Origin of the sequence: Ancylobacter rudongensis (assembly GCF_900100155.1) — a bacterium.
GTDB lineage: Bacteria > Pseudomonadota > Alphaproteobacteria > Rhizobiales > Xanthobacteraceae > Ancylobacter > Ancylobacter rudongensis.
Map to the genome: position 1 here is coordinate 114,741 of NZ_FMTP01000001.1, position 55,898 is coordinate 170,638.

Annotated in this window: 51 protein-coding genes and 1 riboswitch (1 of these 52 only partly in view); of the genes, 28 read left to right on the top strand and 23 right to left on the bottom strand. The window is 70.3% G+C overall.

Annotated elements, in window-relative coordinates; translation table 11 throughout:
* Positions 1-224 precede the first annotated feature (224 nt).
* The 4 genes from BLO63_RS00470 to cysQ all read right to left on the bottom strand — a co-directional run bounded on the left by BLO63_RS00470 (position 225) and on the right by cysQ (position 4,539).
* Positions 225-1,595 carry an NAD(P)H-dependent oxidoreductase gene (locus BLO63_RS00470; protein ID WP_091435824.1) on the bottom strand — a complete coding sequence of 457 codons (1,371 nt, stop codon included), beginning with the start codon at positions 1,593-1,595 and terminating at the stop codon, positions 225-227.
* Between the two features lie 83 nt (positions 1,596-1,678).
* Complete coding sequence (locus BLO63_RS00475; protein ID WP_091435825.1) at positions 1,679-2,731, bottom strand: coiled-coil domain-containing protein; 1,053 nt, start codon at positions 2,729-2,731, stop codon at positions 1,679-1,681.
* Positions 2,732-2,969: 238 nt separating this feature from the next.
* Entirely contained in the window at positions 2,970-3,545 is a 576-nt protein-coding gene (locus BLO63_RS00480; protein WP_091435827.1) for a DUF1134 domain-containing protein, read from the bottom strand.
* Between the two features lie 172 nt (positions 3,546-3,717).
* A complete protein-coding gene (cysQ, locus tag BLO63_RS00485) occupies positions 3,718-4,539 on the bottom strand; it encodes a 3'(2'),5'-bisphosphate nucleotidase CysQ (RefSeq protein WP_091435829.1) in 822 nt (273 codons plus the stop codon).
* A 146-nt stretch (positions 4,540-4,685) separates the two neighbouring features.
* Here cysQ and chpT point away from each other — a divergent pair, with 146 nt between their 5' ends.
* The 4 genes from chpT (at position 4,686) to copM (ending at position 7,677) form a co-directional block, all read left to right on the top strand.
* Positions 4,686-5,333, top strand: coding sequence for a histidine phosphotransferase ChpT (chpT, locus tag BLO63_RS00490; RefSeq protein ID WP_162841742.1), 648 nt, complete (start codon positions 4,686-4,688; stop codon positions 5,331-5,333).
* Between the two features lie 158 nt (positions 5,334-5,491).
* Positions 5,492-6,712, top strand: coding sequence for a CheW domain-containing protein (locus BLO63_RS00495; protein WP_091435831.1), 1,221 nt, complete (start codon positions 5,492-5,494; stop codon positions 6,710-6,712).
* Positions 6,713-6,852: 140 nt separating this feature from the next.
* A complete protein-coding gene (locus BLO63_RS00500; RefSeq protein ID WP_091435833.1) occupies positions 6,853-7,233 on the top strand; it encodes a hypothetical protein in 381 nt (126 codons plus the stop codon).
* A gap of 54 nt (positions 7,234-7,287) precedes the next feature.
* Positions 7,288-7,677 carry a CopM family metallochaperone gene (gene copM / locus BLO63_RS00505; protein WP_091435834.1) on the top strand — a complete coding sequence of 130 codons (390 nt, stop codon included), beginning with the start codon at positions 7,288-7,290 and terminating at the stop codon, positions 7,675-7,677.
* A gap of 155 nt (positions 7,678-7,832) precedes the next feature.
* On the opposite strand, the gene ctrA is transcribed toward copM, so the two are convergent.
* Complete coding sequence (ctrA, locus tag BLO63_RS00510; RefSeq protein WP_091435836.1) at positions 7,833-8,534, bottom strand: response regulator transcription factor CtrA; 702 nt, start codon at positions 8,532-8,534, stop codon at positions 7,833-7,835.
* 524 nt (positions 8,535-9,058) lie between these two features.
* On the opposite strand from ctrA, the gene BLO63_RS00515 reads away from it, so the two are divergent.
* Complete coding sequence (locus tag BLO63_RS00515; protein ID WP_091435838.1) at positions 9,059-9,457, top strand: flagellar export protein FliJ; 399 nt, start codon at positions 9,059-9,061, stop codon at positions 9,455-9,457.
* 6 nt (positions 9,458-9,463) lie between these two features.
* Here the strand turns inward: BLO63_RS00515 and BLO63_RS00520 are convergent, their stop codons facing one another.
* On the bottom strand, positions 9,464-10,090 hold the full coding sequence (locus BLO63_RS00520) for a GNAT family N-acetyltransferase (protein ID WP_091435841.1): 627 nt from the start codon (positions 10,088-10,090) through the stop codon (positions 9,464-9,466).
* 158 nt (positions 10,091-10,248) lie between these two features.
* On the opposite strand from BLO63_RS00520, the gene BLO63_RS00525 reads away from it, so the two are divergent.
* Positions 10,249-11,349, top strand: coding sequence for a sulfate/molybdate ABC transporter ATP-binding protein (locus BLO63_RS00525; protein WP_091435843.1), 1,101 nt, complete (start codon positions 10,249-10,251; stop codon positions 11,347-11,349).
* A 146-nt stretch (positions 11,350-11,495) separates the two neighbouring features.
* Here BLO63_RS00525 and tmpT read toward each other — a convergent pair whose 3' ends face one another.
* From tmpT to recQ, 4 genes are all read right to left on the bottom strand, one after another.
* Complete coding sequence (gene tmpT / locus BLO63_RS00530; RefSeq protein ID WP_091437205.1) at positions 11,496-12,134, bottom strand: thiopurine S-methyltransferase; 639 nt, start codon at positions 12,132-12,134, stop codon at positions 11,496-11,498.
* Between the two features lie 62 nt (positions 12,135-12,196).
* Positions 12,197-13,144 (bottom strand): YVTN family beta-propeller repeat protein, encoded by a 948-nt coding sequence (locus BLO63_RS00535; protein ID WP_091435846.1) that lies wholly within the window; start codon positions 13,142-13,144, stop codon positions 12,197-12,199.
* Positions 13,145-13,359: 215 nt separating this feature from the next.
* Positions 13,360-13,905 (bottom strand): SRPBCC family protein, encoded by a 546-nt coding sequence (locus BLO63_RS00540; protein WP_091437207.1) that lies wholly within the window; start codon positions 13,903-13,905, stop codon positions 13,360-13,362.
* Positions 13,906-14,033: 128 nt separating this feature from the next.
* On the bottom strand, positions 14,034-15,872 hold the full coding sequence (gene recQ / locus BLO63_RS00545; protein WP_091435847.1) for a DNA helicase RecQ: 1,839 nt from the start codon (positions 15,870-15,872) through the stop codon (positions 14,034-14,036).
* Positions 15,873-16,023: 151 nt separating this feature from the next.
* Between recQ and cbiB the strand changes: the two genes are divergently transcribed.
* Positions 16,024-17,001, top strand: coding sequence for an adenosylcobinamide-phosphate synthase CbiB (cbiB, locus tag BLO63_RS00550; RefSeq protein ID WP_091435849.1), 978 nt, complete (start codon positions 16,024-16,026; stop codon positions 16,999-17,001).
* Between the two features lie 99 nt (positions 17,002-17,100).
* Here cbiB and BLO63_RS00555 read toward each other — a convergent pair whose 3' ends face one another.
* The 4 genes from BLO63_RS00555 to cobU form a co-directional block, all read right to left on the bottom strand.
* Positions 17,101-18,561, bottom strand: coding sequence for a cobyric acid synthase (locus BLO63_RS00555; protein ID WP_425284315.1), 1,461 nt, complete (start codon positions 18,559-18,561; stop codon positions 17,101-17,103).
* Between the two features lie 184 nt (positions 18,562-18,745).
* Positions 18,746-18,970, bottom strand: coding sequence for an NINE protein (locus BLO63_RS00560; protein WP_091435853.1), 225 nt, complete (start codon positions 18,968-18,970; stop codon positions 18,746-18,748).
* 123 nt (positions 18,971-19,093) lie between these two features.
* Complete coding sequence (cobO, locus tag BLO63_RS00565) at positions 19,094-19,714, bottom strand: cob(I)yrinic acid a,c-diamide adenosyltransferase (protein ID WP_091437208.1); 621 nt, start codon at positions 19,712-19,714, stop codon at positions 19,094-19,096.
* Entirely contained in the window at positions 19,714-20,217 is a 504-nt protein-coding gene (cobU, locus tag BLO63_RS00570; protein ID WP_091435855.1) for a bifunctional adenosylcobinamide kinase/adenosylcobinamide-phosphate guanylyltransferase, read from the bottom strand. The genes cobO and cobU overlap by 1 nt, the downstream gene beginning before the upstream one ends.
* 150 nt (positions 20,218-20,367) lie before the next feature.
* Positions 20,368-20,575: riboswitch (cobalamin riboswitch) on the top strand.
* A gap of 111 nt (positions 20,576-20,686) precedes the next feature.
* Between cobU and cobW the strand changes: the two genes are divergently transcribed.
* The 6 genes from cobW to BLO63_RS00600 all read left to right on the top strand — a co-directional run bounded on the left by cobW (position 20,687) and on the right by BLO63_RS00600 (position 28,709).
* Positions 20,687-21,754, top strand: a complete 1,068-nt coding sequence (cobW, locus tag BLO63_RS00575; RefSeq protein WP_091435857.1) for a cobalamin biosynthesis protein CobW — start codon at positions 20,687-20,689, stop codon at positions 21,752-21,754.
* 124 nt (positions 21,755-21,878) lie between these two features.
* On the top strand, positions 21,879-25,388 hold the full coding sequence (cobN, locus tag BLO63_RS00580) for a cobaltochelatase subunit CobN (RefSeq protein WP_091435859.1): 3,510 nt from the start codon (positions 21,879-21,881) through the stop codon (positions 25,386-25,388).
* Complete coding sequence (gene cobG, locus BLO63_RS00585; RefSeq protein WP_091435861.1) at positions 25,385-26,581, top strand: precorrin-3B synthase; 1,197 nt, start codon at positions 25,385-25,387, stop codon at positions 26,579-26,581. The genes cobN and cobG overlap by 4 nt, the downstream gene beginning before the upstream one ends.
* Positions 26,582-27,217 (top strand): precorrin-8X methylmutase, encoded by a 636-nt coding sequence (locus tag BLO63_RS00590; protein ID WP_091435862.1) that lies wholly within the window; start codon positions 26,582-26,584, stop codon positions 27,215-27,217.
* On the top strand, positions 27,214-27,948 hold the full coding sequence (locus tag BLO63_RS00595) for a precorrin-2 C(20)-methyltransferase (protein WP_091435864.1): 735 nt from the start codon (positions 27,214-27,216) through the stop codon (positions 27,946-27,948). Before BLO63_RS00590 ends, BLO63_RS00595 begins: the two co-directional genes overlap by 4 nt.
* Positions 27,948-28,709 (top strand): precorrin-3B C(17)-methyltransferase, encoded by a 762-nt coding sequence (locus BLO63_RS00600; RefSeq protein ID WP_091435866.1) that lies wholly within the window; start codon positions 27,948-27,950, stop codon positions 28,707-28,709. The genes BLO63_RS00595 and BLO63_RS00600 overlap by 1 nt, the downstream gene beginning before the upstream one ends.
* On the opposite strand, the gene BLO63_RS00605 is transcribed toward BLO63_RS00600, so the two are convergent.
* Positions 28,679-29,482, bottom strand: a complete 804-nt coding sequence (locus BLO63_RS00605) for a cobalt-precorrin-6A reductase (protein ID WP_091435868.1) — start codon at positions 29,480-29,482, stop codon at positions 28,679-28,681. The two genes, BLO63_RS00600 and BLO63_RS00605, sit on opposite strands and share 31 nt — an antisense overlap.
* On the opposite strand from BLO63_RS00605, the gene cbiE reads away from it, so the two are divergent.
* The 10 genes from cbiE to glgX all read left to right on the top strand — a co-directional run bounded on the left by cbiE (position 29,481) and on the right by glgX (position 45,807).
* Entirely contained in the window at positions 29,481-30,761 is a 1,281-nt protein-coding gene (gene cbiE / locus BLO63_RS00610; protein ID WP_091435870.1) for a precorrin-6y C5,15-methyltransferase (decarboxylating) subunit CbiE, read from the top strand. The genes BLO63_RS00605 and cbiE overlap by 2 nt on opposite strands.
* Complete coding sequence (locus BLO63_RS00615) at positions 30,758-31,156, top strand: cobalamin biosynthesis protein (RefSeq protein WP_091435872.1); 399 nt, start codon at positions 30,758-30,760, stop codon at positions 31,154-31,156. The genes cbiE and BLO63_RS00615 overlap by 4 nt, the downstream gene beginning before the upstream one ends.
* On the top strand, positions 31,153-31,911 hold the full coding sequence (gene cobM / locus BLO63_RS00620) for a precorrin-4 C(11)-methyltransferase (protein ID WP_091435873.1): 759 nt from the start codon (positions 31,153-31,155) through the stop codon (positions 31,909-31,911). The genes BLO63_RS00615 and cobM overlap by 4 nt, the downstream gene beginning before the upstream one ends.
* Positions 31,912-32,065: 154 nt before the next feature.
* On the top strand, positions 32,066-33,400 hold the full coding sequence (locus tag BLO63_RS00625; protein WP_091435875.1) for a cobyrinic acid a,c-diamide synthase CobB: 1,335 nt from the start codon (positions 32,066-32,068) through the stop codon (positions 33,398-33,400).
* Positions 33,397-33,774, top strand: a complete 378-nt coding sequence (locus BLO63_RS00630; RefSeq protein ID WP_091435877.1) for a DUF423 domain-containing protein — start codon at positions 33,397-33,399, stop codon at positions 33,772-33,774. Before BLO63_RS00625 ends, BLO63_RS00630 begins: the two co-directional genes overlap by 4 nt.
* 94 nt (positions 33,775-33,868) lie before the next feature.
* Positions 33,869-36,370, top strand: a complete 2,502-nt coding sequence (locus BLO63_RS00635) for a glycogen/starch/alpha-glucan phosphorylase (RefSeq protein WP_091435879.1) — start codon at positions 33,869-33,871, stop codon at positions 36,368-36,370.
* A 243-nt stretch (positions 36,371-36,613) separates the two neighbouring features.
* Positions 36,614-38,854, top strand: coding sequence for a 1,4-alpha-glucan branching protein GlgB (glgB, locus tag BLO63_RS00640; RefSeq protein ID WP_091435880.1), 2,241 nt, complete (start codon positions 36,614-36,616; stop codon positions 38,852-38,854).
* 15 nt (positions 38,855-38,869) lie between these two features.
* The gene (gene glgC / locus BLO63_RS00645) at positions 38,870-40,138 is read left to right on the top strand and encodes a glucose-1-phosphate adenylyltransferase (RefSeq protein ID WP_091435882.1); all 1,269 of its coding nucleotides are present in this window, start codon (positions 38,870-38,872) and stop codon (positions 40,136-40,138) included.
* A gap of 51 nt (positions 40,139-40,189) precedes the next feature.
* Positions 40,190-41,647: a glycogen synthase GlgA gene (gene glgA, locus BLO63_RS00650; RefSeq protein ID WP_091435884.1), complete on the top strand. Its 1,458-nt coding sequence runs from the start codon at positions 40,190-40,192 to the stop codon at positions 41,645-41,647.
* Positions 41,644-45,807, top strand: a complete 4,164-nt coding sequence (glgX, locus tag BLO63_RS00655; protein WP_091435885.1) for a glycogen debranching protein GlgX — start codon at positions 41,644-41,646, stop codon at positions 45,805-45,807. The genes glgA and glgX overlap by 4 nt, the downstream gene beginning before the upstream one ends.
* Positions 45,808-45,810: 3 nt before the next feature.
* On the opposite strand, the gene BLO63_RS00660 is transcribed toward glgX, so the two are convergent.
* Complete coding sequence (locus BLO63_RS00660) at positions 45,811-46,101, bottom strand: hypothetical protein (protein ID WP_091435887.1); 291 nt, start codon at positions 46,099-46,101, stop codon at positions 45,811-45,813.
* Positions 46,102-46,403: 302 nt separating this feature from the next.
* Here BLO63_RS00660 and BLO63_RS00665 point away from each other — a divergent pair, with 302 nt between their 5' ends.
* The 4 genes from BLO63_RS00665 (at position 46,404) to modC (ending at position 49,564) form a co-directional block, all read left to right on the top strand.
* On the top strand, positions 46,404-46,643 hold the full coding sequence (locus BLO63_RS00665) for a hypothetical protein (protein WP_091435889.1): 240 nt from the start codon (positions 46,404-46,406) through the stop codon (positions 46,641-46,643).
* Between the two features lie 166 nt (positions 46,644-46,809).
* Positions 46,810-47,604, top strand: a complete 795-nt coding sequence (modA, locus tag BLO63_RS00670; protein WP_091435890.1) for a molybdate ABC transporter substrate-binding protein — start codon at positions 46,810-46,812, stop codon at positions 47,602-47,604.
* A gap of 161 nt (positions 47,605-47,765) precedes the next feature.
* The gene (gene modB / locus BLO63_RS00675) at positions 47,766-48,455 is read left to right on the top strand and encodes a molybdate ABC transporter permease subunit (protein ID WP_091435892.1); all 690 of its coding nucleotides are present in this window, start codon (positions 47,766-47,768) and stop codon (positions 48,453-48,455) included.
* A gap of 2 nt (positions 48,456-48,457) precedes the next feature.
* A complete protein-coding gene (gene modC / locus BLO63_RS00680; protein WP_091437210.1) occupies positions 48,458-49,564 on the top strand; it encodes a molybdenum ABC transporter ATP-binding protein in 1,107 nt (368 codons plus the stop codon).
* A gap of 86 nt (positions 49,565-49,650) precedes the next feature.
* Here modC and BLO63_RS00685 read toward each other — a convergent pair whose 3' ends face one another.
* Entirely contained in the window at positions 49,651-49,845 is a 195-nt protein-coding gene (locus tag BLO63_RS00685; protein ID WP_091435894.1) for a hypothetical protein, read from the bottom strand.
* Between the two features lie 209 nt (positions 49,846-50,054).
* On the opposite strand from BLO63_RS00685, the gene BLO63_RS00690 reads away from it, so the two are divergent.
* Positions 50,055-51,062 (top strand): glycosyltransferase, encoded by a 1,008-nt coding sequence (locus tag BLO63_RS00690; protein ID WP_091435896.1) that lies wholly within the window; start codon positions 50,055-50,057, stop codon positions 51,060-51,062.
* 43 nt (positions 51,063-51,105) lie between these two features.
* On the opposite strand, the gene BLO63_RS00695 is transcribed toward BLO63_RS00690, so the two are convergent.
* The 6 genes from BLO63_RS00695 to BLO63_RS00720 all read right to left on the bottom strand — a co-directional run.
* Positions 51,106-51,531 carry a winged helix-turn-helix domain-containing protein gene (locus BLO63_RS00695; protein WP_091435897.1) on the bottom strand — a complete coding sequence of 142 codons (426 nt, stop codon included), beginning with the start codon at positions 51,529-51,531 and terminating at the stop codon, positions 51,106-51,108.
* A gap of 71 nt (positions 51,532-51,602) precedes the next feature.
* Complete coding sequence (locus tag BLO63_RS00700; protein ID WP_091435899.1) at positions 51,603-52,970, bottom strand: PepSY-associated TM helix domain-containing protein; 1,368 nt, start codon at positions 52,968-52,970, stop codon at positions 51,603-51,605.
* A gap of 104 nt (positions 52,971-53,074) precedes the next feature.
* Positions 53,075-53,638 carry a copper chaperone PCu(A)C gene (locus tag BLO63_RS00705; protein ID WP_091435901.1) on the bottom strand — a complete coding sequence of 188 codons (564 nt, stop codon included), beginning with the start codon at positions 53,636-53,638 and terminating at the stop codon, positions 53,075-53,077.
* A gap of 85 nt (positions 53,639-53,723) precedes the next feature.
* A complete protein-coding gene (locus tag BLO63_RS00710) occupies positions 53,724-54,137 on the bottom strand; it encodes a hypothetical protein (protein WP_091435902.1) in 414 nt (137 codons plus the stop codon).
* Between the two features lie 94 nt (positions 54,138-54,231).
* On the bottom strand, positions 54,232-55,050 hold the full coding sequence (locus BLO63_RS00715) for an ATP-binding cassette domain-containing protein (protein WP_091435904.1): 819 nt from the start codon (positions 55,048-55,050) through the stop codon (positions 54,232-54,234).
* Between the two features lie 11 nt (positions 55,051-55,061).
* Positions 55,062-55,898, bottom strand: the 3' portion of a protein-coding gene (locus BLO63_RS00720; protein WP_091435905.1) for a sugar ABC transporter permease. 510 nt of this gene lie beyond the right edge of the window; the window shows 837 of its 1,347 coding nt (coding positions 511-1,347); the start codon falls outside the window, past its right edge; it ends in the stop codon at positions 55,062-55,064.

Genomic DNA, 55,898 nt, shown 5'->3' on the forward strand with positions numbered 1-55,898 from the left:
GAGCAGGTTTAGCTCCCCTTGCGGGGCGGCAACGCCTCGGTGAACTGCAGACCGTGGCGCAGAAATAAGCGAGGCGGGGCGCGATGTCCAGCGCCCCCTCGTTGTCGTCGAAGGGCCCTCATCCCCGGGCGTGACCCGGGGATCCAGACTTCGCGACGGTCCCGCGCCGGGCCGCTGGGTGCCCGGGTCGAGCCCGGGCATGAGGATTGGAGCGGCGCCGGGCTTTACTCCGCCGCTGCGCTGATACCGCCGGCGAAAGCGCGCTCCATCTCGCGGCGCAGGCGCACAGCCGGGCTGTCCTTCACCTCGACATCGGCCCAGCCGACGATTTCGCCCTCGGCAATGTCGCGGGTGAGCGTCACATGATGGGCGAGGCCGATCGGCAGGCCGCCTCGTGCCAGCGAGGTGGCGGCGGGGAAGAGCTTGCCCCAGACGGTGAAGCCGCCCTCGCCATCCAGCGTCTCGCCGGCCTTTAGCGGCCGCTTGGCCACGGCTACAACGTCGGCGTTGAAGGTTTCCGTCACCCCCGTCGGCTCATGGCGCAACGCCGCCGAGGCGACGCTGACGCCGAGTTCCAGCCCGATCAAATGATAGGGCCGGTAGAGCGCGGTGGTGCGGCCGGAGGCATCCGTCACCACGCCATATTCCTTGAAGCAGCGGCGGGCATAGTCGCCGCGGGGGCTGGGATCGGCCTCGAACACGACATAGACGCCCCAGCGCAGATCGCGGAACACCGGGCGGCCGTCGCGCTCCAGCGAGGAGACGGTTTCCACCGTGCCGGAATGCTCCAGAAGGCCGCCCTGTTCGCGCGGGCGGAGAATGGTGGCGAGGTCGTCGACGCCGCAGGGCGGGAACAGCAGGCCGTCGGACGGCGCCTTCAGCCCGGCCGCATTGGCGATGGCGGCCATCTCGATCGAGGATTTGGTGCCGTCGGCGAAGGAGTTGAACATCTGCGCGTTCATGCCGCCCTGCGCCGCCTGCTCGGGCGTCAGGCCATACAGGTCCCAGATCGTGTCCGGGGTCGAGCGGTGGAAGCTTGGCAGGTATTTCGTGCCCTTGCCGGCGCAGACGACATTGAAGCCGCAGGTCCGGGCCCAGTCGACCATCTCGCACACCAGCGCCGGCTGGTCGCCATAGGCCATGGAATAGACGACGCCGGCCTTGCGGGCGCGCTCGGCCAGCAGCGGGCCGACCAGCACATCGGCCTCCACCGTGACCATGACGATGTGGCGGCCGTGCTCGATCGCCAGCAGCGCATGGGCGGCGCCGGCGGCGGGGCTGCCGGTGACTTCCACCACCACGTCGAGCCCGTCGGCGGCGATCAGCGCCGCCGCGTCGTCGGTCAGCATGGTGCGGCCGGTGCCCAGCGCCTCGGTGAAGGAGGAAGCGACGACGGCGTCCGCGTCCCAGCCGGTGGCTTCGAGCGCGGCGCGGGCGCGCGGGACCGACAGATCGGCGATGCCGAGCAGATGCAGGCCGGGCGTGGTGCGCAGCTGCGACAGGAACATGGAGCCGAACTTGCCGGCGCCGATGAGGCCGACGCGGACGGGGCGGCCGGCATCGGCGCGGGCCTTGAGCAGGCGGGCGAGATTCATCAGGCGTTTCCTTCCCAGGAGTGCGGCCGGGCTTGGCGCCCGGTCTGGTTCTTCGCCGGCCGGCCGGGGCCGGCGGCGCGATGTCAGCCGGCGACGACCCGGCCCTGGGGGCGGGTTTCGTCCGCCGCCAGCGTTTCGGCGGCGGTGTGGGCGGCGGTGTGGGCGGCTTGGAGGTCGAGAATGCGGTCGGCCAGTGTCGGCGGGGCGCCGGGAACGCGGGAATGGCCGGCGAGCAGCGCCTCGATCGGCGAGCCGGGGCCCTCCAGCCGGGCGGTGAGGTGGGCGACCCCGGCGGCGATGTCGCTGATATGCTCACGCAGCATCGCGGTGTCGACCGTGCCATCAGGTGCCGCCTCGGCCGAGGGCGGCGCGGCGGCGGCGAGCGCGGTGAGCCGCTCGATCCGCTCCTGCAGCGCGGCGCGTTCCTCCTGCGCCCGGGCGAGGGCGTCCTGCACCGTGGCCAGCTCTTGCTGCATCGTTTGGTTCCGACGCTGTTCGGTTGCGAGGCTTTCGCCGGTGGTGCGCACCGTCTCGCGCTCGCGCGCCAGATGGGCGTTGGCGGCGGCGAGCTGGCGGTCGAGTTCGCCGATGCGGTCCTTGAGCGTGTCGCGCAGCGTGGTCAGTGCCACATGCTCGATCTTCAGCTCGTCTTCCCGCGTGCTGGTGTCCTCGAAGGCGTCGCGGGTGCGGGCAAGCTCGGTGCGCGCCTGCAACAGGGCGGCGCGGGCTTCCTCAAGGTGGCGGGTGGTGGTTTCAAGCTCGCCGCGCAGATGGTCGCGATGGGTGGCGACGCTGGCATGCTCGGTCTGCAGCGCGTCGAGCTCGGTCGCGAGCCGCTCGATGGTTTCCTGCCGGCTGCGCAGCGCCTCGGCCTGGCGGACGATCTCGCCCTGTTGCGCGGCGGTGCGGACCTGCTGGCGCTCCACCTCCATCTCCAGCCGGCGGATGCCGACGGCGAACAGGGCGCGCTGCTCGTCCTTGTCGGCCTGCACCTCGGCGATGGAGACGGGGATGGCGCCCTCGATCCGCTTACGGGTGAGCCGCACCGCCCGCCGCCACACCGCCGGCAGCGTGAGCAGCGCCAGCAGGGTCGCGGTCAGGAAGCCGATGGCGGAATACATGATCGCTTCGATCATGCGGCGTTCTCACCTCAGAGGATGGCGGGGGTCCGGGAAAGGGGGACGACCAGCCGGGGAGCCAACAGGTTACAGATACCAAAACGGCCGGGCTAGAGCCCTTATCCATCAGGTGAAATGACCTGATGGATAAGGACGTGCTCATCAATCAACACGCTGGAGCCTTTTCCCGTCGCGAAAATCCGTCAGCTCAAGTGGAAAAGGCTCCAGCCCGCCGCACGGCAATCGGTGGGGCGGTTCAGAAGGGGTTCCACGTCGCGGCGGGGGTGAACTTGAGATAGCCGATATTGGCGCCGAGGCGCACGCCGACGCCCGAGCGGATCGGCACGACGACGATATTGTCCGAGGCCAGCGCCGTCATGCCGAAGCCGGCGACAAAATAGGCCGAGCCGGAAATGCCGCCGAAACGCCGGAAGATGTCGTTGATGCCGTTGAGGTTGTAAACCAGAATCATGGTGCGGGCGCCGTCGCCGCCGAAGTCCCAGCCGAGCGAGGGGCCCTGCCAGTAGACCTTCAGGTCGCCGGCATTGCGGGTGTAGAGCGTGCCATCGCCGTAGCGCAGGCCGCCGACAAAGGCGCCGGAGCCTTCCTGGCCGAGAATATAACCATTGGGCTGGCCCCACTGGTTGACCGCCTTCTCGATCGACAAAGCAAGGCCGCGCGAGACCTCGCCAAAGAAGCCGTGGCCCTGCTGCACCAGCTCGTCGCTGGAATAGGTGTTGGCCTGCTGCGCCTGTGCCTGCGCGGGCGCGGCGATCAGGGGCAGGGCGAAGAGAAGGGCGACGCAGGCAAAAAGGGCGCGCAAGGTCGGCATTGGCGGTCTCGCGTTTGATCTCAACAAGCGGGGAGCCGCCCGTGACGGGCCCGATCAAGGACCCGGGCAACCAACACCCCGACGCTATCAATAGCATGGAGTGCGACCAGAGAAAGGCGCCGGGCGTCCAAAAGGGCCGAAGCGGGGGCAGGTGTGGCCCGGCGGCCGGCTCTCACCCGGCGGCGCCGCGGGCGATGAAACCGTGGACGCGGTAGTCTGCCTCGGTACGGGCATAGGGCAGGGGGCTGCCATCGGGCCGGCACACGCTGCCGCCGGCGGCCCGCACCACCGCATGGCCGGCGGCGACATCCCATTCGCACACCGTGCCGAAGCGCGGGTAGAGGTCGGCCCGGCCTTCCGCCACCAGGCCGAACTTCAACGCCGAGCCGCAGCTGATCGATTCGGCGACGTCGAGACCGGCGAGAAAAGCTGATGTCTCGGGGTCGAGATGCGAGCGGCTGGCGACCGCGACGATGCCGTTGCGCGGCACTGGCCGGCAGCGAATCGGGGTCCAGGAGCCGGGAGCGGCGTCGCGCCCGCCGAGGAAGGCAAAGCCCCCCTGCGCCGTGGTGGCGCCAGCATAGAGCTTGTTCACCGCCGGGGCGAGCACGATGCCGAAGCTCGGCACGCCGGCTTCCACCAGGCCGATATTCACCGTGAACTCGCCGCTGGCGCCGATGAATTCGCGGGTGCCGTCGAGCGGGTCGACGAGCAGGAAGGTGTCGGCCGACGCGCCCAGCGCTTCGCCCTGGCCCTGCGCCACCGCTTCCTCGGCGATGACGGGCACGCCCGGCAGCAGGCGCGCCAGTTCGGCGCGCAGCAATTCCTCCGAGGCGAGATCGGCTGCCGTCACCGGGCTCTCGTCGCTCTTGCGCGCAACCGTCAGTCCCTCGGCGCGGATGCGCAGGATGACCTCGCCGGCCTTCAGCGCCGCACCGGCAAGGGCGGACAAAAGGCTGAGATGGTGCGGCAGGGACGTCACGGGGGAAGACATTGCGCGAGGGACTCCGGCTTGGGAATGGAGGGAGAAACGGTTGGCCTCAATGGGAGCGCGGTGTATCACACCCGCATCGTCGGCCGCAGGGGCCGGCTGCATTTTCGGGCGGCCGATTCGCCGCACACTCTCTGCAAAGGGACGCGATGACGACCGCCATCGACCTCGACAAGCTCGACCTCGCCGCCCTCCTGTGCTCGCGCGTCTGCCACGACGTGATCAGCCCGGTCGGCGCCATCGTCAACGGGCTCGAAGTGCTGGAGGACGAGGACGACCCGGCGATGAAGAGCTTCGCGCTCGACCTCATCGCCAAGAGCGCCCGCCAGGCCTCCGCCCGGCTGCAATTCGCCCGCCTCGCCTTCGGCGCCGCCGGTTCGGCCGGGGCGCAGATCGACACCGGCGATGCCGAGAAGGTGGCGCGCGGCTTCATCGAAGACGACCGCACCAGCCTGACCTGGCAGCTGCCGCGCGTGCTGGCGCCGAAGAACAAGGTGAAGCTGCTGCTGAACCTGCTCGTGGTCGCCACCTCCACCATTCCGCGCGGCGGGCGCCTCAGTGTGGAAGAAAACGGCACCGGCGAGGAGGGCGGTTTCCGCCTTTCCACCCAGGGCAGCCATTCCCGCATTCCCCCGCACCTGGTCGCACTGCTGGCCGGGGAGGCGCAGGAGGGCGGCTCGCTCGACGCCCACGCCATCCAGCCGCACTATACCGGGCTGCTGGCGCGGGCGACGGGCTATGGCATCAGCCTCGCCCATGAGGGCGACGCGGTGACGATCCTGGTCGCGCGCGGCTGATCGGCCGGGGCAGGCGCCCGCCGCCTGCGAGCAGGGGGCTTTGCGGGGGAACGTCCGGGGAGCTTACGGAAGGTTCAGACGACATTAACGGTATCGGTGGAAACTGACGCTCGCAGGCCGAAAGGTCGGTGTGTCGTGTCCCGTAGTGCCGGTCGCCCATGTTCCCCGTCGATTCCCTGCCTGCCGCCCCGCGCGGCCCCGTCTCCCGCGAAGCTGCCCGCATCGCTGCGAGCCTGCGCGCGCCCTCGCCACGCCCCGAACCGGCCCGCGCCGAACCGTCGCGGATCGAGCGGACCCGCGCGGCGGCGCCGCGCGTCGACATTCTGGCCTTTGCGCTGGGCAAGCTGCGCCTCGCCTTTGCCGCCGCCCAGGTGATGGATTCGATGACGGTGAGCGGCGCGCGCTGGGCGCGGCTGCTGGCCATGGCCGACACCGGGACGCTGGCCGCGAGCGGCCTGCCGCTGATCGAGCTCGCCGCCCGCATGGGCCTCGCCACACCACGCGGCACCACCGGTACGCTGCTGCTCATCGGCAGCGGCGGCAAGGTGCGCGCCGCCGTGCTGGTGGAGGGCGAGCTGCAGCGCCAGGAGGCGGTGGTGGAAGCCCTGCCGCCGAGCTGGCGCGAGCGTTTCGGGCCCGGCGCCCACATGCTGGACGGCGTGGCGCTGCTTTCCGACGGCGCGCGGGTGGCGATGGTCGACCTGCCGCTCGGCGTGGCGATGAAGCGCCCCGCCGCGCCGGCGTCGGAGGCCGACACCGCGCATCTGCTGGTGCGGGCCGGCCGGACGCAGATGGAGGCGGTGCGCGTCGCCTCGCTGCAGAGCGTGACGGCGCTGGAGAAGGTTCCCGGAATCGCGCTGCTTCCCACCCCCGGCCGCCCGGCGCGGCGCATGCTGCTGGCCTTTGGCGGCGAGGGCGAGGCCGTCGTCGTCGACGAGATTGTCGGGCTGGCGCCGCAGGGGCGGATCGAGCGGGTGGGCGGCCTGCGCTTTCTCGCCACCGCGACCGGGCGCTACCGGCTGCTTGAGCCGGCGGGCACGCAGGCGCCGCGCCCCGCCCCGTCGCGGGTGCTGGTGACGGCGCCGGAAGGGGAGGCCCGTAGCGCCTTGCGCGACCTCGTCCGCGCCATGGGGCATGAGGTGCGGCTGGCCGACGACCCGCGCGCGGCCCGGCTGATGGGTGGGCGCTTCGACATCATCCTGTTCGATCTCGACGCCTATGGCGATGTGCGCGAGGCCGGCATCGCCGCCAGCGATCCGGGCCGGCGCATCGGCCTTGCGGCGGGCGCGCTGCCGGCGCCGCCCGGCTTCGACGCCGTGGTGAAGGCGGGCGACGAGGTGGCGCTGGTGCTGGCGCTGCTGGCGCCGGCGCCGCGCTGAGCGGCGGGCGGCATCGCCCGGCCATCACGGCTGCGCCATCCGTGCTTTACCCGCTGTACCGCTGCGCAGCGGCTTGGTAGCGTGCCAACGACGCTGCCGCTCCCGGGTCGGGACCGGAAGGGCGCCTCCGGGATGGGTCGATGCGCCTTCTGTCCGTTTTTCGCCTGATGCTGGCGCTGGTCGCGCTGGGCGCCGCGCTGGCGGGCCCGGCGGCAGCGACGCGGGCGATGGCGGCGCCGGCCATGGCCTCGCCCGGCATGCCCTGCCATGAGGCGGCCCTCAGTGAGGTTCCGCCCACGCTCCACCTGATGAGGGCGGCCCGGCCGGCGGTGGCGGAATCGGCGACATCGCCCGCTGCCCCGCATCTGTGCTGCGTGCTCAGTCCTCTCGTGATGACGCCGCAGGTCGCGCCGGCGCTGGTGCTGCCGGAGGCGGAACGCACCGCGCTGGCCCTGCCGGAGGGGCGGCCGCTGGCCGGCCTCACCCTGGCGACGCCGGTGCCGCCGCCGCGCCTCGTCTGATCGTCCCATGCGCGCGGCCGCCCGGCCGCATCGTCACGATCAGAGGATTTCAACATGAACCGTATCATTCGCGCGGCGCTTCTGGCCGCCGGCCTTTCGCTGTCGCCCGTGCTTGCCTTCGCCCAGGACGCCTCCATGCCGCATGGCGCCATGCCGATGGACCACAGCGCGCATATGGGAGGGGCCGCCACTGCCTCGACGGAAGCGTTCGAGGCCGCCAATGCCCGCATGCATCAGGACATGGCCATTCCCTTCACCGGCAATGCCGATATCGACTTCGCCCGCGGCATGATCCCCCATCATGAAGGGGCGATCGCCATGGCGCGGATCGAGCTCGAACACGGCAAGGACCCGGAATTGCGGGCGTTGGCGCAGGAGATCATCAAGGCGCAGGAGGGCGAGATCGCCTTCCTCAAAGCCTGGCTGGCCAAGAACGCGAAGTAGCCCAGCGCGCTGTCACCAACGTCATCCCGGACGGCCGGAACGGCCGCTCCGGGATGATGGCGGGCGAGGGGGCTCGCCACACCGCCCTCCCGCCAAACAAAAACCCCGCCTTGCGGCGGGGCTTTCAGTCGGGGAGGATCGGTGATCGCGGAAAGTCAGGCGGACAGGCGGTCCGACTCGTTGCCGGCGTCGCGCAGCACATAGCCGCGGCCCCAGACGGTCTCGATGAAATTGTGGCCCTGCGAGGCGTTGGCGAGCTTCTTGCGCAGCTTGCAGATGAAGACGTCGATGATCTTCAGCTCCGGCTCGTCCATGCCGCCATAGAGATGGTTGAGGAACATCTCCTTGGTCAGGGTGGTGCCCTTGCGCAGCGAGAGGAGCTCCAGCATCTGGTACTCCTTGCCGGTCAGATGCACCCGGTTGCCGGCGACCTCGACCGTCTTGGTGTCGAGATTGACCACCAGATCGCCGGTGGTGATGACCGACTGGGCATGGCCCTTGGAGCGGCGCACGATGGCGTGGATGCGGGCGACCAGCTCGTCCTTGTGGAACGGCTTGGTGAGATAATCGTCGGCGCCGAAGCCGAGGCCCTTCACCTTGTCCTCGATGCCGGCGAGGCCGGAGAGGATCAGGATCGGCGTCTTCACCTTGGCGACGCGCAGCCCCTTGAGGACGTCATAGCCCGACATGTCGGGCAGATTGAGGTCCAGCAGGATGATGTCGTAGTCGTAGAGTTTGCCGAGATCGACGCCCTCTTCACCGAGATCGGTCGTGTAGACGTTGAAGTTCTCGGACTTGAGCATCAACTCGATGCTCTGCGCGGTCGCGCGGTCGTCCTCGATGAGCAAGACGCGCATGCCAATCCCCTTCCCTCGCCATGGCCCCGGGGGGTTCAGCGCTCAACCGGACTCTTCCAAGCCGAGCGTGACCCCACCCCGCGCCCGGCTCGACACACACCGATTCGTTACTTCGTGAGACAAGGGGTAACAAAAACCGATTCCCGAGCACAAGCGGGGACACGAAATATCTTCGAGTGTTCCCGCAAGAGTTTGTTCGAAAATCGGAATTTCTCATCCCGATCGCTGAAGTCGAATCTTAACAAGCGTGTCTAAGTGAGTCTCTCGACTCCGCTTTCGCGGGTGCCGCGACCCCACCGGACGACATCGCGATCATTAACGAGCCCGGTAAACAAATCGTTTCGATCCGGAACCCCTGAGGCGCTTTCCCCGGCGCCCGCTACCTTTTCCGCAAAAAGAGTAAGGAACCGGCAACATCTGTTGGCGAAAATGCCCTTGCCGCGGCGTGATGGCGGCTCGTGACGACCGCCTTGTCGCGCCCCGAACGGGGAAGCGGGCGGACGACGGAACGGAGTAAGCCGACCATGAAGTCGCTCGACACCCTCATCCGCCTCAAGCGGTTCCAGGCGGAAGAAAAGCGCCGCCATCTGGCGCAGATCGAGACCATGATTGCGGAGTTCGACCGCATGGCGCGCGATCTCGAACGCGAGATCGAGGCCGAGGAGCAGCGCTCGGGCATCACCGACACCCAGCATTTCGCCTATTCGACCTATGCCCGCGCCGCCGCGACCCGTCGCGACAACATGCGTCGCTCCGCCGACGAGCTGAAGGGCCAGCTCAGCGAGGCGCGCCTCGCCCATGACGAGGCGCTGGACGAGCTGAAGAAGATGGAGGCGCTCGGCGAGCGCGAGCGGGTCGAGGCGCCCGTCGAAATGGCACCCCGCAACATTGCCGGCCGGGCCCGGGCCGTGCTCGGCGCCTGAGAGCGCTCAGCCGGCCTCGATGACAGGTACATGCGGCGCCGCCTCGCGCGCCAGCACCCCGGCGAGGCGGGGATCGTCGACGATCTCCACCGCGCTCGCATAGGGCCGGAATCCCGCCTTGATGTAGAAAATCAGCGCGCCCTGCTTGTCATGGGTGCAGGTGTGGACATGCACCCGCCGGGGCTGGCGCTCCCAGGCGCGGGCCAGCGCCCGGTTCATCATGAAGCGGCCGGCGCCGCTGCCCACCATGTCGGGCACGAGCCCGACAAAGGCGAGTTCGATCTCGCCCGGCACGCGGCCATCGAGCTCGATATAGCCGGCCTCCACGCCATTCTTGCGCAGCACCAGCACCTCCACCTCGGGGGAGTGAAGGATCGCGGCCAGTTCCGCGTCGCTCATGCGCAGCCGCGAGAACCACAGCCAGTCCTCGCCGACGCGACGGAACAGCGCGCGGTACCAGGCGACATCCGGGGCGGTCATCCGTTCCAGCGTCAGGCCCTCGCTGGCCCGCTCCGGCAGAGGCGGGGGCGGGGCGGTCATCTCAAGCATCGTCACTATCCCCGCGATCTTGCCGAGCGGCAGGGGCGTGTAGCCATTAAGATTGAGGATGAGCGGCGCGGCGGGATCGGTCATGGCGGGAACTTCCGGTGAGGTCGCCCCTTCTAGCCTCATCGGCGCACCTTCCGCCATGGGGCGGATGCCGGTGCGCGGCGCGTTGCGGGGTTCACAGCGGCGAATTTTCGGATATCTTGCGGATAATTCCATTTAGTACATCTAAAGAGAGTGAATTCATGACGGTCGCCGTCACCATCGACCAGGTCGGCAAGAGCTTCGGCAGCGGCGCGCCGGCGCTTTCCAACGTCTCGCTCGATGTGAAGCCCAGCGAACTGGTGGCGCTGCTCGGTCCTTCCGGCTCGGGCAAGACCACGCTGCTGCGCATCGTTGCCGGGCTGGAGCAGCCGAGCCATGGCCGGGTGCTGTTCGACGGGCATGACGCGCTCTCGGTGCCGGTGCGCCGGCGCGGCATTGGCTTCGTGTTCCAGAACTACGCCCTGTTCCGCCACATGACGGTGGCGGAGAATGTCGCCTTCGGCCTGCGCTCGCGCCCGCGCGCCGAGCGGCCGTCGGAAGCCGATATCCGCTCGCGCGTGGCGGACCTTCTCGCGCTGGTGCAGCTGGAATCCTATGGCGGGCGTTTCCCGGCGCAGCTTTCCGGCGGCCAGCGCCAGCGCGTGGCGCTGGCCCGCGCGCTGGCGATCGAGCCCAAGGTGCTGCTGCTGGACGAGCCCTTCGGCGCGCTCGACGCGCTGGTGCGCAAGGAACTGCGCCGCTGGCTGCGCGAGCTGCATGACCGCACCGGCCACACCACGCTGTTCGTCACCCATGACCAGGAAGAGGCGCTGGAACTCGCCGACCGGGTGGTGGTGATGGGCAAGGGCAAGATCGAGCAGGTCGGCACGCCGGATGATGTGTATGACCGGCCGGAAACCGCCGCGGTGTTCGGCTTCATGGGCGAATCGAGCCGGATCGAGGTCGAGGTGAAGGGCGGCGTGGCGCTTGCCGGCGCCACCGCCATCGCCGCGGCGACGCAGTCCGTGCCGGATGGGCCGGGCCTGCTCTATGTGCGCCCGCATGATGTGACGCTGGGCCTGCCCGGCACGGCGGGGCTGAAGGGGCAGGTGCGCGCCTTCCGCCGCCACGGCGCCATCCGCCGGGTGGAGATCGCGGTGGGCAGCGCCGTGCTGGAGGCCGATATCGCCCCGACGGTGCGGGTGCCGATCGGCGAGAAGGTGGCGGTACGGCTCGACCGCGCCCGCCTGTTCGCCTCCGAGGGGCCGGGCGTCGATACCAAGGCCCCGCCGGCGCAGCAGCCGGGCGACTACGCGATCTGAGGGGCGTCTGCCCTGACGCCCTCATCCCCGGGCTTGACCCGGGGATCCAGGCTTGCGACGGCCGCTCGGCCCGATGCCCGGGGGCGTCCTTCCGGGCCACGGGGTGCCCGGGTCAAGCTCGGGCATGAGGGCCGCGCGGCGTGCGCTCAGCGCCGCTCCAGCTTCCAGACGTCCTCGACCACCGGCCCGACGCCGCGCAGCCCGCCCTTGAGCGGGTGCTTTTCCAGCAGTGTCGGGTGGTAGGCCGCGCCGTAGAGGCGGCGCACCTCGTGCTCGTGGACGGCAAAGGGCGGGCCGACGGTGAGGCTCTGGTCGTAGTCGAAGGTGATCAGCAGCTGCCGGGCATGGTGCGTGAGATGCACGAGATGGGCGGCGTAGCGCGCGCGCATCGCCTCGGGCAGGGCGACCAGCGCGGCGCGGTCATAGATGGCGGCGACCGGCCCCAGCACCTCGTGCGTGAGGTCGAAGATGTCGCCGACGAAGACGGTGATCCCTTCCGCCGCGAAGCGTTCCAGCGGGCCGATCTCGGTGATCTCGGGCGTGACGCCGAGTTCGGTGAACAGCTGCTCGACGGCGAGGCGGCTCAGCTCCGCGCCGGCCACCTCAAAGCCGTGCGCCAGCAGCCAGTGCAGATCGTGGCTCTTTCCGCAAAGCGGCACGAACACCCGCGCGCCCGGCGCGAGGCCGAGCGCCTGAAAATGGCGGACCAGCAGCGGATTGGCCGCGCCTTCGTGAAAGGCGATCTCGTTCGCTTCCCACTTCTTGTGCCAGAAATCGGGGTCCATGGCGGTGCCTTCCTGTTGCGCGGGCGGCATCATAGGCGCCGCCGGACTGGAGGCCATCTATTTCACTCGCGTGTCCGGCGGATGAAGGCACCGAAGGCGCGCGGGCCGTCGGCCACCGGGATCGTTTCCACCACCTTCAGCGTCGCGGTGTCGATGATCTCCAGCGTGTTGGCTTCCCAGCAGGCGACGTACACGAAGGCCCCGTCGCGGCTGGCGGCGATGCCCTCGGGGTAATCGCCGACCGGGATGGCGGCGAGCACCTCAAGCGTCGTGGTGTCGAACACGGTGACGGTCGAATCATACTGGTCGGTGACGAAGGCGCGGCCCCCGGCCAGCGCCACCGCATAGGGCCGCGCGCCGACCTTGACGGTGGCCACCACCTTGCGCGCCGCGAGGTCGATGATGCTCACATCATTGGAGGCGACATTGGCGGTGTAGGCGCGTGCGCCTGCCGCATCGAGGGTGACGCCGAAGGGGCGGGCGCCGACCGGGATCGAGGCGAGGCGGGTGAGGGTCTTGGTGTCGATCAGGCTCACCGCGTCGGAATCACGGTCGGCGGAGACCAGCAGCGCGCCGTCCGGCGTCACCGCGAGACCGGAGGGGGATTGGCCGACCGCGACCTCGCCGGAAACCGTGCCGGTCGCCGCGTCCACCGCCTTGATGCGGTGCTGGTACCAGTCAGCGACATAGGCCGGGCTGCCGGAGGGGTGGACGGCAACGCCGAGCGGACCGCCGCCGAGATCGACCCGGTGGGTCACGCTGCGGGTGGCGGCGTCGAGAATGGTCAGCGCCTTGCCGTCCGGCGAAGTGACGAAGGCGCGGGCGCCGTCCACGCTCACCGCGATGCCGGCCGGCTTGCCTGAGATGGGCAGGGTGGCCACCACCTTGCGGGTGGCGAGGTCGACGATGGAGAGCCTTTCCGCCGGCTGCGAGGTGACGAAGGCTTCATCCGCAAGGGCGGGCGAGGCGAGGAGGAGGGCGAGGAGGGCCAGTGCCCCGATCACCGTCATCCCGGACGACCGAAGGTCGATCCGGGATCGCAGGGAGGCGGCGCGCGATCCCGGCGCGCGCGGTCGCGCGGCCGGCTCGCGCGGGGGCGCGGCTGGGATGACGCCGGGAGGGAAGGGCGGCTCATCGGGCCGCCGAGGCCCCTCACCCCAACCCTCTCCCCGACGGGGAGAGGGAGAAGGGCACCTCGTCATCGACACCGATATCGCCCTAGGGCTCAGCTGCCGCCCTCGATCTGCTTCTTCATGTTTTCCAGCCCGGCCTTGTAGAGGCCGGTGACGGCGTTGACGGCGGCCTCGTCGTTCAGCTCCGGCGGCGGGTCATTGTTGGGGTAGCCGCGATAGAAGGCGCCGCGCCACTCGACCTCGGACTTCTTGCCCTCGTCGGCCGGGGTGACGATGAGCCAGGACGAGTAATTCGTCACCGGCAGCACCGCGACGTCGACCTTGTCGATGCGGTACATCAGGGTCATCTTTTCCGGCTCGAACTTGGCGACCTCTTCCTCGACGGTGGCGCCGTTCTTCAGGGTGAGGGTGCGCTTGGCGCCGGGGGCGTTGCCGCCGGTGCCCTCGGTCTTGGCGACCACCGGGATCCAGCTGCCATCCTGGAAATTGGAGACCACGGCCCACACCTTCTCCGGCGGGGCGTTGATCTCGATCTTCTCGGAAATCTTCTGACGGGTCGGGCCGTGCGCCGCCGCGGGGGGCAGCGTGGCGAGCAGGGAGGTGGCGGCCAGCGCCGCAGTCAACAGGTGAATCTTCATCGTTTCCATCCCGGAAAAGGGTTCATTCCGGACTTTTGCGTCCGTTGACCCGCAGTCTAGGGAGGGATTCGGCGTTCGTGAACTCTCTTGCGTGTGGAAAAGTCCCCGGGCCGAATTCTTTTCGGCGGTCAGGAGAATTCTTTGAGAATCTTAAGAAAGGCGGCGCCGAAGGCTTCCAGCTTGGCGGCGCCGACGCCCTTGACCCCGGCCAGCTCGGTGCGGGTGCGCGGATGCTCCACCGCCATCTCCTCCAGCGTCTTGTCGGCGAAGACGACATAGGCCGGCACATTGCGCTCGGCCGCCAGTTCGCGCCGCAGCGCCTTGAGCTTGCCGAGCAGCGCCGTCTCCGCCGGGGCGAGCTCCGCGCCGCTGTCGGAGCGGGCGAAGCGCTCGCGCGAGCGCTTGACCGGCGCGCGCAGGGTGAAGGCGCGGGTGCCGCCGAGCACGGCGAGGCCGATCTCGGTGAGGGTGAGGGCGCCGAAGCGCGTGGGGTCGGCGTGCAGCGCCCCGGTGGCGACAAGCTGGCGCAGCAGCGCGCGCCACTCGGTCGCCGGCTTGTCGCCCCCGGCGCCGAAATCGGCGAGCTTGTCATGGCCGCGCCCGCAGATCTGGTCGGTGCGCTGGCCGGTGACGACGCTGGCGAGATAGGCGGCGCCGAAGCGCTCGCCGGTGGCGCGCACGAGACGCAGCACCAGCTGGGCCTCGGCGCTGGCGTCGACCACCTTGGGCGGGTCGCGGCAGACATCGCAGGCGCCGCACGCCTTGGCGCGCTCGCCGAAATAGCCGAGCAGTACGGCGCGCCGGCAGGTGACGGCCTCGCAGAAGCCGACCATGGCGTCGAGCCGGCGGGCCTCCACCATCTTGCGTTCGGGCGGCGAGGGTTCCTCGTCGAGGAAGCGGCGGCGGGTGGCGATATCGCCGGCGGAATAGAGCAGCAGCGCCTCCGCCGGCTGGCCGTCGCGGCCGGCGCGGCCGATCTCCTGATAATAGGATTCCAGCGTGCCCGGCGCGTCGGCATGCAGCACATAGCGCACATCCGACTTGTCGATGCCCATGCCGAAGGCGACGGTGGCGACCATCACCACCCCGTCCTCGGCCAGAAAGGTTTCCTGATTGGCGGCGCGCGCCTCCGCGCTCATGCCGGCATGGTAGGGCAGGGCGCGGATGCCGGAAGCGGACAGCCGCTCGGCGGTCTCGTCCACCTTCTTGCGCGAGATGCGGTAGATGATGCCGGCCATGCCGGGGCGGGCGCGGACATAGCTCTCGATCTGCCGCGCCGGGTCCTTCTTGTCCTCGACGGCGATGAAGATGTTCGGCCGGTCGAAGCCGGAAACGAAGACGCGGGCCTGCCCGCCGAACAGCCGCTCGACAATGTCGTCGCGGGTGGCGCGGTCGGCGGTGGCGGTCATCGCCACCAGCGGCAGGCCGGGGAAGATCTCGCGTAGCCGGCCGAGGCCGAGATATTCGTTGCGGAAGGAATGGCCCCATTGCGAGATGCAGTGCGCCTCGTCCACCGCCACCAGACCCAGCGAGAAACGCGACAGCGCCGCCAGCATGCGCTCGGTGAGCAGCCGCTCGGGGGCGAGATAGAGCAGGCGCACCTCGCCCGCCGCCACCCGCCGCCAGATCGCGACATTGTCCTCGCGGGATTTTCCCGAATGGATGGCCTCGGCGGCGACGCCCTGCAGCTTCAGCGCGTTCACCTGGTCGTCCATCAGCGCGATCAGCGGCGAGACGACGATGGAGAGCCCGCCCTTCACCAGAGCCGGCAGCTGGTAGCACAGCGACTTGCCGGCGCCGGTCGGCATGACCGCCAGCGTCGGCACCCCGGCGAGGATGGAATCGACCACCTCCTGCTGGCCGGGGCGGAAACGGTCGAAGCCGAACACCTCGGCCAGTCGCGCCCGCTTCGCCTCCTCGATGTGAGGCGGCAGGATGCCGTGCGATGAGGTGACGGGAATGTTCATTCCGCGCGTGTTCGTCCGGTTAGGCGGGCATGGCGGCGCCGCGGGTCTTGATAGCGCTGGCGCGGGCGGAAATGGTGGTGCCGCACGGCCGGTGGATTCGTCTATCCCGGAAGCGGTGGCGAGAGAATCACGACCGAGAGAATCACTTCCGATGAGCCTCGAACTTACTCTTGGTTTAACCCTGGCGGCGCTGCTGTTCGAGGCCGCGTTTGGCTATCCCTCGTTTTTGCTCGCCCGGATCGGGCATCCGGTGATGTGGATCGGCCGGCTGATCGGCGCTCTCGACCGCCATGTCAACCGCGACGCCGCCGCCCCGCGCGAGAGGCGGCTCGCCGGGGTGGGGGCGCTGGTGGTGATCGTCGCCGCGAGCGGCGGGGCCGGGCTGCTGGTGCAGGGCCTGGCGATGAAGCTGCCGCTTGGCCTCGTGCTGGCGGCGCTGGCCGGCTCCAGCCTGCTCGCCCAGCGCAGCCTCTACCAGTTCGTCGGCGCGGTGGCGGACGGGCTGGAGACGAGCCTGGAGGAGGGGCGGCGGGCGGTGTCCCACATTGTCGGGCGCGACCCGGACAAGCTGGACGAGGCCGGGGTGGCGCGGGCGGCGATCGAGAGCCTGGCCGAGAACTATTCCGACGGGGTGGTGGCGCCGGCACTGTGGATGGCGATCGGCGGGCTGCCGGGGGCGGCGATCTACAAGGGGGTGAATACCGCCGACAGCATGATCGGCCATCGCGATGCGCGGCACCTCTATTTCGGCTGGGCGTCGGCGCGATTCGACGACCTGATCAACCTGCCGGCCTCGCGGCTTTCCGGCGTGCTGATCGTGGTGGGGGCGCTGTTCGTCCCGGGAGCTTCGCCGCGCCGGGCGTGGCAGGCGATGATGCGTGACGCCTCCCGCCACCGCTCGCCCAATGCCGGCTGGCCGGAGGCGGCGATGGCCGGGGCGCTCTGCATCGCCATCGCCGGGCCGCGCCATTATGGCGGTACGCTCTCGGTCGACGGGCTGATGGGCGAGGGCGGGCGCTATGACTGCACCCCCAATGACATCCGCCGCGCGCTCGCCCTCTACCGCGCGGCGGATGCGGTGATGGTGGCGCTGGTGGCGGGGCTGGCGCTGGTGGCGTGGGGGTGGTGAGCCACCCACGCCCTCATCCGCGGGCGTGACCCGCGGACCCAGCCTCTGCCGTGAATGCGATGCTGCGTGGCCTGAGGGCCGCGCCGCTGGGGGCCCGGGTCAAGCCCGGGCATGAGGGACGTTCGCCGCGATCTCCAGCAGCCGGTCGAGGTCGATGTGCCGTTCCAGATGCGCGGCCAGCGCGTCGAGCGTCGCTTCCACCCCGGCCTCATAGTCGAGCCCGCTCGGCGGCGCGCCGAGGGTGCTGAGCCAGTGCGCGCGCTGGCGGTCATCAGTGAACAGGCCATGGGCATAGGTGCCCATCACCCGTCCGTCCGGGGAGACCGCCCCTTCCGGCCCGGCGCCGTCGAGTTGCGCGAAGGGCCGGGCGCGGCCGGGGCCGTCCGTCACGCCCATATGCATCTCGTAGCCGGAAAACGGCACGCCTTGCGCCGTGCCGGTGACGGCGACCAGCCGCTTCTCGCCCGAGAGCACGGTGTCGACCTCCAACAGGCCGAGGCCGGCCACGCTGCCGGGCGGGCCTTCCACCCCTTCCGGGTCGGACAATGTGCGCCCCAGCATCTGGTAGCCGCCGCACAGGCCGAGCACCCGCCCGCCGCGCCTGATATGGGCGAAGAGGTCGATGTCCCAGCCCTCGCGCCTGAGATCGGCGAGGTCGGCCATGGTGGATTTCGAGCCCGGCAGCAGGATGAGCGCGGCATCGGCGGGCAGCGGCGTGCCGGGGCGCACGCGCACCACCTCGACGCCGGGCTCGGCCTCCAGCGGGTCGAGATCGTCGAAATTGGCGATGCGCGGCAGCAGCGGCACGGCGATCTTCACCCGCGCACCGGGCTTCGCCGGCGTCGGGGCGTCGAGCGCCAGCGCGTCCTCCGCCGGCAGGCGGCGGGCGTCGGTGAAGAACGGGATCAGCCCGAGCGCTTCCCAGCCGGTGCGGACGGCGATCTCTTCCATGCCGGCGGCGAAGAGAGTGGGGTCACCGCGAAAGCGGTTGACCAGGAAGCCGCGGATCATCGTCGCGTCGTCCTCTGGCAGCACGGCTTTCGTGCCGACGAGGCTGGCGATGACGCCGCCGCGGTCGATGTCGCCGATGAGGATGACAGGGACATTCGCCGCGCGGGCAAATCCCATATTGGCGATGTCGTTGGCGCGCAGATTGATCTCGGAGGCCGAGCCGGCGCCTTCCACCAGCACGAGATCGGCCTCGGCCTGCAGCCGGCCATAGCTGTCCAGCACGGCGGCCATCAATGCGGGCTTGAGCGTCTGGTAGTCCGCCGCCTTGGCCGTGCCCTGCGCCCGGCCCTGCACGATGACCTGCGAGCCGATGTCGCTCTGCGGTTTCAGCAGCACCGGGTTCATGTGGACGGACGGCGCCACGCGGGCGGCGCGGGCCTGCAGCGCCTGCGCGCGGCCGATCTCGCCGCCATCGGCGGTAACGGCGGCGTTGTTCGACATGTTCTGCGGCTTGAACGGGCGCACCTTCAGCCCGCGCCGGGTGAAGGCGCGGGCGAGGCCGGCGACGATCAGCGACTTGCCGACATCCGAGCCGGTGCCCTGGAACATGAGGGCGAGGGAGGCGCGAGAGGGAGGGCTCATGCCCCCTCTCCCCGGCGGGGAGAGGGGTGGGGTGAGGGGGCTGGAGGGCGGTCTGCCGGGAGACCCCTCACCGACCCGCTGCGCGGGCCACCTCTCCCCAATGGGGAGAGGGCAGGGCGGCCCGCATAAGACTGTTCAAAGAGGCGGCCGTTCAGCCGCGCCGTGTTTCGAGAAAGTCGACGCGGCGTTCCAGATTGGCCTCGCGCACCATGCCGGGGATCAGGAACAGATCGATGATCTGCCCGATGCCGAGCAGGCCGACCGTCAGCAGCCACAGCGCGCCGGTCCAGTAGCGGCCGGCATAGAAGCGATGAATGCCGCAGATTCCGATCAGGCCGAAGCACCAGAACAGGTACGCGACAGGGGTGGAACGCATCGAAGCGTTTCTCCATCAAAGGGTCACGCCGCAACACTCGGCGTCGTTGATTACATAGGAATGTCGCTGCGAGAATGCGAGATCGCCGGCCCCAATTCTTCGCAGGTCGCTGTGACGGCCACATCAGAACTCGATGCCCTTCTGCGCCTTCACCCCGGCTTTGAAGTGGTGTTTGACGAGGCCCATTTCGGTGACGAGATCGGCGGCCTCGATCAGCTCCGCCTTGGCGTTGCGGCCGGTGACGACGATGTGCAGCCCTTCGCGGCGGGCGGTGAGCGCCGCCACCACCTCGGCCAGCGGGAGGTAGTCGTAGCGCAGGGCGATGTTCAGCTCGTCGAGGATGAGCAGGCCGATGGCGGGATCGTCCATCATCTCCCGCACCTTGTCCCAGGCGCGGCGGGCGGCGGCGATGTCGCGGGCGAGGTCCTGCGTCTCCCAGGTGAAGCCCTCGCCCATCGAGTGCCATTCCACGCGCGGGCCAAAACTCTCCAATGCGCTGCGCTCGCCCGATTCCCACGCGCCCTTGATGAACTGCACCACGCCGACCTTGGCCCCGTCCGGCTGGCCGAGCGTGCGCAGAGCGAGGCCGAAGGCGGCGGTCGACTTGCCCTTGCCGGGGCCGGTGTGGACGATGAGCAGGCCCTTCTCGACGGATTTTTCCGCCACTTCCGCGTCCTGCACCGCCTTGCGCTTTTCCATCTTGGCGCGGTGGCGGGCGGCGTCTTCGGGGGAGATGTCGCTCATCATTTCACCTTCATTGGCAGGCCGGCGACCATGAAGAGCACGCTGTCGGCGCGGGCGGCCACCCCCTGGTTGAGCCGGCCCTGCGCGTCGCGGAAGCGGCGGGCCAGCGCGTTGTCGGGCACGATGCCGAGCCCGACCTCGTTCGACACCACGACCACCGGCCCGCCATGGCTGGCGAGCGCCTCCACCAGCGCGGCGCACTCAATGGCGAGATCAGCCTCGGCCAGCATCCGGTTGGACAGCCAGAGGGTCAGGCAATCCACCAGCACCGGCCGGCCGGACGGCAGCGCTTTCAGCGTTGCGGCAAGGTCGTGCGGGGCGTCGAGCGTCTGCCAGCCCGCGCCGCGCCGGGCGCGGTGCAAGGCGATGCGCTCGGCCATCTCGTCGTCCCAGGCCTGCGCGGTGGCGATGTAGCTCCAGGGCGGCGGAAAGCCGGCGACAAGACCCTCGGCATAAGCGCTCTTGCCGGAACGGGCGCCGCCGAGGACGAGGGTCAGCGTCACGGGACGAGGGCCGGGGCGCGGGCCGGGGCAAAGCGAGGCGTCATCGTCGTCGGCTCCTGTCGTCGGCTGCGGGCGAGCGGCGGACTATAGCCGGGGCGCACCGCCGGGCAACCGGCGCCGTCCGGTTTGACTTTGCCGGCCAAGCCTCCTTAAGTGGCCGCGACCGTCGGTTTCCTCCCGCCAGGGAGGGACGAAGAGGGAATGCGGTGCGGGGCATGTTCAGGGCCCCAATTCCGCGGCTGCCCCCGCAACTGTGAGCGGCGAGCCTCAGCCGGAAGCCACTGGAGACCTCTCCGGGAAGGCGGCGACGAGGCAGCGACCCGCGAGCCAGGAGACCTGCCGGTGGTCCGGTCGTGCGTGCCGGCGGGGTGCCCGGCAGACAGGCAGAGCCGCGTTCGCGCGGCTTCGCGCGGAAGCTCCTTTCCGCGACCGACGCATCCCGCGAATCCGTTGCTCGTGGAGATGCCCTATGTCCGTCGTCGATTCCCATCCCGCCGCGCTCGACCGTGTGCCCTGCACCATCGTCACCGGCTTTCTCGGCTCGGGGAAAACGACGCTGATCCGCCATGTGCTGGAGAATGCGCGTGGCAAAAGGCTGGCGGTGATCGTCAACGAGTTCGGCGATGTCGGCATCGACGGCGAGATATTGAAGGGCTGCGGCGTCGACACCTGCCCGGAGGAGAACATCGTCGAGCTGGCCAATGGCTGCATCTGCTGCACCGTGGCGGATGATTTCGTGCCGGCGCTCGACGCCATCCTCGCCCTGGTGCCGAAGGTCGACCACATCCTAATCGAGACCTCCGGCCTCGCTTTGCCCAAGCCCCTGGTGCAGGCCTTCCACTGGCCGGCGATCAAGAGCCGGGTGACGGTGGACGGCGTGGTGGCGGTGGTGGATGGCGAGGCGCTGGCCTCCGGCCGTGTCGCCCATGACCATGACGCGCTCGCCGCCCAGCGCGCGGCCGATGACAGCCTCGACCATGACGACCCGATCGAGGAAGTGTTCGACGACCAGATCGCCTGCGCCGACCTCGTCCTCCTCACCAAGGCCGACCTGATCGACGCCGCTGGCCAGGCCAAGGCCCGCGCCGCGCTCGACGCCGAGCTGCCCAAGGGCGTGCGGGTGGTGAGCGTGACCGACGGGCGGATCGACCCGGCAATCCTGATGGGTCTCGGCATCGGCACCGAGAACGACATCGAGAACCGCAAGACGCATCACGATGACGAGCTCGACCACGACCATGACGATTTCGACAGCTTCGTCGTCGAGGTGCCTGAAATCACCGACCCGGCCGAATTCGCGGCGCGGGTGGCGCGGGCGGCGGACGAGGCCGACGTGCTGCGGGTGAAGGGGTTTTTGCCCGTCGCCGGCAAGAAGATGCGGCTTCTGGTGCAGGCGGTGGGCCCGCGCGTGGCGCATCATTTCGACCGGCCCTGGGGCGCGGGCGCGCGCACCGGCCGCCTCGTCGCCATCGGCCTGAAGGGGCTCGACCGGGCCAAGGTGGAGGCGATCCTCGCCGGAGAGAGCGTGGCGGCGTGAGCCTCCCGTCATCCCGGACGGCCGCGAGGCCGATCCGGGATCGCCGGCCGGCATGAACGGCAACCGATCCCGGCGCGGCGCTGCGCTTCGGCCGGGATGACGATTTCAGGAGAGCCGCCACCCCATGCATATCCTCACCACCACCTCCTCCAGCCTCGACGATCTGGTCGAGCCGGTCGATCTCGGCCAGACGCCGGGCGAGATGGTGGTGGTGTCCTTCGCCGACAGCGACCTCGGCGCGCTCGCCGCCGCCATGGCGCAGGCGCCGCAGGGAGGGGCCGGGCTGCCGAGCCTGCGGCTGGCCAATCTGCGCGACCTCCGGCATCCGATGTCGGTCGATCTCTGGATCGACAAAGTGGCGATCCATGCCCGCATCGTGGTGGTGCGGCTGCTCGGCGGGCTCGACTGGTGGCGCTATGGCGTCGACCGGCTCAGCGCCGAGGCGCGCGCGCGCGGCTTCGCGCTGGCGGTGCTGCCGGGCGAGGACCGCGACGACCCGCGCCTTGCCGAGGCCTCGACCCTTGACGAGGCCGAGCTGGCCGCGCTGCTCGGCTATTTCCGCGCCGGCGGGCCGGGCAACATGGCCGCGCTGCTGCGGCTGCTCGCTGGCCATGCGGGGCGGGCGATGGCGGCTCCCCCGCCGGCGCCGCAGAACCTGCCGCTGGCCGGGTTTTATGAGGGGAGCGTGGCGTCGGCACATCTTGCCGATATTCCGTCGCGCGTTTCCCGCTCTCGCCCCCTCAGGACCGGGCTTGACCCGGCCACCCAGGGGCCGCGCCTCGCGACCTCGGAAACGCTGGGTCCCCGGGTCAAGCCCGGGGATGAGGGCCTCTCACTTCTGGAGGCTGCCCGCCCCGCCATCCCGATCATCTTCTACCGCTCCATGGCGTTGGCGGGGGATACCGCGCCGGTCGACGCGCTCTGCGCCGCGCTCGTCGCGCGCGGGCTCGATCCCCGGCCGATCTTCGTCGCCAGCCTGAAGGAGCCGGTCTCCATCGCCTTCCTGCGCGATGCGCTGGCGGGCATGGACCCGGCCGCGATCCTGACGCTGACCGCCTTCGCCGCCGCCGATCCCGGCGCCGACACCGTGCTGGACGCGCCTGACGTGCCGGTGCTGCAGGCGATCCTCGCCACCACCAAGCGCGCGGCGTGGGTGGAAGGCGCGCGCGGGCTGACCAGCGCGGATCTCGCCATGCATGTGGTGCTGCCGGAACTCGACGGGCGGGTGCTGGCCGGCGCGCTCTCCTTCAAGGCGCCGCAGGAGATGCCGGCCGTGCCCGGCTTCGCCGCGCTGGTGAACGCGCCGGTGCCCGACCGGGTGGCGCAGGTGGCCGACCGCGTCGCGGCGCTGGTCCGGCTGCGGGCGACCCCGCCCGCGCAGCGCCGCGTCACCGTGCTGATGCCGGACTATGCCGGCGCCCCCGGCCGCACCGGCTGGGCGGTGGGGCTCGACGTGCCCGCGAGCGTGCTCGCGCTGCTCGTGGATTTGGAAGCCGCCGGCTACGGGGTGGCGGACGTGCCGGGCGACGAGAAGGCGCTGGTGGAGAGGGTGCGCCAAGAGCGCCGTCATCCTGAGGTGCCGCCGCAGGCGGCCTCGAAGGATGGTCGTGAGGGACACTCCACCGGCATCCTTCGAGGCTCGCTTACGCTCGCACCTCAGGATGACGCGGTTCTCTCCCTCTCCGCCTACCGCGCCCACCTCGCCACCCTGCCGCCCGAGGCGGCGGCCGCTGTCGCGGCGGCGTGGGGCCCGCCCGAAGACGACCCCGACCTGATCGACGGCGCCTTCCGCTTCCGCGCCGCCCGCTTCGGCAACGTCATCGTGGCGCTGGCGCCGGAGCGGGGCGATGCGGCGGACCGGCGGGCGCAGTATCACGACCCGGCGCTGCCGCCACGCCATGGGCTGCTGGCCTTCGGCCTGTGGCTGCAGCAGAACGCCGACGCGCTCGTGCATATGGGCGCGCATGGCACTCTGGAATGGCTGCCGGGCAAGCATGTGGCGCTGACCCGCGGCTGTTTCCCCGAACTGGTGCTGGGCGCGCTCCCCGTCATCTATCCCTTCATCGTCTCCAATCCCGGCGAGGCGGCGCAGGCGAAGCGGCGGATCGCGGCGGTGACGCTCGGCCATCTGCCGCCGCCGACACAGGAGGCCGGCCTCGCCGGCGACGCCGCCGCGCTGGAGCGGCTGGTCGATGAGTACGCGCAGGCCGACGGGCTCGACGGGCGCCGCCGCGCGCGTCTCGCCCGGTTGATCGTGGAAGAGGCGACCCGCACCGGCCTTGCCCGCGACGCCGGGCTCGACGCGGATGCCGACCCGGAGGAGGCGCTCAAGCAGATCGACGCCTTTCTCTGCGACATCAAGGAGATGCGGCTGAAGGACGGCTTCCATGTCTATGGCCGGGGGCTGTGCGGGGAGGCCGAGCGCGACGGGCTGCTGGCGGCGCTGGACGCCCGCCGCGTGCCCGCCGGGCCGGCCGGCGCGCCGGGACGCGGGCGCTCAGACGTGATGCCGACCGGGCGGAACCTGTTCACCAGCGATCCCCGCGCCCTGCCGACCGCCACCGCGATGGATCTCGGCCGGCTGGCGGCCGACGAGATCGTGCGCGCCTATGCGCAGGCGCATGGCGACTGGCCGCGTTCCCTCGTGCTCGACCTCTGGGGCAGCGCCACGCTGCGCACCGGCGGCGAGGAGATCGCGCAGGGGCTGGCGCTGATCGGCGCCCGGCCGGTGTGGGACCCGGGCTCGGGCCGCGTCACCGGCATCGAGGTGCTGCCGCCGGCCGTGCTGGGGCGCCCGCGCGTCGATGTCACCTTCCGCATTTCCGGCCTGTTCCGCGACCTGTTCCCGGCGCAGATCGCGCTCATCGACGCCGCGCTGCGGGCGGTGGCGCGGCGCGAGGAGAGCAACGAGGAAAACCCGCTGCGCGCGGCGGGCGAGGGGGCGGCGCGGATTTTCGGCACCGCGCCGGGGGCCTATGGCGCCGGGCTGGAACGCCGCGCCGACGGAATGGAGCGGGAGGCGTTGGGCGCCGCCTATCTCGCCAGCGCCTCGCATGCCTATGGCGGGGCGGAGGGCACGGCCCGCCCGGCGGGCGACTTTGCCGCGCGGGTGGCGGCGGCGGATCTGCTGGTGCACGGCGCCGACGATCCCGGCCGCGACCTCTTGGAAGGCGATGCCGATCTCGCCTTCATCGGCGGCTTCGCGGCGGCGGCGGAACGGCTCGGCCGTACGCCGGACCTCGTGGTGCTGGACACCTCCGATCCCGCCCGGCCGCAGGCCCGCCCTTTGGCGGCGGCGCTGGCGCGGATCGTGCGGGGGCGGGTGAACCCGCGCTACCTGCAAGGACTCACCCGCCACGGCCCGCGCGGGGCGGCGGAGATGGCGGAAACGGTGGACCGGCTGATCGGCTTCGCCGAGGCGACGCGCGCGGTGCCGGGCCACCTGATCGACGCGCTGCACGCCGCCTATGTCGGCGATGCCGGCGTGCGGGACTTTCTGATGGAGGCCTCGCCCGAGGCGGCGCGCTTCGTCGCGGCGCGGTTCGAGGGCGCGCGCGACAAGGGGCTCTGGCACCCCCGCCGCAACGATGTCGGGTCCGATCTCGCCACGCTCGCCGGGGAGGCGGCGGAATGAGCGCGATTCCAACCATGCGCCGGGGCGCCTGCCCGAGCCTGCCGGAACCGATGCAAACCGGCGACGGGCTGCTGGCGCGGCTGCAGCCGCTGGCGCCGCTCAACCTCGACCAGCTCGCCGGGCTGGCGCTTCTCGCGGCCGATCGCGGCAACGGAATCCTTGAGGTGACGGCGCGCGGCAAGCTGCAGCTGCGCGGGCTGACGCCGGCCACCGCGCCGGGCCTTGCCGAGGCGGTGGCGGCGCTCGGCATCGCGGTGCCGCAGGGCTTTCCGGTGGAGGTGAGCGCGCTGGCGGGGCAGGACCCTTCGGCGCGCTTCGACCCGCGCCCGCTGGCGCGGTCGATTTCTGACGGCGCCGCGCCTCTCGTGCCGCACCTTGCGCCAAAAACCTCGGTCGTTGTCGATGGCGGCGGGCGGCTCCGGCTCGGCGGGCTGAAGGCGGATATCGCGGTGAGCGCCGGGGAAGGGGGGCTTTCCCTCGCGCTGGCCGGCGTGCCGCTCGGCGCGGTTGAAGCGGAGCGCGCGGCGGCGGTGGTCATCGCGCTGCTGCAGCGGCTGGCGGCACGGGGCATGTCGGCGCGGATGACGGAAGTGGCGGCGGCGGAGGGGATCGCGCCCCTGCGCGCCGAATTCGGCCTCGCCCCGCCGGTCCCGGTGGGCGATGCGGGCGTCGACCCGGTGGGGCTGCATCCGCTGACCGATGGCGGCGTCGCCCTCGGCCTCGGGCTTGAATTCGGGCAGGTGCGGGCGGCGGTGCTGGCGAAACTGATGGACGCCGCGCGTCGGGCGGGCGGGACCGAGGTCGAGCCCGCCGCCGGGCGGGCGCTGATGCTGATCGGGCTCGCGCCTGAGGCGGCGGAAACCCTGCGCGCGATGGCGGCGGGGCTCGGTTTCCTCACCGACGCCAACGATCCGCGCCGGCGCGTCTTTGCCTGCGCCGGGCGCCCCGCCTGCGCCTCGGCGCGGCTCGACACCCACGCGCTGGCGGCGACGCTGGTGCCGCTGCTCGACGGGCGCGATCTCCACATTTCCGGCTGTCCGAAGGGCTGCGCCCACCCCGCAAAGGCGGCGCTGACCATCGTGGGGCTGGACGAAGGGGCGGGTCTCGTGGTCGAAGGCACGCCGCGCGATGTGCCCGCCCGCATCGTGCCCGTCGCGCAGCTGCGCGAGACATTGCAGAAGGATCTGGCCTGAGTGTCCACCCCGTTCGATTATGAGCGCGACGGCAATGCGATCTATGAGCGCTCCTTCGCCATCATCCGCGAGGAGGCCGAACTCGGCCGCTTCACGCCTGACGAGGCGGATGTGGCGGTGCGGATGATCCATGCCTGCGGGCTGGTGGAGGCCGCCTTCGCCATCGATTTCGCGCCCGATCTGGTGCGGGCCGCCCGCAACGCGTTGAAGGCCGGCGCGCCGATCCTGTGCGACGCGCAGATGGTGGCGCATGGCGTCACCCGCGCCCGGCTGCCGGCGAACAATGAGGTGATCTGCACCCTGCGCGAGCCTGACGTGCCCGAACTCGCCGAGCGGCTCGGCACCACCCGCTCGGCCGCCGCGCTGGAACTGTGGCGCGACCATATGGACGGCGCTGTCATCGCCATCGGCAACGCGCCCACCGCGCTGTTCCGCCTCTTGGAAATGCTCGATGCCGGGGCGCCGAAGCCGGCGGCGATTCTGGGTATCCCCGTCGGCTTTGTCGGCGCGGCGGAATCGAAGGACGCGCTGGCGCTGGGCGATCACGGCGTGCCCTGGCTGGTGGTGCGCGGCCGGCTCGGGGGCAGCGCCATGACGGCGGCGGCGGTGAACGCGCTGGCGAGGCCGGGCCTATGAGCGAGACCGCGCAGGGGCGGCTGATCGGCGTCGGCGTCGGGCCGGGCGACCCGGAGCTGATGACGCTGAAGGCGGTGCGGGCGCTGGGCGAGGCCGATGTCGTCGCCTATTTCGCCAAGCTCGGCAATGGCAGCCATGCCCGCGCCATCGCCCACGCCCATTTCCGACCCGGGGCGGAGGAACTGCCGCTCGGCTACCCCGTGACGACGGAGATGCCGAAGGACGAGGCGCCCTATCGCACGGCGATCACTGGCTTCTATGAGGACGCCGCGCAGGCGGTGGCGGCGCATCTGGCGGCCGGGCGCACCGTGGCGGTGCTGTCGGAAGGCGACCCGCTGTTCTACGGCTCCTACATGCATCTGCATGTGCGGCTGGCGCATCGCTTTCCCACCGAGGTCATTGCCGGCGTCACCGGCATGTCCGGCTGCTGGTCGCAGGCGGGAACGCCGATCGCGCAGGGCGATGATGTGCTGAGCGTGCTGCCGGGCACCCTCAACGAGGCGGAACTCGCGCGCCGGCTGCAGGGCACCGATGCGGCCGTCATCATGAAGGTGGGGCGCAATTTGCCGAAGATCCGCCGCGCGCTCGCGGTTGCCGGACGGCTGGAGCGGGCGCTCTATGTCGAGCGCGGCACGATGAGTGGCAGCCTGTGCGAAAAGCTGGAGACGCGGGGCGATGCGCCCGCGCCCTATTTCGCCATCGTGCTGGTGCCGGGCTGGGAGACGCGCTGATGGCCAAGGGCAAACTGTTCATCGTCGGCCTCGGGCCGGGCGAGGCGCGCTATCTCATCCCCGAGGCGAGCGCGGCGCTGGCACAAGCCGAAGCGCTGTATGGCTACGAGCCCTATCTCGCCCGCGTGCCGGTGCGCGAGGGGCAGACGCGCAATCCTTCCGACAATCGCGAGGAACTGACCCGCGCCGGCGCGGCGCTGGCGCATGCCGCTGGCGGCGCCACGGTGGCGATGGTGTCGGGCGGCGATCCCGGCGTGTTTGCCATGGCGGCGGCGGTGATCGAGGCGATCGAGGCCGGCCCGAGCGAGTGGCGGGCGCTCGATCTCGTCATCGTGCCGGGAATCACCGCCATGCTGGCGGTGGCGGCCAAATGCGGCGCGCCGCTGGGGCATGATTTCTGCGCCATCTCGCTCTCGGACAATCTGAAGCCCTGGGAGGTGATCGAGAAGCGGCTGCGGCTCGCCGCGCAGGCCGGCTTTGCGATGGCCTTCTACAACCCGGTGTCGAAAGCCCGCCCGCACCAGCTCGACACCGCCTTCGACATTCTGCGCGCCGAGCTGCCGGCCAGCGTGCCTGTGATCTTCGGCCGTGCGGTGGGGCGGCCAGACGAACGCATGCGGGTGGTGCCGCTGGCGAATGCGCGCGGCCATATGGCCGATATGGCGACCTGCATCATCGTCGGTTCGCCGGAGACGCGGCTGGTGGAGCGGCCCGGCCTGCCGGCGCTGGTCTACACCCCGCGCCGCGCCGGGGAGGAGTGATGAGGGAGGCGCTCCAGCCACTCCAGCACCCCGTCCACGCTGTCGACCGTCTCGACCTCGGGCCGTGCCGGCCGGGCGACCATGATTACCTCGATGCCGAGCGCGCGGGCGGCCGCGATCTTGCCATAGGTCGCTTCCCCGCCGCTGTTCTTGGACAGGATGGCGTCGATGCGGTGGGCGGTGAGCAAAGCGTGCTCGTCGGCCTCCGCGAAGGGGCCGCGTGCCTCGATATAGCGGGCCTGCGGCACGGCGAGCGGCGGCTCCACCGGATCGATGCTGCGCACGAGACAGGCGTGCTGGGGGGCGGCTTCCAGCGCCCGCACCTCGTTGCGGCCGAGCGCGACCAGCACACGGCGCGGGGCGGGGCCGAGCTTTTCCACCGCCTCGGGAATGGTGGCGGCCTCCCGCCAGATATCGCCGGGCTGGCGCTGCCATTCGCGGCGTTGCAAAGCGAGGAGCGGCACGCCGGCACGGCGGGCGGCCTCATGCGCGTGGTGCGACATGGTGGCGGCGAAGGGGTGGGTGGCGTCGACCAGCGCGTCGATGCGTTCCGCCCGCAAATGGGCTTCGAGGCCGTCGACGCCGCCGAAGCCGCCCGAGCGGGTGGGGGCGGACTGGGGCAGCGGGTTGCGCGTGCGCCCGGCAAGCGACAGGCTGACCGCGAAGGTTCCGCGCGCCTGCAACGCCGCCGCGAGTTCGCGGGCCTCGGCGGTGCCGCCGAGGATGAGCAGGCGCGGGGCGCCGGTTTCCCGGATCGAGGGGGGTGCGTCCATGCCCGGCAGTGAAACCATCGCCTGCGCCGCGTCAACTGCCGAACCCGCCCTCATCGACGGCGGCCGCTGGCTCACACTTGTCGGCATTGGCGAGGATGGGCTGGACGGCCTCTCGCCCGCCGCGCGGGCGGCGGTGGAGGCGGCTTCGGTCGTGTTCGGCGGGGCGCGGCATCTGGCGCTCGCCGGCGCGGCGGTGAAGGGCGAGGCGCGGGCCTGGCCGAGCCCGTTCGCGCGCGGCATTGACGAGGTGCTGGCGTCGCGCGGGCGGCGCGTCTGCGTGCTGGCCTCGGGCGATCCGTTCCTGCACGGCGTCGGCGCCACGCTGGCGCGGCATGTGCCGGCCGATGAGATGCGCGCCTTTCCCGCGCCGTCCGCCTTCAGCCTCGCCGCCGCCCGGCTCGGCTGGCCGCTGGCGGACGTGACCTGTCTCACCGTGCATGGCCGTTCGCTCGATCTGGTGCGGGCGCATCTGCATCCCGGCCGGCGGCTGCTGGTGCTGACCTCGGACGGCGCCGGGCCGGGCGAGATCGCGCGCCTGCTGGCGGAAAGCGGCTTTGGCGGTTCAAGTCTCACCGTGCTGGAGGCGCTGGGCGGCCCGCGCGAGCGGCTGCGCCGCGCCGTGGCCGAAGGCTTCGCGCTTGCGGATATCGATCCGCTGAACCTGCTCGCCATCGAGGTGGCGGCGGGGGAGGGCGCGCGTATCGTGCCGCTGACGCCGGGGCTGCCGGACGATCTGTTCGAGCATGACGGGCAATTGACCAAGCGCGAGATCCGCGCGGTGACGCTTGCCGCCCTCGCGCCCCGCCGGGGCGAGCTTTTGTGGGACATCGGCGCCGGGGCGGGGTCGATCGGCATTGAATGGATGCTGGCCGATCCCTCGCTCACCGCCATCGGCATCGAAGAACGCCCGGAGCGGGCGGCGCGGGCGCGGCGCAATGCGGCGGCGCTCGGCGTGCCGGGGCTGGAGATCATCGAGGGGAAAGCGCCCGAGGCGCTGGCGGGGCTTGCGGCGCCGGACGCGATCTTTGTCGGCGGCGGGGCGGGCGAGCCCGGCGTGCTGGAGGCGGCGCTGGCCGCGCTCAGGCCCGGCGGCCGGCTGGTCGCCAATGCGGTGACGCTGGAGACCGAGGCGCTGCTGATCGCCCGCCATGCCGCGCTGGGCGGCGACCTGCTGCGCCTTTCCGTCGCCCGGGCGGTGCCGGTGGGCGGGCTCACCGGCTGGCGGCCGGCCATGCCGGTGACGCAATGGAGCTGGACCAAGCCGGGGGAGGTCTCATGATCGTCGCCGGCATTGGCAGCCGACGCGGCGTCACCTCGGAGGAGGTGTGCGCGGCCATGCGCGGGGCGATGGAGCGCCACGGCGTCAAGCTGTGCGACATCTCGCTGATGGCGACGCCGGCGGCGAAGGGCAGCGAGGCCGGCATCATCAAGGCGGCGCTCGATCTCGGCCTGCTGCTTGTCATGGTGCCGCAGCGCCAGCTGGAGGCGGCGGGCACGCGGGCGATGACGCATTCCGAGCGCGTGGTGGCGCTGATGGGCGTGCCTTCGGTCGCCGAAGCCTCGGCCCTCGCCGTGGCCGGGCGGCGTTCGGCGCTGATCGGCCCGCGCTTCGTGTTAGGACCCGTGACCTGCGCCTTCGCGCGGGAAGCGGAGAAGGAGGCGCAGACATCGTGACCGTGCATTTCATCGGCGCCGGGCCGGGCGCGGCGGACCTGATGACGCTGCGCGGGCGCGACCTCATCGCCCGCTGCGAGGTCTGCCTCTATGCCGGTTCAATCGTGCCGCCCGACGTGCTCGGCTGGTGCCCGCAAGGCGCGCGGATCGTCGACACGGCCCCGCTCTCGCTCGACGAGATCGAGGCGGAATTCGTCGCGGCGCAGGCGGCGGGGCACGATGTGGCGCGGCTGCACTCGGGCGACCTCTCCATTTATTCGGCGGTGGCCGAGCAAGTCCGGCGGTTGGAAAAGCACGGGATTTCCCACACGCTCACCCCCGGCGTGCCGGCCTTCGCCGCCGCCAGCGCGGTGCTGGGGCGCGAACTCACCGTGCCCGGTCTGGCGCAGAGCCTCGTCATCACCCGCGTCTCCGGTCGCGCCTCGGCGATGCCGGCGGGCGAGACGCTGGCCGCCTTCGGCGCGACCGGGGCGACGCTGGCCATCCATCTCGCCATCCATGCGCTGGAGCAGGTGGTGGCGGAACTGGCGCCGCTCTATGGCAGGGACTGCCCGGTGGCGGTCGTGGTGGAGGCGAGCCGGCCGACCGAGCGGGTGATGTCTGGCACGCTTGATGACATCGTTGCGAAAGTGGCGAGGGAGCCGGTGGAGCGCACCGCGCTCATCCTGGTGGGCCGGGCGCTGGCGCCGGAGAATTTTCGCGAGAGCGCGCTCTATGACGCCGCCTATCAGCGCCGCTTCCGGGGGCGGGAATGAGGGCGGGCTTGTCTTTCCCTCTCCCCGTCGGGGAGAGGTGGCCCGCGCAGCGGGCCGGTGAGGGGAAGCCGGGTAGCCGCGCTCAACAACCCCTCACCCCGACCCTCTCCCCGTCGCGGAGAGGGGGCAGCCGCGACCTCGCCGGAGCCGCCACATGACCGCCCGCGCCGTCATCATCGCCGCGCCGCGCTCGGGCTCGGGCAAGACCACGGTGACGCTCGGGGTCGCGGCGGCGCTGCGGGCGCGCGGCGTGCGGGTGCGGGCGACCAAGTCCGGCCCGGACTATATCGACCCCGCCTTCCACGCCGCCGCCACCGGCCTGCCGGGGCTGAACCTCGACAGCTTCGCCATGCCGCCCGCCCTCATCGACGCGCTGGCGGCGGAGGCGGGGACGGGGGCGGAGATCGTGCTCATCGAGGCGTCGATGGGCCTGTTCGACGGCATCGAGGGCGAACCGGGGCGCAGCGGCGCGGCGGCCGACCTTGCCGCCCGGCTCGGCCTGCCAGTCGTGCTGGTGGTCGATATTTCGGGCCAGTCGCAATCGGCCGCCGCCGTGGTGCGGGGATTCGCCACCCACGACCCGCGCGTGCGCGTCGCCGGGGTCATCCTCAACCAGGTCGCCAGCGAGCGGCATCGCCTGCAGGCGAGTGCCGCCATCGCGGCGCTGGGCATCCAGATATTGGGCAGCCTGCCGCGCGATGGGGCGGTGCGCCTGCCCGAGCGGCATCTCGGCCTGGTGCAGGCGGGCGAGCACCCCGCGTTGGCCGAACAACTCGCGGCGCTGGCGGAACGGGCGGAAGCGCATATCGACCTCGACGCGCTGTGCGCGCTGGGGGCGCCGCTGCCCGCGTCCGGCCCGGCACCGGTGGCGCTGGCGCCGCCCGGCCAGCGGATCGCGCTGGCGCAGGACGTGGCCTTTTCCTTCGCCTATGAGCACCTTGTCGCCGGCTGGCGGCGGGCCGGGGCGGAGATCCTGCCGTTCTCGCCGCTCGCCGATGACGCGCCCGATCCGGCGGCGGATGCCTGCTGGCTGCCCGGCGGCTATCCCGAACTGCACGGGGAAAGGCTGGCGCAAGCCTCCCGCTTTCTCGATGGGGTGCGCCATTTCGCCCGGACGCGGCCGGTGCATGGCGAATGCGGGGGCTTCATGGTGCTGGGCCAGTCGATCGCCGATGCGCAGGGCCGCGAGCACGCCATGCTCGGCCTGCTCGGCCATGCCACCAGCTTTGCCAAGCGCCGGCTCAATCTCGGCTACCGGCGGGCGGTGACGCTGGACGCCTCGCCGCTGGGCCCGGCGGGGACAGGGCTGCGCGGCCACGAGTTCCATTATGCCAGCGTCACACAAGCGGGCGACGATGCGCCGCTGGTCGCGCTGAGCGATGGTCAGGGTAAGGAGATGGGGAATGCGGGGGCTCGCCGGGGGTGGGTCTCGGGAACCTTCTTCCACGTCATCGCCACGGACGGCCAGCCAAGCGGAGCAGAGCCATGAATGCCTTTCGCCGACTTCTGGTGTTTCTCGCCGGCCTGATGGGCGCGGCCGGGGTGGCGGCGGCGGCGGGGGGGGCGCATCTGACCGCCGAGCCGAATTTGACCACGGCGGCGACCTTCCTCATGCTGGGGGCGAGCGCCGTGGTGGGGGGCTGCGCGCTGGCGGTGGTGCGCGGGCCGGGCTGGTCCTTCGCCAGCGTCGGGGCCGGCATCATCGCGCTGGGCACGGTGCTGTTCAGCGGGGCGCTGGCGCTGCGGGCGCTCTGGGACATCGTGATATTTCCTATGGCCGCGCCCATTGGCGGGACTATGCTCATCCTCGGATGGCTGGTGCTCGCCCTGGCCGCCCTGGAACGGGAACCCCGCGCCGGTTGAGTTGGCCAAAAGGTTGCATCCGGCACAGGTGAGATCAGGCGGCGCTTCCGCCCCACAGGGGGAAGGCAAGCCGCAACGGGAGCACAAGCTGCACATGTCAGTCGAGGTTGAAGAGAAGATGCTGGACACGCCGGAGAACTCCGCCCGCCCGATTTCCGCGCAGGGCGACGAGGTCGCCAAGTTCCGTGCGGCGGTAATCTCGAAGCTCACCTATGCGGTGGGCAAGAACCCGGCCGCCGCGAGCGATCGCGACTGGTTCCTCGCCACCGCCTTCGCCACCCGCGACCGCATCGTCGACCGCTGGATCACCTCCACCCGCCAGACCTATTCGGAAGGGCGCAAGCGGGTTTACTACCTCTCCCTGGAGTTCCTCATCGGCCGGCTGCTGTTCGACGCGCTGACCAATATCGAGATGCTGGAGACCGCGCGCTCGGCGCTGGGCGATCTCGGCGTCGATCTCGACCGGCTGCGGCAGGTGGAGCCGGACGCGGCGCTGGGCAATGGCGGCCTGGGCCGGCTCGCGGCCTGCTTCATGGACAGCATGGCGACGCTCTCCATCGCCGCCTATGGCTACGGCATCCGCTACGAGAACGGCCTGTTCCGCCAGATGATCAAGAATGGCTGGCAGCAGGAATATCCCGAGGACTGGCTGTCCTTCGGCAACCCCTGGGAATTCGAGCGGCCCGAGGTCTATTACGACATCGGCTTCGGCGGTTCGGTCGAGGCGATCGCCATGGGCGGCGAGCGCAAGAAGCAGGTCTGGCATCCGGCCGAGACGGTGGAGGCGGTCGCCTATGACACGCCGATCGTCGGCTGGCGCGGGCGGCATGTGAACACGCTGCGCCTGTGGTCGGCCCGCGCGGCCGACCCGATCCGGCTCGACGCCTTCAACCAGGGCGACCATGTCGGCGCGCTGGTCAACCAGGTGAAGGCCGAGGCGATCTCCAAGGTGCTCTACCCCTCCGACGCCACGCCGGCGGGGCAGGAGCTGCGGCTGCGGCAGGAATATTTCTTCACCGCCGCCTCGCTGCACGATTTGATCCGCCGCCATGTCGACAGCTTCGGCGATGTGCGCTCGCTGCCGGACAAGGTGGCGATCCAGCTTAACGACACCCACCCCGCCATCGCCGTCGCCGAGCTGATGCGGGTGCTGGTCGACGAGAACGACATCGAGTGGGACGAGGCGTTCGACATCACGGTGCGGACCATCTCCTACACCAACCACACGCTGCTGCCGGAGGCGCTGGAGACCTGGCCGGTGCCGCTGATGGAGCGGGTGCTGCCGCGCCACATGCAGATCATCTACCAGCTCAACGCCAAGCATCTGGAGCGGGTGCGCACCGAATTCCCCGGCGACGACGCGCTGCTGGGCTCGGTGTCGCTGATCCAGGAAGACCATGGAAGGCGGGTGCGGATGGGCAATCTCGCCTTTCTCGGCTCGCACTCGATCAACGGCGTCGCGGCGCTGCACAGCGACCTGATGACCACCACGGTGTTCAAGGATTTCTACCGCCTGTTCCCCGAGCGGATGAACAACAAGACCAACGGCATCACCTTCCGCCGCTGGCTCTACCAGGCCAATCCGGGCCTCACCAACCTGCTGGTCGAGGTCTGCGGGCCGGGCGTGCTGGACGACTATTCCCAGCTCACCAAGCTGGAAGCCCTGGCGGGAGATTCCGCGCTGCAGGACCGCTTCATGGCGGTGCGGCGTCAGAACAAGGTGGCGCTGGCCCGGCTCATCCGCGACCGGCTCGACATCAAGGTCAATCCCGGCGCGCTGTTCGACGTGCAGATCAAGCGCATCCACGAATACAAGCGCCAGCTGCTGAACGTGCTGGAGACCATCGCGCTCTATGACGCGATGCGCGCCAACCCGGCGAAGAACTGGGCGCCGCGGGTGAAAATCTTCTCCGGCAAGGCGGCGGCGAGCTACCAGATGGCCAAGCTCATCATCAAGCTGGCCAACGACGTGGCGAAGGTGGTGAATGACGACCCCACGGTGCGCGACCTGCTGAAGGTGGTGTTCCTGCCCAACTACAATGTCAGCCTCGCCGAAATGGTGATCCCGGCGGCGGACCTGTCGGAGCAGATCTCCACCGCCGGCATGGAAGCCTCCGGCACCGGCAACATGAAGATGGCGCTCAATGGCGCGCTCACCATCGGCACGCTCGACGGCGCCAATGTCGAGATCAAGCAGCATGTCGGCGACGACAACATCTTCATCTTCGGCCTGACCGCCGAGGAGGTTGAGCTGCGCCGCGCCGCCGGCGTCGACGAGGCCGGCTCGATCCGCAACTCGCATCATCTTGGCGAGGTGCTGGATGCGGTCGGCTCGGGCGTGTTTTCGCCGGACGAGCCGGACCGCTTCAAGCCGCTGGTCGACGCGCTGCGCTACCACGACTACTTCCTGGTCACGACCGATTTCGACGCCTATTGGGACGCCCAGCGCCAGGTTGATGCGCGCTGGAACAACCGGCCGGCGTGGTGGACGTCGAGCCTCATCAACACCGCCAATATGGGCTGGTTCTCCTCCGACCGGACCATTTCCGAATACGCCAAGGACATCTGGAACGTCCCGGTGCGGACGGTCCGCTGACCTGCCGCGCCGCCGGCCTCACCGCCGGCGGCGCGCCTGCGCCTTGCCGCAGCGCCGGGCGACCTGCGGGGGGCCTCGCTCTCCCGCGGGTCTGCCTATCGCCGGCCCCCCGCCGGTAGCGCGGCGTTTACCTGATGCCGCGTTATGTGGCTGCGACGTGTGGACTTTGTGTTGGCGGTAGAGGAACCTTCACTGCGCACGGGGCTTGTCCCCGGTGTTTCGGCTCAGGAAGGGTTCGCAGTGATGCATCCGTGGCAGGCGCCCGAACGGGAGGTCGACGCTCTCGTCGCAGGCCGCCATCACGATCCGTTTTCCCTGCTGGGGCCGCACGAGTCGCCGCAAGGTCTGGTCCTGCGCGCCTTCGTCCCGCATGCGCGGACGCTGGAAGCGATCGAACCGGATGGGGCGGCCATTGCCGTGCTGGAGCTCCGGCACGGCGCCGGCTTCTTCGAGGGGCTGGTCCCCGGCCGCCCGGCCTGGGCGCGCTACCGCCTGCGCGCCCGCAACGAGGGCGGGGAATGGCTTCTCGACGATCCCTATTCCTTCCCGCCCGTACTCGGCCCGCTCGACGACCACCTGCTGGTCGAGGGCACCCATCGCACCCTCTATGAGCGGCTTGGCGCCCATCCCGATTCCCACGAGGGGATCGACGGCGTGCGCTTCGCCGTCTGGGCGCCGAATGCGGCGCGGGTCTCGGTGGTGGGCGATTTCAACCAGTGGGACGGGCGCCGCCACCAGATGCGCAAGCGCGTCGACAGCGGGCTGTGGGAGATTTTCGCCCCCGGCGTCGGCGAGGGCACGATCTACAAATACGAGATCGTTTCCGCCGATGGGCGGCTGCTGCCGCTGAAGGCCGACCCGTTCGGCTTCGCCGGCGAGTTCCGCCCCGCCACCGGCTCGATCGTGGCGCGCACCGACACGTTCGAGTGGAGCGATGCCGACCACATCGCCTCCCGTGCCGAGGGCGAGGCGCGCCGCAAGCCGATGAGCACCTATGAGGTGCATCTGGGCTCGTGGCGGCGCGGCGAGGAAAACCGCTTTCTCACCTATGACGAGCTGGCCGACCAGCTGATCCCCTATGTGCAGTGGATGGGCTTCACCCATATCGAGCTGCTGCCGATTTCCGAACACCCGCTGGACGCGTCCTGGGGCTACCAGCCGATCGGCCTGTTTGCCCCGACCAGCCGCTTCGGCGACCCGGCCGGCTTTGCCCGCTTTGTCGACAAGGCGCATCAGGCGGGGCTGTCGGTGATCCTCGACTGGGTGCCGGCGCATTTCCCCACCGACATTCACGGCCTGTCGCATTTCGACGGCGGCCCGCTCTACGAGCATTCCGACCCGCAGCGCGGCTTCCACCCGGACTGGAATACGGCGATCTACGACTTCGGCCGGCGGGAAGTCGCCAATATGCTGATCGCCAACGCGCTGTACTGGCTCGACCGCTTCCATGTCGACGGGCTGCGCGTCGATGCGGTGGCCTCGATGCTTTATCTCGATTATTCGCGCAAGCACGGGGAATGGTCGCCCAACCCCGATGGCTCGAACGACAACAAGGACGCGGTGTCGTTTTTGCGCCGGGCCAACGAGATCATCTATGCCGAGCATCCCGGCACGGTGGTCATTGCCGAGGAATCGACCTCCTGGGCCGGCGTCTCGCAGCCGGTGTTCGCCGGCGGGCTGGGCTTCGGCTTCAAATGGAACATGGGCTGGATGCACGACACGCTCGACTATCTGTCGACCGAGCCGATCTACCGCCCCTGGCACCACGACAAGGTGACGTTCGGCGTCACCTACGCCTTCTCGGAGAATTTCGTGCTGCCGCTCTCGCATGACGAGGTGGTGCACGGGAAGGGCACCATCCTCACCCGCATGCCGGGCGACGACTGGCAGAAATTCGCCAATATGCGTGCCGGCTACGGGATGATGTGGGCCAATTCCGGCAAGAAGCTGCTGTTCATGGGCCAGGAATTCGCCCAGCGCCGGGAATGGAGCGAGGAGCGCTCGCTCGACTGGCACCTGGTCGGCATGGGCCCGCACCATCGCGGCATGCAGCTGCTCGTGCGCGACCTCAACCTCGTCTATCGCGAGGAGCCGGCCCTGCACGCCCGCGACTGCGAGCCGGAGGGCTTCAGCTGGATCGTGGTGGATGACCGCCAGCAATCGGTCTTTGCCTGGGCCCGCTATGGCGAGGCCGACGACGCGCCCATCGTGATGGTGGCGAACCTCACCCCGGTGCCGCGCTCCGACTACCGCGTTGGCCTGCCGCGCGCCGGCCGCTGGCGCGAAATCCTGAACACCGATGCCGCGCTCTATGGCGGCTCGGGCATGGGCAATCTCGGCGAGGTGACGGCGGTGGACGAGCCGGCGCACGGATTGCCGGCCAGCGCCGCGCTGGTGCTGCCGCCGCTCGCCACGCTCTATTTCAAATGGGAACCGGAAAGCCGCGCCGACACGGCCGACCTACCCAAGCCGAACCTGAACTGAGGGAGATGACGCCACATGGCACGGCCGACGATGCAGAATGCCCCACTGGCCCGCTCCGCGATGGCCTATGTTCTCGCTGGCGGCCGTGGCAGCCGCCTGATGGAACTGACCGACCGGCGCGCCAAGCCGGCTGTCTATTTCGGCGGCAAGTCGCGGATCATCGACTTCACGCTCTCCAATGCCATCAATTCCGGCATTCGCCGCATCGGCGTCGCCACCCAGTACCAGGCGCACAGCCTGATCCGGCACATGCAGCGCGGCTGGAACTTCCTGCGCCACGAGCGCAATGAGAGCTTCGATGTGCTGCCGGCGAGCCAGCGCGTCTCGGAAACCATGTGGTATCTGGGGACGGCGGACGCGGTGTATCAGAACCTCGATATCATCGAGGCCTATGACACCCGCCACATCATCATCCTGGCCGGCGACCACGTCTACAAGCAGGACTACGAGATCATGCTCCAGCAGCATGTCGACACCGGCGCCGACGTGACGGTGGGCTGCCTGGAAGTGGCGCGGGAGGAGGCGAGCGCCTTCGGCGTCATGCATGTCGACGAGAAGGACCGCATCATCTCCTTCCTGGAAAAGCCGAAGGACCCGCCCGCCATGCCCGGCCGGCCGGACAAGGCGCTGGCCTCGATGGGCATCTATGTCTTCGAGACCAAGTTCCTGATCGACCAGCTCCGCCGCGATGCCGCCGACCCGCTGTCGACGCATGATTTCGGCAAGGACATCATTCCCTACATCGTCAAGAACGGCACCGCCTCGGCGCATCATTTCTCGCGCTCATGCGTACGTTCCGACCAGGAGACCGCCCCCTATTGGCGCGATGTCGGCACGGTGGACGCCTATTGGGAGGCCAATATCGACCTCACCGGCGTCGTCCCCGAGCTCGACCTCTACGACCGCGACTGGCCGATCTGGACCTATGCCGAGATCACCCCGCCGGCCAAGTTCGTGCATGATGATGAGGGCCGGCGCGGACAGGCGATCTCCTCGCTGGTGTCGGGCGGCTGCATCATCTCCGGCTCGTCGCTGCGCCGGGCGCTGCTGTTCACCGGGGTGCGGATCAATTCCTACGGCTCGATCGAGAATGGTGTCATCCTGCCCTATGTCGAGATCGGCCGCTCGGCGCGGCTGAAGAATGTGGTGATCGATTCGCATGTCCGCATTCCCGAAGGGCTGGTCATCGGCGAGGACCCGGAACTGGACGCCAAGCGCTTCCGGCGGACGGAAAAGGGCATCTGCCTCATCACCCAGACCATGATCGACAAGCTGGCGCTGTAAGGCGCCGGCGATCGGCGTCACGTCACTCAACGTCAAGATTCGGGATCGGGCGTGTCATCGTTCAAGGTTCTCTCCGTCGTTTCGGAAGTCTTTCCGCTGGTGAAGACCGGCGGCCTCGCCGATGTGGCCGGCGCCCTGCCGGCCGCGCTGGGGCGCCATGGCGTGGAGACGCGCACGCTCATTCCCGGCTATCCCACCGTGATGGCGGCGCTCGGCCACCGCGAGACGGTGCACCGCTTCGACGACCTGTTCGGCGGGCCGGCGACGCTGCTGGACGGCAAGGCCGGCGGGCTCGACCTGTTCGTGATCGACGCGCCCCATCTCTATGACCGGCCCGGGGGACCCTATATGGGCCCCGACGGACTGGACTGGGCCGACAATGCGCGGCGCTTCGCGGCGCTGGGGGCGGTGGCCTCCGGCGTCGGGCTCGGGCTGGTGCCGGGCTTCGTGCCCGACATCGTGCACGCCCATGACTGGCAGGCGGGCCTCGCCCCGGCCTATCTCTACTATGCCGGCACCAGGCGGCCGGGCACGGTGATGACGATCCACAACATCGCCTTTCAGGGGCAGTTCCCGGCCCATGACTTCCCTATGCTCGGCCTGCCGCCGCACGCCTTCGGCCTGCACGGGGTCGAGTATTACGGCATGGTCGGCTACCTCAAGGCCGGGCTGCAGCTCGCCGACCGCCTCACCACCGTCTCCCCCGGCTATGCCGGCGAAATCCTGCTTCCCGATGCCGGCATGGGGCTCGATGGTCTGCTGAACGCCCGTAGCCATCTGCTCACCGGTATCCTCAACGGGCTTGACGAGGCGGGCTGGAACCCGGCCACCGACACGCTGATCGCCAAGCCGTTCGACGCGAAGTCGCTGAAGACGCGCGTCGCCAACAAGGTGGCGCTGAAAGAGGCATTCGGGCTCGATGCCGATCCCGAGGCACTGCTGTTCGGCGTGGTCAGCCGGCTGTCCTGGCAGAAGGGGCTGGACCTGCTGGCCGACAGCCTCGACACGCTGCTGGGCCTTGGCGCGCAGCTGGTGCTGCTCGGGGCGGGCGATGCGGATCTGGCCGGGCGTTTCGCCGGGGCGGCGCATGTCCATCCCGGCCGCATCGGCGTGCAGCTCGGCTATGACGAGGGCGTCGCACACCGCATCCAGGCCGGGGCGGACATGCTGATCGTGCCCTCGCGCTTCGAGCCCTGCGGCCTTACCCAGCTCTCGGCGCTGCGCTATGGCGCGCTGCCGCTGGTGGCGCGGGTCGGCGGCCTCGCCGACACGGTGATCGACGTCAACGAGATGGCGCGCTCGGCCGGCGTCGGCACCGGCATCCAGTTCTCGCCCGTCACCACGCCGGCGCTGCAGATGGCGCTGAAGCGCGCCGCCGGCCTGTGGCGCGACCAGGCGCTGTGGCAGAAGCTGCAGCGCAACGCTATGGCGACGGACGTTTCCTGGGAACGCGCCGCGCGCCAGTACGACACGCTGTTCCGCACCCTGGCGGCGGAGCGCGCCGCGTGAGCGACTTCGCCGTCTCGACCGGAAGCCCGGAGCCGCTCGGCGTTACGGCGGATGCGCGCGGCGTCAATGTCGCGGTGTTCTCCGCCCATGCCACCCGCATCGAGTTCTGCCTGTTCGACCCGGCGGGCGACAAGGAAATCGCCCGCCTCGCGCTGCCCGCCCGCACCGGCGACGTGTTCCACGCCCATATATCCGGGGTACCGGCCGGCGCGCGCTACGGGCTGCGGGCGGCGGGGCCGTGGGCACCGCAGGAGGGGCATCGCTTCAACCCCGCCAAGCTGCTGGTCGACCCCTATGCCAGCCGGCTCGACCGGCCGTTCACGCTCGATGCGGCGCTGTTCGACGCCCGCGCCAATGGGGCGGCGCGCGACGAGACCGACAGCGCCTTCGCCCTGCCGAAGGCGATCGTGATGCCGGCGGAAGCCTCGCCTATGACGGCAGCCCGCCCGCCCTTCCGCTGGGACGCGCAGGTGCTCTACGAGCTGCATGTGCGTGGCTTCACCATGCGCCATCAGGACATTCCGGCCGGCATGCGCGGCACGTTTGCGGCGCTGGCGCAGCCCGCCGCGCTCGACCATCTGGTGCGCCTCGGCGTCACCACGGTCGAATTGATGCCCGCCATGGCGTGGATCGACGAGCGGCACCTGCCGCCGCTCGGGCTGACCAATTACTGGGGCTACAACCCGGTCCTGTTCGGCGCCCCGGATCCGCGCCTGGCGCCGGGCGGCTTCGACGAGATTGCCCGCACCATCGCCGCGCTGCACGAGGCGGGGATTGCCGTCGTGCTCGACGTGGTGCTGAACCATTCCGGCGAGAGCGACGCGCTCGGCCCGACGCTGAGCCTGCGCGGGCTCGACAACGCGACCTATTACCGCCACGCCGCCGACGATCCCTCCCGCCTCGTCAACGATGCCGGCACCGGCAACACGCTGGCGCTGGAGCGGGCGCCGGTGCTGCGCCTCGCCATGGACGCGCTGCGCCGCTGGGCCGCCTGCGGGCTGGACGGTTTCCGCTTCGACCTCGCCGCCACGCTGGGCCGGCGGCCGGAAGGCTTCGACCCGGAGGCGCCGTTCCTCGCCGCCATGCAGCAGGACCCGGCGCTGCGCGAGCTCGCTTTGATCGCCGAGCCCTGGGATATCGGCCCGGGCGGCTATCAGGTCGGGCGCTTTCCGCCCGGCTGGGGCGAGTGGAACGACCGTTTCCGCGACACCGCCCGGCATTTCTGGCGCGGCGATGGCGGCGTGGTGGGCGAGCTGGCGACGCGGCTGGCGGGCTCCTCCGACATCTTCGCCGGGCGCAACCGCCCGCTCTCGCGCGGCATCAATTTCGTCACCGCCCATGACGGCTTCACCCTGGCCGACCTCGTCGCCTTTGCGGGCAAGCACAACGAGGCCAATGGCGAGCACAACCGCGACGGCACCGATAATAATGTGAGCTGGAACCACAGCGTCGAGGGCTGGACCGACGATCCCGCCATCAACGCCGCCCGGCGCGGCGATGTGCGGGCGCTGCTGGCGACGCTGCTGGTGGCGCGCGGCACGCCGATGCTGACCATGGGCGACGAGTGCGGCCGCTCGCAGGCCGGCAACAACAACGCCTATGCGCAAGACAACGAACTCACCTGGCTCGACTGGTCGAAGACCGATGCGGAACTCGCCGCCTTCACCGCGCGGCTGGTGAAGCTGCGGCTCGCCCATCGCGCCCTGCGCGGGCAGGCGCCGCTGACCGGGCGTCCGCCCGATGGCAGCGGCCTCGCCGATGTCGACTGGCGCGATCCGGCTGGCGGCACGGTGCGCTGGAATGACGGCGCCACCCGCGCGCTGGTGGTGGTGTTCTACGCGCCGGAAGCCGACGGCGAGGCGGCCGATCGTGTCGCGGTGGCGCTCAACGCCTCCGACGCCGCGCAGGCGGTGGTTCTGCCGGAACCGCGCGACGGCTTCGTCTGGCGGGTGGCGGCCGATACGGCGCAGCCCGACCGGGAGACGGGTGACACGCTGGACGAGACATTCGAGGTGGCGCCGCGCGCGGTGCTGATCCTCACCGAGGAGGCGCTGGCGACGGCGCCGCGCCGTGCCGCCGCGCCCGATCAGCTGGAGAAGCTCTCTGCCGCCGCCGGCATTGACGCCCAGTGGTTCGCCGCCGACGGCAAGGCGCAGCAGGTGGGCGACGACACCAAGCGCGCGCTGCTCGCCGCGCTCGGCCTGCCGGCTGGCACCCATGGCGAGGTGAATGACAGCCTTGCCCGGCTGTCCGCCCAGCATTTCGACCGCGACATTCCCTTTGCCGCCGTGCTGCGGCAGGGAACGGCGCCGCTGCTGACGCTGGCGGGCGAGGCGGCGCAGGCCTCGCGCCGGCTCGACCTCACGCTGTTTCTGGAGGACGGGCAGGAGATCGACCTCCCGGTGCGGCCGGAGGACGGCACGCGCCGAAGCGTCGAGCGGCCGGACGGCCGGCAGGCGGTGCTGCGCGCGCTCGCCCTGCCGGAATTGCCGCCCGGGCGGCATGTGCTGCGGCTCGGCAAGGATGAATGCCGGCTCACCGTTGCCCCGCCGGCCTGCTACCTGCCGCCCGGCCTCGACGGCGGCGGCCGGCTGTTCGGCATCGGCACCCATCTCTACACGCTGCGGCGGGGCGAGGCGGACCAGGGCATCGGCGATTTCACCGCGCTGGGCGAGCTTGGGGTGCGGGCGGCGCAGGCCGGCGCGCGTACGGTCGGCCTCAACCCGCTGCATGCGCTGTTCCCTGACGAGCGCGAGCGGGCGAGCCCCTATTCGCCCTCCGACCGGCGTTTTCTCGACCCGATCTATATCGACGTCGCCGCGCTCGGCGCCGATTTCGCGGGCTTTGCCGGCGTCAGCGCGGCGCAGGCGGTGGATTATCCGGGCGTCTGGGCGGCCAAGCAGGCAGCGCTCAAGGTCGCTTTCGCCGCCTTCGAGCGGGCGCCCGACGCCGATTTCGACCGTTTCGTCGCCGAGGGCGACGCGGCGCTGGCGCGCTTCGCGCTGTTCCAGGCCATTGCCGGCGCCTATCCCGGCACACACTGGCGCGACTGGCCGGACGGGTTGAACGAGGCCGGCAGCGCGGCGGTCGAGGCCTTCGGCCGCGCCCATGGCGAGGCGTTCCGCTTCGCGCTGTGGCAGCAATGGGTCGCCGACCGGCAATTGGCCGGCGCAGCGGAGCGGGCACGGGCGGCGGGCCTCTCGCTCGGCCTCTACCGCGACCTCGCCGTCGGCACCGCGCCTGACGGAGCGGAAGCCTGGTCGGAAGCCGATATGCTGATGCCGGGCGTCACCATTGGCGCACCGCCGGACCCGCTGGGGCCGGAGGGGCAGAACTGGAGCCTGCCGCCCTTCGACCCGCTGGCGCTGCAGCGCGACGGCTATCACCGCTATGCCGGGCTGGTGCGGGCCAATATGCGCCATGCCGGGGCGCTGCGGATCGACCATGTGATGGGGCTGCGGCGGCTGTTCCTCATTCCCGAGGGCGCGCGCGGGTCGGAGGGCGCCTATCTCGCCATGCCGTTCGAGGCGCTGGCGGCGCAGGTGGCGCTGGAAAGCGCGCGGGCGCAGTGCCTCGTCGTCGGCGAGGATCTCGGCACCGTGCCGTTCGGCATGCGCGACCAGCTCAATGACGAGCGCATGCTCTCCTATCGTGTGCTGTGGTTCGAACAGAAGGCCGGGGTGTTCACGCCGCCGCAGGACTATCCGGCGCTGGCGGCCGCCTGCGTCTCCACCCATGACCTGCCGACGCTGGCCGGCTGGTGGGAGGGGATGGACCTGAAAGAGCGCCACGCGCTCGGGCTCGTCGACGCGGACGCCTATGCGGCGGGGCTGCTGGAGCGCGCCACCGAGCGCGAGCAGCTGTGCGAGGCGCTGCTGCAGGAAGAGCTGATCACCGCGCTGCCGGCGGCGGAGGCGCCGCTGGACGACGCGCTGCTGGCGGCGATCCACGCCTTCGTCTCGCGCACCCATGCCGGGCTGGCGCTGGCGCAGCTGGACGATCTCGCCGGCGAGACGGTGGCGGCGAACCTGCCCGGCACCGACCGGGAGCGGCCGAACTGGCGGCGCCGGCTGTCGCTGCCGCTCGATGCGGTGATGGACAGCCCGCGCGCCAAGGCCGCGCTCGCCGCCATGGCGGGCGAGCGCGGCGGGGAGCCGTAAGGCTTACGGCGTGGCGGGGGCCGGCGCGGGATCGGCCGGTGCCGGGGTGACGGGCGCGGGCTCGGCCGGGGTGCTTGGCTGAACGGCGGGATCGTTGGCCGGGGGCATCGTCACTTCGGGCGCCGGCGGCGGCGGGGTGATGGGATCGGCCGCCGGGGGAACCGTCGGGCTCGCGGCGGGTGGCGTCGGGTTTTCCGTCGGCTGGGTGGTCATCCGTCCCGAATACTGTACGGCGGCATAGGCAGCGATCACGAGAACGATCGCGGCCACGATCAGCATCATATTGCGGCTCATTGAAGCGCGTCTCCGGCTGGTGGTCCGGCGGCAGCGCCGAACGTCCGACACTGCGCGCCCGGCCCACGAGGCATGGCTCCACGGGGTGCCCGCAGGCGGGTCCGTTGCGGGAAAATCCACAGGCGAGCAGCGGCCCGGGCGCAACAAAGCGGCGCCTCCCGTGGATTTACCATTGTCGCAACGTCGCGATTAGACGAAAGTTCCTGCTCCATTCCGCCGCAGGGCGGGACGCCGACAAACCGAGCCGCGCCCACGCGGCCGCCATGTCCGTCGCCACGACGGTCCTAAGGGAGGGGAACACCATGCCGCACGCCGACTTCGACGTCGTGACCCTGTCGCCTTCCACCGTGCGGGTGATGCACCGCGTCGCCCACCATATCTACGAATTCGCCCTGATCGAGGATGGCAGCGGCCGCCGCGTGGTCCGTCGCGGGCCGCAGATCACCTGCGGGCGCGGCGGCGATGTTCCGGCGCTCGATCTGTTGACCGCCGCCGAGCAGGTGGCGGCCGCCACCGCCCGCCACACCGGCATGATCGACTGACACGGCGCGGCGCCAGGACGCCGCCCTTCCGACGCCCTTCCTTCTCTGACGCTGCCGCGCGGAGCCATGGCGCGCGCTCGCGCGCATTGGCGCTGGAATCCCGCATCCAATCATGTATATGAAGGAATACATGTATATGCGTGGATATAGGTTCAGGGAGACCCTCATGCTGTCCCGTCGCTCGTTTGTCCGCCCGTTCGCGGTGGCGCTCGCCCTTGCCGGGCTTCTCGGTGGCCCCTTCGCTTCCGGCGCGGTACAGGCGCAGCCGGCGCTGACCGTCTTCGCCGCCGCCAGCCTGACCAACGCCTTCCAGGACATCGGCAAGCTCTACAAGGCGAAGACCGGCCAGGAAGTGGCCTTCTCCTTCGCCGCCTCCTCGGCGCTGGCCAAGCAGCTGGAAGCCGGCGCGCCGGCAGCGATCTTCGCCTCGGCCGACAACAAGTGGATGGACTACACCGAGGCCAAGGACCTGACGCTGAAGGCGACCCGGGTCACGCCGATCGGCAACAGCCTCGTGCTGATCATGCCGGCGGACACGGCGACGCCGGTGACGTTCGACGCCTCCTTCGACTGGCTGGCCTTCCTCGGCACGGATGGGCGCATCGCCACCGGCCTCACCGACAGCGTGCCGGCCGGCATCTATGCCAAGGCGGCGCTGACCAGCCTCGGCGCCTGGGACAAGGTGCAGCCCCGCATTGTCGGCGCGGAAAGCGTGCGCGCGGCGCTGGCGCTGGTGGAGCGCGGCGAGGCGCGTGCCGGCATCGTCTATTCCACCGACGCGGCAATCGCGAAGAACGTGAAGGTGGTCGCCACCTTCCCGGCCGGCAGCCACCCGCCGGTGGAATACCCGTTCGAGATCGTCAAGGGCCAGGACAACCCGGCGACGCGGGCCTTCTTCGACTTCCTGACCGGGCCGGAAGCGAAGGTGGTGTACGCCAAGTACGGCTTCGTGGTGAAGTGAGGCGTCGCCTCGGAATGATGCGGTGGCAGACGGGCTGCGTGCTTCGAGGCCGGCCTTCCGGCCGGCACCTCAGCATGACGCCGCGTCGGGACTTGGAACCCCGTCATCCTGAGGTGCTCGCGCAGCGAGCCTCGAAGGATATTCGATAAAGGCCCGGAAGCATGCTCACCCCCGAGGAATGGACCGCCGTCGCGCTCAGCCTGCGGGTGGCATTCTGGGCGACGTTCTGGAGCCTGCCGGTGGCGGTGCTCACCGCCTTCGTGCTGGCGCGGTCGCGGTTTGCCGGAAAAAGCCTGCTCGACGGGCTGGTCTATCTGCCGCTGGTGCTGCCCAAGGTGGTGGTGGGCTATCTGCTGCTGCTCACGCTCGGCGGGCGCGGGCTGATCGGCCAGTATCTCGACGCCTGGTTCGGCATCAAGCTGATCTTCACCACGGCAGGGGCGACGGTGGCGGCGGCGGTGGTGAGCTTTCCGCTCACCGTCAACGCCATCCGCCTGGCGCTGGAGGCGGTAGACCGGGGGCTGGAGACGGCGGCACGCACGCTCGGCGCGTCACGGCTCGACGTGTTCTTCTCGGTGACGCTGCCGCTGATGCTGCCGGGCATTCTCTCCGGCGCGCTGCTTGCCATCGCCTCGGCGCTGGGCGAGTTCGGCGCCACCATCACCTTCGTCTCCAATGTCGAGGGCCAGACCCGCACCATCCCGCTCGCCATCTACAGCGCCACCCATATGCCCGATGGCGACGCCATGGCGCTGCGGCTGACGCTGGTCTCGGTAGTGCTGGCGCTCGGCTCGCTGCTGCTGGCCAGCCTCTGCGACCGGCGTATCCGCGTGATGATCGGGCGGGCGTGATCATGATTGAGGTCGAGTTCCGCTTGGCGCGGCCCGGCGGCTTCACGCTGGAATGCGGCTTCGCCGTGCCCGCGCGCGGCGTCACCGCGCTGTTCGGCCGCTCGGGAGCGGGCAAGACCACCATCATCCAGGCGGTGGCCGGCGTGGTGCGGCCCGATGCCGGGCGCATCGTGGTGGATGGCGAGGTGTTCTTCGATTCCGCCCGCGGCATCGACGTGCCGATCGAGGCGCGGCGGGTCGGCTATGTGTTCCAGGATTCGCGGCTGTTTCCGCACCTCAAGGTCGAGGGCAATCTGCGCTATGGCGAGCGGCGCAGCCGGGCGGCGGAGCGGCGCATCGGCTTCGACGCGGTGGTGGACCTGCTCGGCATCGGCCCTCTGCTCGCCCGTCGGCCGCACACGCTGTCGGGCGGCGAGCGCCAGCGCGTCGCCATCGGCCGGGCGCTGCTGGCGCAGCCGCGCCTGCTCTTGATGGACGAGCCGCTGGCGGCGCTGGATGGCGCGCGCAAGGCGGAAATCCTGCCCTATCTGGAGCGGCTGCGCGACACGATGGGCCTGCCCATTCTCTATGTCAGCCATGCCCTCGACGAGGTGCTGCGCCTCGCCGATACGCTGGTGGCGCTGCGCGAGGGGCGGCAGGTGGCGGCCGGGCCGTTGGCGCAGGTGATGTCGCGGCCGGACATGCTGCCGGTGCTCGGGCGCTTTGACCTCGGCACGCTGCTCGACTGCGAGGTGGTCCGGCACGATGCCGCCTATGGGCTGTCCACCCTTGCGTTCTCGGGCGGGGAACTGCGGGTGCCGCAGGTCGAGCGCGCCGTCGGCGGCAAGGTGCGGGCACGGGTGCGGGCGCGCGATGTTGCTATCGCTTTGGCCAAGCCCGAGGGCGTCTCGGTCTCCAACCTGCTGCCGGCGGTGGTGGAAGAGGTGCGGGCGCAGGAAGGCCCCTATGCCGACATCGCCCTGCGGGTCGGCGAGACCCAGCTCGCCGCCATGGTGACGCGCGAGAGCGTCGAGCGTCTGGGGCTGCGGCCCGGGCTCCCGGTCTGGGCGATGGTGAAGTCAGTGGCGGTGGAGGGAAGCCGCCCGGAATTCCTCGATGCCGGTCTCTAACCACTCATCTGGCGCAATGTCCCGTCGCGAAAGTGCGGCAACTTTCTTCTTTACGCGAACCGGAATCCACGCCGCTCGAAAATGCTCTACGGCGCCTCAATGATCGGCGCCACGCCCGGCCCGACCGCCTGCTCATCGCGGACGAAGCCGATCGCGGCGAGCACGACCAGCGCCAGCACCAGCGCCACCAGAATCAGCCGCACCGGCGTCGAGCGCCGCCCGACCACGCCGATGGCGATCAGCAGCAGAAGAATGAGGATGACGAGGATGATGGTCTGCATGGGGCCCCTTGATACGGTGGCGGAAATCGCCGTGACAGAGTGATCCGATCCACAGGGCGGGGCAACCCCGGCTGTCCGGTGCCGCCGCGCGCGGCAGGCTGACCCTTTTCAACCCCTGGCCGTGCTGCGGCGCCCTGCACGTCGTTGCCCGGCCTGTCCGATGGTGCCAGACTTGGTCGGGCCGCCGGCATTGCTTCTGGATTTGATTGATGACTCCGCGAATTTCCATCGTCATGGCCACGTATAATGGCGCGACGTTTCTGGAAGAGCAGCTTTGCAGCCTTGAGCGGCAGAGCCTGGCGCCCTTCGAGCTTGTCATCAGCGACGACGATTCGTCCGACGGCACGGACGAGATTCTCGCGCGTTTCGCCAGTCGGGCGGCGTTTCCCGTCCGCATCAGCAAGAACAGGCCGGGCCTGGGCTTCCGCGACAATTTCCTGCGTGCGGCGGAGCGGGCGAGCGGGGACTGGATCGCCTTCTGCGACCAGGACGATGTCTGGCGCGCGGACAAGCTCGCCCGCTGCGCGGAGCATATGGCGCAGCCGGAGGTGACGCAGATTGCCCATCAGGCCCGTCTCATTGGGCAGGATGGGGCCTTTCTCGGCCTGTTCGACCAGGGCATCGTCTCGTCGGGCCTGCGGCCGCCGCTCTTCTACGATGTCTGGGGCACCTTTTGGGGGTTCTCGCTGGTGGTGCGGCGCACGGTGCTGGGCGTGGCGCCGGCCGATCGGCGCTTCGTCGACTATATCGACCCGCGCTTTCCTATCGCGCATGATCGCTGGGCGTTCTTTCTTGCCCAGACGCTGGGCCATACCGTCGAGCTCGCCGAGCCGCTCGTCGACTACCGCCAGCATGCGGCAAACCTGTTCGGTGCGGGGCGGGGCCGGCCGCCGGCGCCGGCCGAGACGCGACAGGCCGTGATCGCGAAGCATGCGGGCTATATCGCCGCCACGCGGCGCATGGTCGAGATCGTCCAGGGCCTGCCGCGATCGGCCGAGGCGGCGTTTCCCGCCTTCAACCGGCAGCGGGCGGAGGCGGTGTATCGCCATGCGCTGCGCCAGGTGGAGGCGAGAGGCCGGATCTATGACGGCCCGGCGATGGCATCCGCCGCGCGGTGCCTTCGCGCGCTGATCTCCGGCCACTATCGGAACGCGCAGAACGATACCACCCGCTGGCGGTCTTTCGCCAAGGACATGGCCTTGAGCTTGCGGCCCTGAGCTTACGGCCCTGAGAGGGGCTGTCGACCGGCCCGCCGCGCCCTCAGCCCGGTTCGGCCGCCGCCTCCAGCGGCGCCAGCGCGGCGCGCAGCTCGTCGACGGCGGCGCGGCTGGCGGCGGTGCTGCTGCGCTCGACGTCGCGATAAAGCGCGATCAGCCTTTCGCCGAACGGGGTGAGGTCGGTGCCGTGGCCGCGCCGGCCGGGATGGGTTTCCACCACCGGCTGGCGGAAGCAGCGTCCGATCTCGTCCACCAGCAGCCAGGCGCGGCGATAGCTCATGCCGAGCCGGCGCGCGGCCGAGAGGATGGAGCGCTCGGTGCGGATGGTCTCCAGAAGCTCGATCATCCCCGGCCCGAGGTGGCGGCCATCGCCGAAATAGACGCGGATGAACAGCCCGTCGCGCGGGCGGGGCGTGGTGTCCCCGTCCGTCTTGTCTGCGGTCGAGTCCGTCTGCGTGTGCCGTGCCATGCGCGCCTCTTGCCCCACACGCAATGTTAAGGGAAGAGGCGCGCGGCTGGAACCCGCTCAGGCTACGCGCCTCAGGCGGTGCGCAGCTTCGGGCGGCGACGGGCGAAGGCAAGGTCCAGCAGCACCATCACCACCAGCGAGGCCCCGACCAGCGGGAAGATCACCCCGACCACCGCCATGATGGCGATCAGGCCCCACATCACCCCCGCGCTGGTGGGGGCGGGCGGAACGCCGAGCGAGCCAGCCGGACGGCGCTTCCACCACATCACCCCGGCGGAGACCGCCATCAGGATGATGGCGAGGCACACCACCAGCAGGAACAGCTGGTTGGCCAGCCCGAATTCCTGGCCCATGTGGAAGTTGATGCCCCATTCCATCGCCTTCGCCGCCGGGCCGTAATCGGCATAGGAGAAGTCGATCAGCGGCGTGCCGGTGTACTGGTCGAGATGGACGACGCGCTGCTTGGACAGGTCGTCGGGATAGACGGTGGCGGAATAGACGCCGGTCGGCCCGCCCGGCAGGCTGAGCGTATAGCCGGGTGACACGCCGAGCTTGTCGACGATACCCGCCGCCTTGTCGACGCCGATGGGCGTGCCGGCGGCCGGGGTCGATTCCGGCATCTTCGCCTGTTCAAGCGACCAGGTCGTCGGGCCGTTGGCGTGGGCGAGGTGCTCGTCCGACATCGGCACGTTCACATAGAGGCCTGCGGGGTAGCCGTAATTGGAGCTGTTGGCCCACTCATTGACCTTGTTGCCCCACACCAGCGACCACGGCATGCCCGACAGCGACATGAAGGCGATGACGACGCCGGCAAAGGCGCCGGTGACGGCGTGCAGGTCACGCCAGAAGACGCGCTTGCGCGGGGTGCCGCGCACGCTCACCACGCCGCCCATCTGCTTGCGCGGCCACCAGAGATAGAAGCCGGTGGCGACCAGCAGGATCGACCAGCCGCCGACGATCTCGATGATGCCATTGGTGATGGTGCCGAACTCCGCCAGGCTGTGCACCCGGCGCATCCACCACATGATCGTCCCGCGATCCGGCAGTTCGCCCAGCACCCGGGAATCATAGGGGTCGACATAGACCGAGCGGCGCGCGCCCTCCGCGGTCTTGATCACCACCTCGGCCGAGGCGGTGGCATCGACCGGGGAGATGATCTTCAGCGCCGTGCCGGGGCGGGATGCGAGCGCGGCGCCGATCCAGGCGCTGGGCGCCTCGGCCGGGGTGGCGCGGGCATCGACCACTTTCAGCTGGTGGTGCCAGGCATTGTCGATCTCCTCGCGGAAGAGATAGAGCCCGCCCGTCACCGAGAGCAGGATGAGGAACGGCAGTACCAGCAGGCCGGCATAGAAATGCCAGCGCCAGACGGCGCGGTAGAGATTGGCCGAGCGCTCTTCGGCGTCGCGGCCCGGAATGTCGGACACAATTGTGGTGCTCATCGGAGAGAGTTCCGGAAAATGAGGGCGACAGCACGCGCCGAGCCCCGGCCGTCATGCGGGACGGCCGGCCTCAAGGCGCGCGGCGGGCGAACCGTCGATGGGGATCAGTTGGCGGGAGCGCTGTGGTCGTGGCTGCTGTGACCGGAGGCTTCCGAGCCCTTCGGTCCGCCCATGCCCTCGATCTTGAAGGAGACGTCGATCTTGCCGGCCTTGGCGAAGGTGAGCGTGCCCTTGAAGCTCTCGCCTTCCTTCAGCGGTTGCTTGAGGTCCATCAGCATCAGGTGGAAGCCGCCCGGAGCCAGCTTGGCCTCGCCATCGGCGGGGATCTCCAGCCCGTCGGGCAGCATCCGCATGGTCATGACGCCGTCCTTGACCGACATCTCGTGGATCTCGACATGGCCGGCGACCTCGGCGGTGACGGAGACGAGGCGGTCGGCCTCCTTGCCCTCGTTCTCGATCGTCATGTAGCCGCCGCCGACCTTGGCGCCGGCCGGCGTCATGCGCGCCCAGGGGTGCTCGATCTCAAGCTTGCCGATCTTGTACTCATGGGCGAAGGCCGGCTGCATGGCGAGCAGGCCAAGAGCGGCGGCAAGGATGGCGAAGCCGACGCGGTCTTCGGTGTGGCGAAGGGCGCGGCGCAGGATGGTGCGGAGCGTGGGGTAAAGCATGGGTGGTCTCCCTCAAGGCCGGCGCGGCGCGGATGCGGGCCTGCGGCCGGTGTTTCGACTGACATTCTGCGGAAGGCGGCAGGCGTCAGGCGCGGGGAGGGGCCCTGATATGGCCGGGCGAGCGCTCGGGCGCGCGGGCGAGGCGGGCCGCGCGCGGCGGCAGAAGGCGGGCTTCAAGAGGGCCTGCCGGCAGGACGACAGCCGCCGCCACGGGTGGCGGCAGCGCGGCGGCCGGGGCGGCCTGGCAGCCGGTGAGGCAGCAGTCCGGCGTATGGCGCGCCGGCTCGCCCGGAGCGGCGGGGTCGCCATGGCTGGTAAGACAGAGCGTCTGGCCGAAGGCGTCGACGGTGAAGCTGCCGGCCGCATGGGCGCCGCTGGCCAGCCCGCCGAAAAGGGCCTGCAGCACCAGCACATAGGCGACCGCAAACACCAGCGCCAGCCGGCGCAGAGGGGCGCCGGACGCGTGTGTTTCCTTGGTCATCGCAGTGGTGGCGGACAAAGCATGCTCCCTCGCCTGCGTCATATCACAGCCGGGGAGGGGCCGGAACAGCGGCACGCCGCCGCTGCCCGGCCTGTGGTTTCATGCCGCGCGATCAGTCGGTGGCGGCACCCGGGCCGGCCAGTGCGCCGGGCGGGCTCTTGCCGAGGATGATCATGCCGAGCACCTCGTCCTTGGTGACATCGGAGGTGCGGGCGGTGCCGACCAGCTTGCCGTTCTTCATCACGCTCACCCGGTCGGCGAGGTCGAACACGTCGTGAATGTCGTGGCTGATGAGGAAGATGGCGATGCCCTCGGCCTTGAGCTGCTTGATCAGCTCGGCCACCTGCGCCGTCTCCTGCGGGCCGAGCGCGGCGGTGGGCTCGTCCATGATCAGGATCTTGGCGTTGAAGTGGATGGCGCGGGCGATCGCCACCGACTGGCGCTGGCCGCCGGAGAGGCCGCGCACCGGCTCCTTGAACTTGCGGAAGTTCGGGTTGAGCCGGCCCATCACCTCGCGCGTCGCCGCTTCCATCGCCACGTCGTCGAGCGTGCCCCACGGGGTCATCAGCTCGCGGCCGAGGAACAGATTGGCGGCGGCGTCGACATTGTCGGCCAGCGCCAGGGTTTGATAGATCGTCTCGATACCGTAGCGCTTGGCGTCGCGCGGGTTGGCGATGTCGGCCTTCTCGCCCTTGATGCGGATCTCGCCTGCATCCGGCCGGTAGGCGCCGGCGAGGATCTTGATCAGCGTCGACTTACCAGCGCCATTATGGCCGAGCAGGCCGACCACCTCGCCGGGATAAAGATCGACCGAGACGTCGTCGACGGCGCGGATGCCGCCGAAGGAGATGCAGATATCGCGCATCTCCACCATCGGCGTGCCGCTGACACGGGAGGCGCCGGGGGCGAGGGGGGATGTGGCGGCGTTCATGGGCGCGCTCCTCACTTGATCCGCTTGCGGTAGACCGTGTCGATCCACACGGCGAAGACGAGGACGATGCCGACCACGATGTTCTGGTAGGGCGTGTCGACGCGCATCAGCACCATGCCCGACTGCAGGCTCTGCATGACCAGCGCGCCGAGCATGGCGCCGGCGATGGTACCGGAGCCGCCGGCGAGCGAGGTGCCGCCGATGACCGCCGCGGCGATCACATAAAGCTCGTCGAGCGTGCCCTGCGCATTGGTCGCCGAGTTGAGCCGGGCGGTGGAAATGGCGGCGCCGATGGCGGCGAGCGCCCCCATCAGCGCGAACACCGCCAGGGTGACGCGCTTGGTGTTGATGCCGGCGAGGTCGGCGGCTTCCGGGTTGCCGCCAATGGCGAAGACGTAGCGGCCGAAGCGGGTGCGGTTGGTCACGAAGGTCATGACGATGCCGACCGCCAGCGCCACCAGCACCGGAATGGCGAAGCCGAAGCTGATCGAAATCCCTTCCGGCGGCACGGTGAGGCCGGCGGCCTCGGCATAGCGGCGGGCCAGCACGGGCGGCAGGGTATAGGCGTTGACCACAAGCGTGGCGGCGATCACCGCCAGGCAGCCGGTGATGACGATGACGAATTCGGCCCAGACCGGCTTCTGCGGGAAATGGAAGCGCTGGCGCTGCCGGCGCGCCTGCACCGCAGCGGCGGCGATGGCGAGGCAGGCGATGACGGCGATCACCCAGCTCCACATCTCGCCGACGGAGCCATTGGCGCCGCCGCCGAGCAGCTTGAAATTGTCGTCGACGAGCGGGATCGTCTTGCCTTCGGCCACCGCCCAGGCGGCACCGCGCCAGACCAGCAG

What these genes read in the sequence shown, in the direction of transcription:
- BLO63_RS00470 (WP_091435824.1), bottom strand. Translation starts at nt 1,595, where the DNA reads ATGAATCTCGCCCGCCTGCTCAAGGCCCGCGCCGATGCCGGCCGCCCC.
- BLO63_RS00475 (WP_091435825.1), bottom strand. Translation starts at nt 2,731, where the DNA reads ATGATCGAAGCGATCATGTATTCCGCCATCGGCTTCCTGACCGCGACC.
- BLO63_RS00480 (WP_091435827.1), bottom strand. Translation starts at nt 3,545, where the DNA reads ATGCCGACCTTGCGCGCCCTTTTTGCCTGCGTCGCCCTTCTCTTCGCC.
- cysQ (WP_091435829.1), bottom strand. Translation starts at nt 4,539, where the DNA reads ATGTCTTCCCCCGTGACGTCCCTGCCGCACCATCTCAGCCTTTTGTCC.
- chpT (WP_162841742.1), top strand. Translation starts at nt 4,686, where the DNA reads ATGACGACCGCCATCGACCTCGACAAGCTCGACCTCGCCGCCCTCCTG.
- BLO63_RS00495 (WP_091435831.1), top strand. Translation starts at nt 5,492, where the DNA reads ATGTTCCCCGTCGATTCCCTGCCTGCCGCCCCGCGCGGCCCCGTCTCC.
- BLO63_RS00500 (WP_091435833.1), top strand. Translation starts at nt 6,853, where the DNA reads ATGCGCCTTCTGTCCGTTTTTCGCCTGATGCTGGCGCTGGTCGCGCTG.
- copM (WP_091435834.1), top strand. Translation starts at nt 7,288, where the DNA reads ATGAACCGTATCATTCGCGCGGCGCTTCTGGCCGCCGGCCTTTCGCTG.
- ctrA (WP_091435836.1), bottom strand. Translation starts at nt 8,534, where the DNA reads ATGCGCGTCTTGCTCATCGAGGACGACCGCGCGACCGCGCAGAGCATC.
- BLO63_RS00515 (WP_091435838.1), top strand. Translation starts at nt 9,059, where the DNA reads ATGAAGTCGCTCGACACCCTCATCCGCCTCAAGCGGTTCCAGGCGGAA.
- BLO63_RS00520 (WP_091435841.1), bottom strand. Translation starts at nt 10,090, where the DNA reads ATGACCGATCCCGCCGCGCCGCTCATCCTCAATCTTAATGGCTACACG.
- BLO63_RS00525 (WP_091435843.1), top strand. Translation starts at nt 10,249, where the DNA reads ATGACGGTCGCCGTCACCATCGACCAGGTCGGCAAGAGCTTCGGCAGC.
- tmpT (WP_091437205.1), bottom strand. Translation starts at nt 12,134, where the DNA reads ATGGACCCCGATTTCTGGCACAAGAAGTGGGAAGCGAACGAGATCGCC.
- BLO63_RS00535 (WP_091435846.1), bottom strand. Translation starts at nt 13,144, where the DNA reads ATGACGGTGATCGGGGCACTGGCCCTCCTCGCCCTCCTCCTCGCCTCG.
- BLO63_RS00540 (WP_091437207.1), bottom strand. Translation starts at nt 13,905, where the DNA reads ATGAAGATTCACCTGTTGACTGCGGCGCTGGCCGCCACCTCCCTGCTC.
- recQ (WP_091435847.1), bottom strand. Translation starts at nt 15,872, where the DNA reads ATGAACATTCCCGTCACCTCATCGCACGGCATCCTGCCGCCTCACATC.
- cbiB (WP_091435849.1), top strand. Translation starts at nt 16,024, where the DNA reads ATGAGCCTCGAACTTACTCTTGGTTTAACCCTGGCGGCGCTGCTGTTC.
- BLO63_RS00555 (WP_425284315.1), bottom strand. Translation starts at nt 18,561, where the DNA reads ATGTTCCAGGGCACCGGCTCGGATGTCGGCAAGTCGCTGATCGTCGCC.
- BLO63_RS00560 (WP_091435853.1), bottom strand. Translation starts at nt 18,970, where the DNA reads ATGCGTTCCACCCCTGTCGCGTACCTGTTCTGGTGCTTCGGCCTGATC.
- cobO (WP_091437208.1), bottom strand. Translation starts at nt 19,714, where the DNA reads ATGAGCGACATCTCCCCCGAAGACGCCGCCCGCCACCGCGCCAAGATG.
- cobW (WP_091435857.1), top strand. Translation starts at nt 20,687, where the DNA reads ATGTCCGTCGTCGATTCCCATCCCGCCGCGCTCGACCGTGTGCCCTGC.
- cobN (WP_091435859.1), top strand. Translation starts at nt 21,879, where the DNA reads ATGCATATCCTCACCACCACCTCCTCCAGCCTCGACGATCTGGTCGAG.
- cobG (WP_091435861.1), top strand. Translation starts at nt 25,385, where the DNA reads ATGAGCGCGATTCCAACCATGCGCCGGGGCGCCTGCCCGAGCCTGCCG.
- BLO63_RS00595 (WP_091435864.1), top strand. Translation starts at nt 27,214, where the DNA reads ATGAGCGAGACCGCGCAGGGGCGGCTGATCGGCGTCGGCGTCGGGCCG.
- BLO63_RS00600 (WP_091435866.1), top strand. Translation starts at nt 27,948, where the DNA reads ATGGCCAAGGGCAAACTGTTCATCGTCGGCCTCGGGCCGGGCGAGGCG.
- cbiE (WP_091435870.1), top strand. Translation starts at nt 29,481, where the DNA reads ATGCCCGGCAGTGAAACCATCGCCTGCGCCGCGTCAACTGCCGAACCC.
- BLO63_RS00605 (WP_091435868.1), bottom strand. Translation starts at nt 29,482, where the DNA reads ATGGACGCACCCCCCTCGATCCGGGAAACCGGCGCCCCGCGCCTGCTC.
- BLO63_RS00615 (WP_091435872.1), top strand. Translation starts at nt 30,758, where the DNA reads ATGATCGTCGCCGGCATTGGCAGCCGACGCGGCGTCACCTCGGAGGAG.
- BLO63_RS00625 (WP_091435875.1), top strand. Translation starts at nt 32,066, where the DNA reads ATGACCGCCCGCGCCGTCATCATCGCCGCGCCGCGCTCGGGCTCGGGC.
- BLO63_RS00630 (WP_091435877.1), top strand. Translation starts at nt 33,397, where the DNA reads ATGAATGCCTTTCGCCGACTTCTGGTGTTTCTCGCCGGCCTGATGGGC.
- BLO63_RS00635 (WP_091435879.1), top strand. Translation starts at nt 33,869, where the DNA reads ATGTCAGTCGAGGTTGAAGAGAAGATGCTGGACACGCCGGAGAACTCC.
- glgB (WP_091435880.1), top strand. Translation starts at nt 36,614, where the DNA reads ATGCATCCGTGGCAGGCGCCCGAACGGGAGGTCGACGCTCTCGTCGCA.
- glgC (WP_091435882.1), top strand. Translation starts at nt 38,870, where the DNA reads ATGGCACGGCCGACGATGCAGAATGCCCCACTGGCCCGCTCCGCGATG.
- BLO63_RS00660 (WP_091435887.1), bottom strand. Translation starts at nt 46,101, where the DNA reads ATGAGCCGCAATATGATGCTGATCGTGGCCGCGATCGTTCTCGTGATC.
- BLO63_RS00665 (WP_091435889.1), top strand. Translation starts at nt 46,404, where the DNA reads ATGCCGCACGCCGACTTCGACGTCGTGACCCTGTCGCCTTCCACCGTG.
- modA (WP_091435890.1), top strand. Translation starts at nt 46,810, where the DNA reads ATGCTGTCCCGTCGCTCGTTTGTCCGCCCGTTCGCGGTGGCGCTCGCC.
- modB (WP_091435892.1), top strand. Translation starts at nt 47,766, where the DNA reads ATGCTCACCCCCGAGGAATGGACCGCCGTCGCGCTCAGCCTGCGGGTG.
- modC (WP_091437210.1), top strand. Translation starts at nt 48,458, where the DNA reads ATGATTGAGGTCGAGTTCCGCTTGGCGCGGCCCGGCGGCTTCACGCTG.
- BLO63_RS00685 (WP_091435894.1), bottom strand. Translation starts at nt 49,845, where the DNA reads ATGCAGACCATCATCCTCGTCATCCTCATTCTTCTGCTGCTGATCGCC.
- BLO63_RS00690 (WP_091435896.1), top strand. Translation starts at nt 50,055, where the DNA reads ATGACTCCGCGAATTTCCATCGTCATGGCCACGTATAATGGCGCGACG.
- BLO63_RS00695 (WP_091435897.1), bottom strand. Translation starts at nt 51,531, where the DNA reads ATGGCACGGCACACGCAGACGGACTCGACCGCAGACAAGACGGACGGG.
- BLO63_RS00700 (WP_091435899.1), bottom strand. Translation starts at nt 52,970, where the DNA reads ATGAGCACCACAATTGTGTCCGACATTCCGGGCCGCGACGCCGAAGAG.
- BLO63_RS00705 (WP_091435901.1), bottom strand. Translation starts at nt 53,638, where the DNA reads ATGCTTTACCCCACGCTCCGCACCATCCTGCGCCGCGCCCTTCGCCAC.
- BLO63_RS00715 (WP_091435904.1), bottom strand. Translation starts at nt 55,050, where the DNA reads ATGAACGCCGCCACATCCCCCCTCGCCCCCGGCGCCTCCCGTGTCAGC.